The organism is Streptomyces sp. NPDC048415 (genome assembly GCF_040651675.1).
In the GTDB taxonomy this organism is placed as follows: domain Bacteria; phylum Actinomycetota; class Actinomycetes; order Streptomycetales; family Streptomycetaceae; genus Streptomyces.
In genome coordinates this window covers 1-53,555 of the sequence record NZ_JBEZKJ010000052.1, presented here as the reverse complement: position 1 = coordinate 53,555, position 53,555 = coordinate 1, and the positions used below count along the sequence as shown (strand labels likewise).

Here is a 53,555-nt window from a genome sequence, read left to right as displayed (position 1 = left end):
GACCTCCTCGCTGGTCAGCCCCCGGCCGACCAACGACCAACGCCCCAGTGAGGGTGCGAGCCCCGCCACCCGAACGTCACACCACCAACGTTCCGAGGGTGGGAAAAACACGTACTTCGGCGTCACACAGCAGTACGCCGACAACAGCAGATCCCGCACAATAGGAGATGTGGATTTCCGGTCTTCCTGACCGCCTCTTCGGCGGGATCAGTCAGGGGAGAGAGGGCTGCTGACCATGGACCGCCCAGACCGGCGATGGACCTTCCTGACCCACCACGCGCGGGTGCTGGTGGCCATCGCGCGTGACCCGAGCACACGGCTGCGGGATATGGCCGCTTCCTGCGAGATCACCGAGCGCGCAGTCCAGGCCGTCGTGGCCGACCTCGTGAAGGCCGGCTACCTGCGCCGGGATCGGGTCGGACGGCGCAACCAGTACACCCCCAGCCTCGACCAGCCGTTCCGCCACCCGGCCGAAGCCGGACTCTGCGTCCGCACCCTCGTGGAACTCGCTGTCGGCCCCGCGGACCGGCACCAGGCCGACACGCAGGTCCCTCAGTAACCCCGCGACGCCGTTCACTCTCGGGTCCGAAAACAGGCACTCACCCGGAACCCGCCACGAGGCCGGGCACCGATCACGCCGGCTTCGATGGCGACCGCCGCCTGACCACGGTTTAGGGCGGATCCGCCCTAAACGTCGAGCCTGTGACCTGCAAAAATGTTCTTGGCCGTGGCCATCTGTCCCGTCGGCCGCCACCGGCAGCCACGCGGCAGCGGCCAGGGGAACCCATGCGAGGTATATGGCTGATTCCCCGTCAATGCGCAAGACACACCGAATCCGGCTGAGGTATCGGTCCCCTGTCGGCGTACACGTGAAGTCCCCAGCTTCGTACGGATGAAAAGGATCTTGCAAGACTTCCGTGACGGGGTGACGGAGCGTCATACCGGTCATGCCAACAGGATGCGTTGGCGGAGGAGCGGGAGGCCGCTGCCGCCGTAGCCCTGGCGTTTGAGGAGCTTGGCCCTGGTGACCTGACCCTCTCACTCGCCCGAGCTCCACGGGCTGGAGAGCCCGGCCGTGACCGCCTTGAAGTCGCCGCGCAGACCATCGGCGAACTACTTGATGTGCGGCACTTGGTCGCCGGTGATGCTGTCGATCCAGTCCGGCAGCCTGACCTCCCGAGGCGCGGCGTGTCCGGCTTTCCGTTCGGCTACCGCTTGACGCGGCCACGGACGGCGAGGATGGCGAGGCCGAGCAGGACCGGCTCCGAGATCCGGGAAACCATCTCGGTGTACGTGCCCGTGGTGGTCAAGTCCTGGCCGCCGCTGCGGAATACCACCGAGTTGATGACCACCCGCAGCGACTTTTCGAAACGGTCGGTCGTCAGCCGTTTCGAGTACGGTGCGTCGGGATTGGCCGGATCAGGCGTCTCGGTTATCAGCGTGATGCTCCGGCCGGCGACCGTGCCAGTGCTCTCGGGCTGCGGATCGCCCTTCGGCAGACCCCACAGCATCATCGCGAGCACGGTGGCGGTGATGGCCGCCAACAGCCAGCCCAACGCGCGGGAGGCTCGCAGCCCGTAGCCGGACACGGCCCAGTACGCGGCGAGCAAGGCACGCTCAGCACGCGGAGCGCTGTGGTCATGGCGGCGCATCTCCATCTCGCCGTAGTAGAAGTCGGCCGCCCCCGGTTCGTCTTTGCCATCCTCGAAGGCCTTGCGCAGCTGCCGGTACACCGGCGCCAGCGCGGCCGGCTCCAACACGGCCTCCCCCGGCGGCGCCGGCGCCCAGCCGTTCGAGTCCCCGCCGTGAGCGGCGCGCCAGTGCTGCTCTTCGGCCAGCGTCCGGCGCGGTGTCCAGCGCGCTGGCCACATCCCGCGCCGCCGCAGCCCGGAAGGGGTGGTGGCCAGCAGACACCGCCCCTCCAGCCGCAGCTGGTCAAGGTGAATGGTCCCGGCGAACAGACAGTCGGTCAGGTCGACATCGGTGAGCACCAGGTGCGCCGCGTCCACGCCTCGCATCGATACGACCCGCGCCGGGAAATCCGGCAGACCGGCCTCGGGCATCTCCTGACCGTCCACGACGAAGGGCCGGGTACGGGCCGCGACGCTCACCGGGTACTCCAGGACTGCGTCACTCAGATCCAGGGCTGTGTGCCGCAGCCGCAGAGCGGCAGCCGAAGCCCACCGTGTCCGCCGGCACCGCAGGTCTCCTGTCGCCGCCTCAATGGTTGCGGCACTGTGGAACACCGCCTCCGACACATCCAGCGTCCCACCGCACACCAGCGGCCCGAGCTGCGCCCTGCCCTCGAACACTGTGCTGTCGAAAATGGCGTTGGCGCTGAACATCGTCCCGGCGAACGAAGCGCTGCCTCCGAACTTCACGGCGGAGAGCCACGCGTCGCCGCGGAACTTGGCGCCGTCGAACCAGGCGTCGCCGCCGACCTGCATCGCGACGAAGTGGGTCTCGCCAGAGACTTCCGCCCCGTAGAACAGGGCGTCTCCGCTGATCTCCACCCGTGAGAAGCCAGCCTCCCCGGTGATCTTCACGTTGACGAACCAGGCATGACCGCTGACCTCGGCGTCGTCGAACCAGACGTCGCCGCCGATCTCCGCTCCGTAGAACCAGACATGGCCGGTGACCTCCGCTTCGCGCAGCGATACGTCACCGCTGATCTTCGAGCCGTCGAAGTGGGCGTCACCGCTGAACTCGGCCCTGTCAAACAGCGCATCTCCAAAGCGGGGCATGTCTGTTGACGGATCAGTGAGGGCGTCGAGCAGCTCCCCCATGAGTTCCTCGGTGAAGGGGGTACCACGATGGTCGACATCGGCGCCGGGCTGCAGCGCAGCCAGGTAGTCGGAGCGGTCGGCGTCGCCGAGGTGGGCCAGACACTCTGCATAGGGTTCCACCCGGCGGCCGCGGCAGTCCACGGCTTGAGCCGACGGATCGGAGCCCTGCCCGCAGCAGGGCCAACCAGGCGAGAGAGTGGGTGGGTTGGCGGTCACGCCCGATAGTACGTCGGCTGCCCGGTAGCCACCTGCCGGGCCGGATGCGGGCGGCTGGCGATCTCGGCGCTCTAGGGTCCGTCTTCAAAGGTCACTGGGTGGTGGATCATGGTGTGGTGATGCGCCGTCATGAAGTCACCGATCAGGAGCGGGAGTTACTCGCTCCGCTGATACCGCGGGCTGCGACGGGCCGACCGCGAGTGTCGGACCGGCAGGTCATCAACGGGATGGTTTACAAGATCGGGACTGGGATCTCCTGGCGTGACCTGCCGGAACGCTACGGCCCATAGCAGACCGTCTACACCCGCTTCCGCCGTTATGCCCTGGACGGTGTGTTCACCCGGGCCCTGCAGCAGATCCAAGCCCGTGCGGACGCGGCCGGCGACATCGACTGGCTCGTCCAGACCGACTCCACAGGGTTCAGGTCCGGCGAGTAGGCAGGCAGCAGGAACACCGTCAGCCACTCGCGCTCGGTGATCAACTGCCGCATTCTGCGGGAAACGTGGGTGTTCAGTTGGTCCCACACCAGCACGATCGGGGCCTTGACCAGCTGGTGGGCGCCGTCGATCACGGCGATGAAGTCGCGTTCGCCCAGGCTGCGTCGCTTGCCCTTGCCGGCGGGGTGGGTGCGCAGGCGGTGGCAGAGCCGGGTGCGGGAGCCGGGCCGCATGGCGATCAGTCCGGCGACTGACAGGCGTCCCGAGCGCCGCCCGCTGACCGTCACGACCGGCGTGTGGCCGCGTCGGCCCCACGTGCGTCCTTTGGGCGGCCGTCGGGTGAAGCCTGCCTCGTCCTCGAAGCAGATGTAGCCTCCGCAGGCCGCCCTGGCTCTTTTACCTCGGCCCAGGTCGCCTCCTTCCACACCTTCACGGCCTGCTCGTCGCGTTCGGCCACCCGCCGCGCGGGCACCTGCGGGCTGAAGCCGAGCCGGTGCATCAACCTGGTGGCCCCGGAGACGCTGTAGGAGACATGGAACTTCCTGCCGATCAGCGTGGCCACCCGCGCTGCGGTCCACACCTGGTCCTCCACCCAGCCGTGCGCGGCCGGCCCCTGCCCGAGATGCGCGGCGAGTTTCTCCAGGCAGCGTGGAGATAGGCGGCACCGTGATCCGCTCGGGCCACGGGAGGTCAGGGCCTGCACACCGCTATCGCGCCACACCTGGTGCCACTGATAGGCGGATTTCCGGCTCACTCGGAGCCGCCGCGCGACCTCCGGCGGCTTGATTCTCTGCTCGAACAGCTCGGCCGCCTGCATCCGTACCGTCTCCCGGCGCTGACGCCCCGCAGCGGTCAGTCCGCCCCCATCCGCATACCTCACACACCACTGGATACGGCCAACAACCCGCCCTCACCAGGAACTTCGCGAAAGATCACCCTGACGAGCCGAAGTCAGTAGAGGCAGACGTTCTCCTCGCGAGCGTGCTTGCCGACGACGCGCCCGTCGAGGAGAGCCCGCTGGGCGCGATGGTGATGCAACGCGAGCTCGCCGAACTGCTGGCGTGGCCGCTCAGCGGCGTCGCACCACGCCCGGTCCGCAAGCTGCCGGCTCCGCGCCGCCCGCGCCGGGGCCCTGCAGCATCCGGCCCGGACCTGAGCACCCCCGAACGGCACGCATTCTTCCGACAGATGAGACGTACGGCCGAGCAGGCACGCGGGCCCGGGAGGTTCCTTCTGCGCCGCCAGTGCCTCTACCTGTCCGGGTACGACCGTGCAGCAGACACCGCGGACTGGCTCGCGCACCAGCAGCGGACGGAGCGACCGGACGACTGGCTCACCGGCAGGCTCAACTCCCGTTCCGTCGCAGCCGTCGCCGCCCGCCAGGGCGACGTCGACCGCATGGCGCACTTCATCGACACCGCCCTGCTGAACGATGACGCCGGTGAGGCCGCCAACCTCGCGTACTGGGCGTATTGGGTGGGCGAGACGTCGACGCCGCAGCTGTCTGACGACTTCATTGCAGACGGCTCCCTCGGTCCGTGGCCCGGGGACAGGCTCCTCGCTCACCTCGTCGACGGGATCGCGCCGGAAAACGGGTACGTAGACCTCAACATCCACAGTGTGTGGGCGCTCCTCCTAGTCCGCCCCAACCTGTTGCGGTCCGGAGTTGCCGCCGCGCTCTACGCGAGCGGCTTCCGATCATGTTGGATAGCCAGGAGCTCTCGTCGCGCGGGCGACGGGAGCTGGAGAGCATCCGGTACGTGATCCGTCTCGCCGAGGCGTGAGAGGAGCCCGACGGTGTCCGAGGACCTGACCGCGGTGGCGCGCTTCCTGTACGAGGCGGGGACGCTCAAGCAAACCAAGCGCAGCGGCTGGTGGATGGCGGGCGTCAAGGCCCCGGAGTCTGTCGCCGACCACTCGTGGCGCACGGCCCTCATCGCAACGATCATCGCGAAACTCGAAGGCGCCGACCCGGCTCGGGCCGCGTTCCTCGCCGTCTGGCACGACAGCCAGGAGACCCGCACGGGCGACGTGAACCACCTCGGCAAGAAGTACAGCGCCGAGGAGGCAGACCCGCGCGCGATCACGGCCGACCAGGTTGCCGGCATGCCCGAACTTCTGGCCGACGCCGTACGCGACTTGGTTGCCGAGTACGAAGCCAAGGACTCCCCGGAGGCGATCTGCGCCCGCGACGCCGACAAGCTGGAGTGCATGATCCAGGGCATCGAATACCGGGACCAGGGATACACCAACACCCAGAGGTGGATCGACAACTCCCGCGGCCGGATCGTCACGAAATCTGGCCAGGCCCTCGCTGACGCGGTGCTTGAGACGGGTTCCCTCGACTGGCTCCGCGCGGCGCTTGGCGAGAACTGAGGTCGAAGCGGTTCATGCTGTCGCCGTGCACGGTCCTGTGGTCGGTGGGTGCCGTGTAGCCGCACACTTTTGATTGCCGAACGAGGTGCCGAGCCCGGTCGGGGGAGGCTGTCCGCCCGACTGCACCAGGGCAGATGGCGCGTCACCAGAGACGGCCGGGAAGTCGACCGCGCCGCCGCAGAACTGTGCGCTGCCGAAGGAGCCGTTGCCGCCGGAGGGAGGCACGCGGGGTACTGACTTCCTGCTCAGCCCCTTCGCGGCCGCTTGAATCCTGCTTCAATTCCAGGCATGTCCGTCATCGCCTCGCAGGAGTTCTACCGGTCCCCAATCTTCTGGGCTGCGGCGGCTGTTGTGGCTGCTGTGGTCATCGGCGTGGGCACTATGTGGGCCACCCTCCGGGCCGCGAACCCCAAACGCAGCATTCAGTACGCCATGGAGGAGACGCGCCTCTTCCAGCCCCACGAGCACCTGGACGGCGCGATGGAGTTGCGGCGAAACGGAGTCCTGCTCACCGATCCCCGGATTGTGCGCGTCCGCATCCGGAACAACGGTCGGCGCGACGTGAGTGCGAACGACTTCGACGGTGCACAGCCCATCCAGGCGTGCTTCGGCGTGCCGGTCCTTGAACTGCTGAGCTCTGGCTCGCAGCCCTCGACGTCGCATACGCCCGCCGCCATTGTTTCGGGAAACGAGCTACGCATCGGACCGGGACGGTTCGGCAAGGCCACGGAGACCTCGTACGTCGTCCTCATCGATGGACCACCGGCTTTCGAACTGAGGCACTCGCTCCTGAACGTTCCCATGCGAGAAGGAATCACTCTGGGGTTCGCCTCCCGGCTGCTGACACAAGTCGTATACCCGGTCGCTGGAGCCGGCGCCGCTCTCCTCATCATCATCCTTGGGGCCCCGTTCACCTGATGTCATCGGCCTCCTTGATCCCGCACCATGTGACGCGTGATTCACCGCAGTCGTCCCCACCCGCGTCCTGATGAGCGGCGTCGGCAATGACCCGCTGCCGGGGAGTGTCCAGGGGAGTGTCCAGCGTACGGTCAAGGCCCTTGCTGATACGGCTGTTGGGGTCGCGCGCCGTGCGGCCTGAGGCACTGCGACGGACGCCAGCGTGGAGTTTCCGCCCTGCAACTGCCTTCACTGCACCCGAGGCGGAGCGCCGCCGCGGCGAACGAATCCGAGTTGTGGACGATCATCTGGGCGTCAACCACGAGACGCTCCGCACGTTGGTGCGGGATGCCGAGCAGGCCGCCCGGCCCGGGGCGGTGGAGGCCACCGCGATGGAGAAGGAGAACCGGCAGCTGCGGGCGCGGGTGAAGGAACTCGAGCTCGAGCGGGAGATCCTGTGGAGGGCCGCGAAGTATTTTGCGGCGGAGACCAGTTGGTGAGCAGCCGCTTCCAGTTCGTCGAGGATCACCGTGGCGCCTTCGGCGTCAAGCGGCTGTGCCGGATTCTCGCGGTCTCGCGTTCCGGCTTCTACCGGTGGCTGGCTGGCGATCGACGTGGACAGCTGTTCTCCAGGCTGCATCGTTCCCCCAGCTCCAAGCCGCGCCAACCGGATTGACCCGACAGTCAACCCATCCTGGGGAAACGGCATTTGGCGATGTCAGCCCCCGATCGAAGGATGCAGAACTACCCGTCCGCATCAGAACTCCCGTAAGGCATGGTCCCCCCCATCCCTAGGCTGCGGACGCACGGACACCGAGCCCGCGGGAAGAAAATCACGGCGAGCGGCCACGGCGTGGGCACGCACGGACCTTGCGGCGCGCGCCTCCGGCTACGCGTCGGTCGGCGCGCGCACAACGCCTGGCGCCGAACGCATGACGCCGGGACCCGTCCTGCGCCAGGCGGCCAATAGGCGCGACCCAGCGATGACAAGCGCTGAAGGCCTGACAGGCGGCTCCCTGGCCGCGGGCTGTCAGCCGTCTGCTGGGTCTTCGGTATGCAACGCGGAGCCCTGCTGTCTCGCGAAGTCGGCCAGTCAGTCGAGGTCTCCCTCCCGATCGCTGACTACAGAAGCCGCGATGCCGATCGCCGCCACGGCAGGCAGTACGAGAACTGCGAAGAACGCGAGTAGCACCGCGATGAGACAGAACCAGGCCCAAGGCTTCGGCGTAGTCGTATGGCGTCCGATTTTATGGCTAAGCGAGGTCGACTTCGGCAGATCGAAATCCTTCGCATCGCGCCATGCCGCGGAAGGGGGCGGCGGCATCCCGCCATGGTGCGAAACCGCCGCCCGCCCTCCGACCCAGCCCTTGCTTGACCTATCGAGATTCGATAGATTCCCATCGTAGCTCGATGGAAGGATGGGTCATGGGAAAGCTGACAGTACGCGCGCTGCGGGCCGTGCTCGTGGTGGTGCTCACCGGCACCGTGTTCGTACAGGCATTGATGGTGTGGGCGTTGGCCAGCGGGAGTGACCCGGAGGACGGGTCGCTCCCGCTGACCCCGCTGCGCGTGATCACGATCCTGGGCATCGGGACGGCCCAGGTCGCCCTGGTCTGTGTTTGGCGACTGGTAACGATGGTGCGACGCGGAACCGTGTTCTCCCACGCCGCCTTCCGGTACGTGGACGTCATCATCGGCGCGATCGTTGCGGCTGCTCTCGTGTGGTTCGCGGTCACGGTCCTGAATGCGCCCGGCCAGCGGGACGACCCGGGCGTCACCTTCATCATGGGCGGGATTGGTGTGGCCATCCTGGGAGTCGCGCTCATCGTGCTCGTGCTGCGGATGCTGCTCGGCCAGGCCGTCGCCCGCGATGTCGAAGCGGCGCAGATGCAGGCCGAGTTGGACGAGGTGATCTGATGCCGATCGCCGTCGACATCGACGTGATGCTGGCCAGGCGGAAGATGTCCGTGGGCGAACTCGCAGACCGCGTAGGGATCACGCCCGCCAACCTGGCGGTACTCAAGAACGGCCGCGCCAAGGCGGTGCGCTTTGCGACGCTCGCCGCGCTCTGCGAGGTGCTCAAGTGCCAGCCAGGCGACCTGCTTCGCTGGGAGGCCGAGGACACCGCGGGCGAATGAACCGTGCCTGTCGACGCGTCATCGCCGATCCCGCTTGCCTTTGACCAACTCCGCGAGCATCCCGGGGGAGATCCCGGGCCTGCTGGAGTGTCTGGACGAGGTGCCCGACCCTCGCGATCCGCGCGGCGTACGGCACGTTCTGGTCGTCATGCTGCCCCCTGCGGTGCGCCGGCTCGACGGGGCGTCGAGGATGTCGGTGCCTGCCGCGGCGCGTCTGTGATCCCTGGTCTTCCAGGTCATCGGGGTGATTGCGGCCCGGGCGGCCAGTGCTGGCGCGGCTCCTGCCGGGCCGAGCCGCCCGCCGTGTCGTGCACGAGGGAAGGCATGTCATCGAGACAGCTATGAGTCGCTCAACTGACTGAGCGTGCATCGGAGTTCGGCGTAGATGTCGGTGGTGGCGGCTAGCTTCGAAGGCGCTGCGATGCGAACTCCTGCCGGCCGGTGCCTGCAGGGCGAACAGACAAAGGGGGGAGGACCGTGGTTCCTCGACCGACCGGCGGACACTCGGAACACTCCTTGCCCGTCCTGCGCGCGTCGTCGCTCGCTCCCGTCCGTGCCGGACCGGTCGACCGGCCGCCCGGGCCGGGGCTGCGGGCCCGACGGCGTTGCGCAGCCGCCCGCCCCGCCTCGCCTCGTCGGTACGGGGCAGTCCGCCGGCCCTGGGAACAACGGCGCCCAAGCTTCTGAGACGTAAGGACCCACGATTGACTCTCATCTACGCCTTCCGTGACGAAGACGGCGTGTGGCACGGCGACGTGGACGCCGCCGTCCTCGATCCCGTTCCCGGCGAAGGCACCTTGACCATCCCGGCGCAGGCGCAGGCGCAGGCGCAGGCGCAGGCGCAGGCGCAGGGGGAGGGAGAGGGGAGTGTGTTCGCCAGCCAGGCGCTCCACGTCCTGTATGCGGCCTGCGACCTGGAACCGAGCCAGACTTCTTACCGGCTCGACGGCGGTGACAGCGTGCTGGCGTCCTGGCGCGTACACGAACTGCTGGCTCCCGCCTACCGGCCGGGCGACGTCGGCACCGCCCGGACCCCGTCCCCGGCCCGGCCCGCCACGCGCCCTACGTCGTGGGCGATGAGAGGAGCTCGGCGACACCCACCGGCGCTACAGCCTTTCGGCGGATCCACCGAAGACGGACGACTGGAGCTGACCGTCCTCATCTGCTCGACCGACGGCGTCATCCACGGCGAACTCACGGCGAGGTGGACCCGCGCGACCTCGGCGACATCGGCCGCATCGTCACCGCCGCAGCAATCCTGTGCCCCACTCCCGAACTACCCGGCCCACCACCCCCGACCACTCCTGCCGCGACGCAGGTGAAGGCGACCCGTGCGGGAGCACCGTGGACGCCCAAGGCCGAGCAGTACCTGATCGACGCCCACCGCGAGGGAACGAGCCTGCAGCACATGGCTCTCGAGCTCGGGCGAAGCGAGAACTCCATCCGCTGGAAGCTCCACGGACTCGAACTCGCCCCACACCCCGCCGACCTGGTGCCCTCCCGGCACACCGCGACAGCACCGAGCCGCCCAAGGCGTACACGGTGGAGGACAAACGCAAGGCCCATCCGAACGCCTACATGCCCTGGACCGAACAGGACGAGCAGGACCTGGCTGCCCGCTGCGCCCAGGGGGCGTCGCTGGCGCAGCTGGCACGGGAGTTCGGCCGCAACGAGGGAGCGATCGCGAGCCGCCTGATGAAGATTGGAAGGCTATGACGAAGCACGGCCCGTCCCACTTGTCGTGGAATCCTCCGCAAGGTTGACACGAAGGACTGTCCCGCGCACCCGACGGAGCTCGAGGAGCAGATCCTGCAGTAGCCGAAGCGCTGCGCCTGTCCGGCAGCAAGCACGGCTCCGCCGGCCGGAAGTCCTCCGTAGCGGCACTGCCGCAGGTTGAGCAGCTGGTCACGCTCGACTCCATGCACCTCCCTTTGGGGACGCGGCTGGACAGCAGCAGGCATAGCGTTTTCGCCCCGGCCAGCGCGGGCGGGCCGCCGCGAGTTCGGCGAGCCTAGGTGGCAGGCAGTCAAGGCAGACGTGGAGGTGGCGATGAGGGTCGTGTTCGTGCATGGGGCGTGCGTGCGGGACGGGTCGTGGTGGTGGCACCGCACCGCCGAGCTGCTGCAGGAGCGAGGGGTGCTGAGCGTGGCCCCGGCGCTGCCGAGCTGCGGCGAGGCGGGCCTGCCCGGCGGCGTCGGCGGTTCGGGGCTGTCCGAGGATGTTGCCGCGGTGCGGCAGGTGCTGCAGGACGGCGACGAGCCGACCGTTGTGGTCGCCCACAGCTACGGCGGCATCATCACCGCGGAAGCCGCCGCGGGAATCGGGTCGGTGCGCCACCTGGTGATGGTCTCCAGCTACCTGCCCGAGGTCGGGCAGAGCCTGTCGGAGTTCGGGGACGGCAGCCCCGCCCCGTTCCTCGACGTCGACCCCGACGCCGGCACGTTCGGGGTTCGCCCCGAGCTGCTCGTGGACACATTCCTGCAGGACTGCGACCCCGAGGTCCAGGCGCAGGCGGCGGACCACCTCGCCCGGCAGAGCGTGCAGGTGACCGGGCAGCCGGTCGGGGCGGCCGCATGGCAGCAGGTGCCCTCGACGTACCTCATCTGCGCCCAGGACCGGGGCACCCCGCCGCGGCTGCAGCGCGAGTTCGCCCGCCGGGCCGGCAGTGTCGTCGAACTCGACGCCGGCCACCACCCGTTCCTGTCCCAGCCCGCCGCGGTCCGGGACCTGCTGCTGAGCCTGTGACGGCAGCCGCAGACGAGCCGGGCCGGCGATCCGAGGGCCAGGAGGCCGTCGTGAGTGCCGAGGAAGAACTGCTGTCGAGTCCGGCTCGGCCGTAGAGCTGCCTCTTGATCTTTTTGATGCGGTTGACGGCGCCTTCGGTGCCGCCGGAGCTCCAGCGCAGGCTGGGACGGAGAGCTTGAGATCGGCGGGCAACGGTTCCACACCGGCGACGGTCCGCTGATTGGCTGTGTAGGTGTCAGCGGGAGGCGTTTGTTGCTGACTTCGGATGGCGGTTGGCGGCTTGAAAGCCCGTGAATGTCGGTGAGATTTGAAGTCGCTCAGCTGTGCGGAGCTGTTGGGTGTCGGTTTGTGCATGTCTGATCCGTGGTGCTTTGGGCCCATCGTGAGCCAGCCCTTCTCGAATGGCAGTGGTGAGAGGTGACACGGGCGCTGGGCGTCTGCTTCGCGCGCCAGGACGCACGCCGGTTGCGTCCGAACGAGAGCGGGCGGACGCCGAGTGCACCCCCCTGCGAGTCGACAAAGACTGGGGTTCTCTGTGCCATGTGGCGTAATGAAGTGGTTCGATTCCGGCCGGGGGGTGGGCGTCATCGCCCAGGAGTGCGCCGGCCCCGATGCCGTCGCTTATCGCTCGGCAGTCCACGGCGACGCGGACAGCACGCTGGTCGTGGGCGAGCGGGTGCTCTACGACCTCACCCTCGATGCCGCAGGCGTCCGCGCCGACAACATCCGCCCGCCCCTCGCAATTGCTGTCCGCCGGCCGAGGGACCTGGCAGTGATCTGGCCGCGCGCCCGCCAGCTAGGCGGCTCGTGCAGTGGGATGGTGCATGAGGCTCCCCGGCCGGCGGGCCTGACGCCGTCACAGTGCCAGGCCCGCCCGCGCGCCTGCGCCGTTGCGGTCCGCCCGCCTTCGGGCGGACCGCCGAACGGGTGAGTGTGCGGATGCCCGGCCCGCGTTGGGTCGTTGAGCGGGCATGGAAGCCTTCGGCAACAACCCGACTTCCGGTCGCGACGCCCGGTTTGCAGGCGAGCCCGGACCGGCCCCGGGGATCCATGAAGTGGACCCCTGTATGTGGTGCGTGCGGCTACGGGAGGCTGATGCACGGGCCCACCAGTGGCCACCAGGGGAGGAAAAACCTTCGCCCGTGCCCTGGATGGTCCCTGCGGGGCTGCCGCCGCGTCCTTCGCAGTTCAGCGGGTGAGGGCGGTGCGGACGGTGATGGTCTCACTGGCCGTGATCACCATCGTCGCCGCAGCGGCGTCGGTCGTCTGGGCGGGGTGACTCGACGGCACCAGACCGCCTCCCGCACTTACCAACGAACGCCTCCCCGACTCAGGTTCTGGCTCAGGTTGTGTGATCCATTCACTGTGAGTGACGACGAGAGAGCGGGCCGCGGCCTCAGCGAACCCGCGGGCCTGAAGTGCGGAGACGAATTCGTCTGCGACGGCACCGCCCTGCACAACGGCGGGTCCGGCGGCGAACTGGGCGAGCGGGAGCGCGAGGTAGGAGCCGAGGTCGTCGTAGGCGTAGAGGCGGGCCAGGCGGTCCTCGGGGATCTGCTCGTTGAGGGTCGAGTACCAGGCGACGCCGGCCTGCTCGACGCCCAAGCCCGCCACGAAGTTGGCGATCACCTGCTTGGCGAAGCGTCGCGGGCTCAGCCCGGTGAACGGGGTTGTCCAGGACGGCTCGGACGCCGTGATCACACCAGCCACGGCGAGATCATCACATCGTGACCGGGGGGACTGCGAGCGGAAACTCGCGAGGACAGGCGGCGGTACCCGGCCCAACTCTCGCAACGCTCAGCGGTCCCCGAGGACGGAGAACGCGAAGGCAAGGCGACGGTCCAGCCAATCTGCCTTGATCCTAAGTAGTTTGATGCTCTGGGAGATCATCACCAGCTCGCCGTCAGACACCCACTCCAACGTACGGCTCTTGCGAACAGGGCTGCTGTGAGTGTCGTCAGGCCCCATACCGGTCACGGCGTTCAGCACCTCTGGGACGACATTGTCGGCTGCCCGCTGAGCGATCCGCTTGGCATTGAACCCGCTCCACTGATTACGCCCGACAATTTCCGGGTGTCCGGGCTGCCCGGCTGCAGTTCGAGGGGGCTCAACACTCGGGTACGCGTCAGAGTCGAGCTCAGCCAGGCACCGGATCTTCGGAGACGGGCAGCGGTTGTGCGGTCCTCGGGGCCAGCGCGCGGACGGAGGGGGTGGCGACCATGGCGAGAGTGTGAGGAGGATGAGCGCGGCGGCCGCGTAGAGGGTGGCACGGAGGCCGAGGAGGATTACGGCGGGTCCGGCGGCGAACTGGGCGAGCGGGAGCGCGAGGTAGGAGCCGAGGTCGTCGTAGGCGTAGACGCGGGCCAGGCGGTCCTCGGGGATCTGCTCGTTGAGGGTCGAGTGCCAGGCGACGCCGGCCTGCTCGACGCCCACGCCCGCCACGAAGTTGGCGATCACCAGCACCCAGGTATACGGGGCGAGCGCGAGCAGCAGCGGGGGCATCGCCATCAGGCCCATCAGCGCGCAGCCAACCAGGATCGCGCGCCGGGGCCGCCAGCTCAGCGACAGTACGCCGCCGACGACCGCGCCGAGCGAGGACGCGGCGACGGCCAGGCCCCAGCCGCTGCGGCCGATCCCGGTGGTGTCGGCGACGGCCGGGCCAAGGACGGTGAACGAGGCGGTGATGCCGGCGTTGAGGAAGCAGAAGGCCACCACGATCACCCACACCCAGGTGCGGGAGGTGAACTCCCGCCACCCGACGCGCAGTTCATGCACCACGCCGGGGCTGGGCGCGGGCGGTGCGACCTGGACGCGGACCAGCGCGAAGGACGCGGCGGCGAGCGCGAAGCTGAGCGCGTCCACGGCCAGGCCCCAGCCGGGGCCGACCGCGGCGACCAGTACGCCGCCCAGCGAGGCGCCGACGATCATCGCGCTGCTGCCCGCGATCCGGGAGAGCGCGAGGGCTGCGCGGCGGGACTCGGCCGGCACGGTCTGGGGCAGCAGGGCCTGGCCGGCGGGCTGGTAGTAGGAACCTGACGCCCCGTTGACCGCGGCGAGCACCATGAGCAGAGGGATGGCGGCGCTGTGGGTGAGGACCAGGGCGGCGACCACCGCCTGGCTCGCGGCGCTGACCACGCTGCTGCCGACCAGCAGCGGGCCGCGCGGCAGCCGGTCCGCCAACACACCGCCGTACAGCAGGAAGAGGATGCTGGTGAGGGAGTGGGCGCCGACCACCAACCCGAGCGAGCCGGCCGAGCCAGTGGCATCCAGCACGGCGAATGCCAGGGCGATCGGCGCCACCCCGTTGCCGAGCAGGTTTGCCGTCGTCCCGATGAAGAGGTGACGGAACGGGCGGTGGCGCAGAGGCGCCAGGGCGGCAGACATGCGCCTGTTCGTCGGGACTGGGCGGCGCGCCCGTCACCGGGTTTTACGACCGGGCCATGTGTGCGGCTGCCCACTCATTGGCCCGCTGGCCGACGCCTTCGCCAGCACGATGCCCTGCGACGCCATTCTCTCACTTCCGTCTCGCGCCGTCCGAGCGGGCCCTCCGGGCCCCTGGCGGATCGTGTTCGCCGTCGAGACCCCGATCTGCCTGGGCACCTGCCTGCTGTGGCTACTCGCGCCGGCGCAATACCTCGGCGGAATCCTGGGCAAGCGGCCGCACGACGTCGCCGACTACTTGCTCCTGCAGCAGTCGACTGCGGTGGTGTTCTCGATGTTCGTCTATTTCTACGGGCGCGTCGTCGTCAGCCGCCGCGTCGACTTGCGGACCTTCCGCGACCGTCAGGAGGCCATGGCGCTCGGCGACGTGATCGTGGCTCGGTGCGACCTGGGCGGCGCACGCGTACCTGGCGCCTCGGCCGGACCTGCTGTTCGCGCAAACGGCGATGGCCGCGCTGTGGCTCGGCATCCGCGTCCTATTCCTCGTCCGCGTGCCTGCCCCTGTCGACGATCCGGTGTGAGGGCGCCGCTGCGCCAGTGGCGTCTACGGTGGTGATACCGCCCGCGGGCGGTACCCCGGCTGTCGGAGGATCTCCGGTCCGCGGCGATGCCGACGAAGTGTTCGGCTGACCGTGTTCCGTATTCCACATTCCACCCGGCCCCCGGCGAGGAGGGGACCAGGGCCCGCTGCCGGGCGTTCGGTGGAGGCGCCGCTTCGCCCGGCCGCGCGGGCCAGGCGCGGTAGGCGCCGGATACGATGTTTTCCGTCCCACGGGTCTGCGTCGGACGCAAGGGCTTCAGCCGCTCGATGTCGTGGCAGCGGGTTTGGCCGGTAGGGGCGGCAGGAACTGGTTGCGCGCGATGGCGATGGCGCTGCGGATGAATATCGCCGCGATGAAGGCCGTGATCAGGCCGACGTCGATGGCGGCGTAGGCGGTGGCGCCGGGTGGGTTCTTGTACCTGATCCACTGTGCGGCGTCGGTGGCCACCGCGGCGTAGGGGAAGGTGAAGGCCCAGAAAGCTGCCGAGAAGTGCTGCTTGACGTACAGCGGGATCAGGCGCAGCTGAACCAGGGCCATCAGGACCGTGTACCCGGCCAGCCCGGTGGCGACCAGATCGACGGTGCCGCCGTTGATCGCGAAGTAGGCGATCCCGGCCACGGCCGGCGGCGCCACCTCGATCGCGAGGGTGGGTATGTGGGCCGCGGCGAGTGTCGGGCGGACGAACAGGCGGTTGAGGATCAGCGAGCCGAGCAGGAACCAGCAGGCGATGCCCAGGCCGAAGACAGCCTCGGCGATGGCGTGCATGCCGACCACAGCTGCCGCGTAGGCCGCGACCAGGCCGCCGGCCACGGTCGGCAGGAAATAACCAGGGTGCATCTTGTCTTGGTCGATCTCGCTGACGATCCACTGACCGGTCACCCAGCCGCCGAACAGCACGGTTAGGGCCAGGAACACCGCCACAATGGCGCGGCCGGCGTCGAAGGCGTATTCGGACAGGCCCGCGCCCAGCAGCATGGGCGTGATCACGATCAGGGAGACGAACGGGGAGACCACGTCGTCGCGCAGGTCCGCCAGCAGTCGGGTCGCCCCCTGGCTGAAGTACAGGCCGACGAGCATCACCCAAATAGCCGCTGAAAGGATGTCCAGGGCATTCGGGACCGCCGCGGAGGTGCCCAACGTCGCAGCGGCGGCCGACCAGGCGTCCGACAGCCCCGCGATGCCGAAGGGGACACCGAACAGGTTCGGCAGGATCCGCCGGCGCTGGGTCCGGGTCGCGATGTCCGCGGCCACACCCGTGATGGCGGACGAACCGATCTTGTTCATGCCATCACTCTCCTCGGCCGCGCGCTGCAACGCCGGTGTTCGAGATCGTGAGAACCCGGTCGGGATATGGTCCACCGGGCGAGCCGGCTTCACCCAAGAAAAGCTCGTTAGTCCAATTGTTCCAGACATTGCTTCGCGATACCCAGTCAGGCGCATCGCCGACGCGGATGGCTGCCCGAGCACCGGCCGCGGATCCCGGGCCGGACGGGCGTGCCGGTCAGCTCCCGGAGGACCACCGTGAGCCGCCGTGTGTCCGCTCTCAGGATCGCGGCGGAAGTCGGCTTCGCCACGGGACGTCGTTGCGGCAGCACCTGCATGCGGCGATCGGGGTGTCTCCCCAGGCGTACCGGAACACCTTCCGGGTCCGGAGCGGGGTGCCGGGCGTGGCTTGAGCGCCGCCCCGGCGTCCGGTGTCAGCCGACGTGCGGCCACTCCCAGCGCACCAGGACACCGAGCGCGACGCCGTGATGGCCGACGCCGTGTTCGCCCGCAGGTGCGAGTACTGTCTGGCCTCGCGGTCTTCACTGCAGAGCGCTGAGAACTTCGTTGAAACCCTCGGTCGACGACGGGTGGGTGTAGATCCCCGTCCCGCAGCTCGGTGGCGGTCACGCCATGACGCATGGCCAGTGACACCAAGTTGATCAGCTCCTGGGAGTCCACGTTCAACAGGGCGGCGCCCAGCACCTCGTCGGACTCGGCGTCGACCACGAACTTCATCCGCCCCCGCGTGTTGCCGACGATGCGGCGGGGCATCGCGGCGATCTGGGCGATCGGTGCCAGCGCTCACCATCAGCCAACTGCCCTCATACACACCGGAGCTGAACCCGGTCGAGCTGCTGTGGGCCCACGCCAAGGGATGATGTCGAGGGCGCCGAAGTCCGCGGATACCGAGGCCAGTGGCGTGGGGTACTACCGCTCCCAGCCCGACAGGCCGTCCGCCGCATGCTGACCACCTGGTCGTGTGCTCAGCGTCAGCTGTCGTCGGGCGCGAGCAGGCTCGTGACCTCGGCGATCGCCGCCGCCGAGGGATGGAAGTACTTCCGTACGTTCTCCGGCTTCTTGTGCCGGGACTTCGCCATCAGCATCAGCAGGCTCGCCCCCGCCTCGCCGAGGTGCGTGAGCCCGGAATGCCGCCACTCGCCGCAGGCCGGGCCCCGGCAAGGTCCTCGCGCCGCGCGACGTGTGCCCGGACACCGAGCAGGCGGGGCAGCAGCTGCAGATCCCAACCCGTGCCGCTTTTGCCGCCGAGGGCGGTGTGCTCGTCTGGTTCCCGCCTTCCCTTTATCGCCGCCACCACTGATGAGGCTCTCTGTATTTCTACGTTGGAACAGCTGCCGAAGAACGCCACCCACTGGTCGCGGAAGTCGATGGCGGACCACAGCGGTCTGTCGAAGTCGACCGTGGGCCGGATCTGGCGGCAGTTCCAGCTCAAGCCGCATCTGACGGACACGTTCAAGCTGTCGACGGACCCGTTGTTCGTGGAGAAGGTCTACGACGTCGTCGGCCCGGTTCGAACTGCACTTCACCCCGACCGGCTCTTCCTGGATCAACCAGGTCGAGCGGTGGTTCGGCTACCTGGCCCACCAATGATCCGCCGCGGCGCACACAAGAACGTCCAGGCACTCGAAGCCGACATCCGAGCGTGGGTCAAGAACTGGAAGGAAGACCCCAAGCCGTGCATCTGGACCAAGACAGCCGAAGAGATCCTCGACTCCCTCGCACGCTTCTGCCGACGGATCTCGGCGCAGGACACTAGCGTCGCGGGGGAACCGGCTTGCCTCCTGGGGCGCTCCTCTCGGTCCGGCAGTCTGCGCACAGGCCCGTCAGCTCCAGCGTGTGCTCGACGTCCGCGAAGCCCGAAGAGTCCGCGATGCCGGCGGCCCAGCTTTCCACCACGGCGGAGTCGACCACGACGCTCAGCCCGCAGCCGCGGCACAGCAGGTAGTGGCGGTGTTCGGCGGAGGGCCGGTGGCGGTAGAGGCGTTCGCCGCTGCTGTCGCGTATGACGTCCGCGCGGCCCGCCTCCGCCAGGGCGGTGAGGGTGCGATAGACGGTGTTGAGACCGACGGGCGAGCCGCCGGAGAGCAGCGAGTCGTGCAACGCCTGGGCGCCGACGAAACCGTCCGCGTCGATCAACGCCCGTACCACTGTGGCGCGTTGGGCCGTGTGGCGCCCGATCAGTTTCACCTCGTCGCCCGGCGCCGTCATCACACCTCCACGGCCAAGGGCCGGGCACGTATCCGGCGCCCGGGACGTACGGCGATCAGCGTGACGGCGTAGACCGCCGTCGCCGTGGCCATGATGGCGAAGCTCGGCGGCAACTGCGGTGCCGCGTAGCTGATCGCGAGGCCGGCCCACATCTCCGCCACCGCGAGGCCGACCGACAGTGCCAGCGCGACGTACGGGCGGTCGGTCAGCCGCTGCGCCGCGCCGGCCGGGGCGGCGAAAAGCCCCAGGAGCAGCAGTGAGCCCACCGCCTGGGTGGCCTCGGCCGCGCAGGCAGCGACCAGAACCAGGAAGGCGATGCCCAGGACGCGGACGGGCACGCCGCGCGCCGCGGCCACCGCCTCGTCCAGGGAGGCGAACAGCAGGGGACGGGCGATGGCCAGCACCGCCAGGCAGATACCGGCGGCCACCAGCGCCGCCACCATCGCGGTGCTCGCGGACAGCCCGAAGATGGAACCGAAGAGGACGTTCACCCCTGCCTTGCCGTCACCGGCCCCCTTGGAGGTGGTGTACATGGTGAGGAAGAACGCGCCCAGGCCCAGGATCCAGGAGAAGACGCTGCCGATCGCCACATCGTCGGCACGCCCCCGGCGGCCCAGTCCGGCGATCACCAGCGCCAGCACGATGGTGGCGGCGAAGAGCCCCAGCCGCAGGTCGTAGCCGAGCGCGAGTGCCGCCAGCGCACCGGTGAAGGCGACATGGCTGAGCGCGTCGCTCGCGAATACCTGGGCGCGCAGCACCAGGAAGTAGCCCACCAGGCCCGCCGCCGCGGCGATCAGCGTGCCCGCGAGCAGCGCATGGACGAAGTAGGGGTGGTCGAAGGCGTTCATATCGCGCCCCCGACCGGCTGGAGCGCGGGCAGTCGCCGGGTGGCCGCCAGTGCGAGGGCGCGGACGATGCGGGTCAGTGCGTAGAGGCCGAAGGCGAAGGTGGTCACGTAGAAGCCGAGCGGATAGGGGGAGTAGTAGGCGGCGATGAGTGCCACCCAGGTCACCGCGAGCGCGATGGTCACCGACAGGCCCAGGCTCGCGGCCGGGCGGGCGGTGAGCTGCTGGGCGGTCGCGGCGGGCATCACGAGCAGTGCGAACACCAGCAGGGTGCCGGTGATCTGCGCGGTCTCGGCCGTCGCCGCGCCCAGCAGGACCAGGAAGCCGACGGACAGCGCACGCACCGGCACTCCGCGGGCGGCGGCCACGCCGGGGTCGACGGAGGCGAACAGCAGCGGCCGGCCGATCACCGCCAGCGTGCCGAGGGCGAGCGCGGCGACCACCGCGAGCAGTGTCACCTGGGTGGTGTTGATGCCCAGGAAACTGCCGAAGAGCAGGGAGTTGACGCCGCCCAAGAAGCCTTTGTAGAGGGCGACGAAGAGGAACCCGCAGGAGAGCAGGAATGCCTGCACGGTGCCGGTCAGTGCGGACTCCTGGGCGAGGCCGCCGTGTCCGGCGCGGGGGATGGCCGCGATGACCACGGCCGCGCCCACGCAGAACGCGAAGTATCCGTATACCGCGCTGATGCCCAGCAGGGTGGCGCAGGCCGCGCCGGGGAAGCTCACCTGGGCCAGAGTGTGTCCGGCGAAGCTTTGTCGGCGCAGCACCATGAACCAGCCGATGACCGCGGCCAGTACGGCCGCGATGGTGCCGGCCCGGAAGGCGTTGACCATGAACGGATACGCCCACATCTGCTGCAGGTCGTACACCGGGTTCCACGACCAACCGGTCTCTGCCAATGTCCAGTTCACGCCAGGCCCCCCAGCCCCGGCTCCGGCTGGTGGCGGTCGGTGTGCACGGCGGGTGCCTCGGGCTGGCCGACGACCACCAGCCGCCCGTCGCTGGTGCGCAGCACCTCCACGGGCACCCCGTACAACCGCGTGAGCGTCTCGGTGGTGATGACCTCCTGCGGCCGTCCGGCGGCGGTCCCGCCCCCGGCGATGTACACCACCCGGTCCAGATAGGACAGGATCGGGTTCACGTCGTGCGCGACCATCACCACGCTCACCCCCTCCTCCCGGCAGATGCGCGCGATGAGCGCCGCCACCGTGCCCTGGTGGGACAAGTCCAGGCTGTCCAGCGGCTCGTCGAGGAGCAGCAACTGCGGCCGCGGCGCGAGCGCCTGGGCGATCAGGAGACGCTGCTGCTCGCCGCCCGAGAGCTCGCCGATGGGCCTGTGAGCATAGGCCGAGGCCCCGACCAGCTCGATCACCTCGGCGATGCGTTCATTGGCCGCCCGCCGCCGCGCGCTGAAACGCGCGGGCACGGGTAGCGCCGTACCCCAGCGGTCCCCGTCCAGGCCGAGCCGCACGATGTCGGTGCCGCGTATGCGCAGGGCGGCATCGAAACTGCGGCGCTGCGGCAGGTATCCCACGCGCTTGCCCGCCCGCCCCGGCGCCTCACTCAGGACCCGCACCTGTCCGGCTGCCGCGGGCAGGACGCCGAGCAGCACCTTGACCAGGCTGGACTTGCCGACGCCGTTCGGCCCCAGCACGGCCACGAACTCCCCGGCACCCACGTCGAGATCGACCCCGGACCACAGGGTGCGCCCGCCGACGCGCACCGCGGCATCGCGCAGAGACACCACCGCCTCGTCCACGCCGGGCCGGGACCCGTTCGCCTCCGCTCCGGCGGCCCTCGCCTCGGGCGGGACCCGATCTGGTATCACCTCGGGTATTCGGGCCATCGGATCCGCCGTCCTCACTTGCCTGTCGCCTGCGCCAGCGCCTTCTCGATGCCCTGCAGCTGGCGCACCTGCCACGCCTGGAACGAGGCGCCGGCCGGGGTCAGGGTCTCGGTGACCGTCGCCACCGCAATCCCCTTCGCCTTGGCCGCCTTGACCTGAGCCTGCACGTCCGGCGTGGCGTTTTGGCTGTTGTAGACGTAGACCTTGATCTGCTTGTCCTGGATCTGCTTGTCGATCGCGGACTTGTCCTGAGCGGTGGGGTCGGTGCCCTCACTGATCGCGTCGAGGAAGGACTCCGGCGTGAGCATCTTCAGGCCGAGCCCCTCGGCGAGCGGCGTGACGATCGACTCGGAGGCGCCGATGGGGGTGCCCGCGTACTTCGCCTTGATGTCGGCGATGATCTTGTTGTACGGGGCGAGGGTCGTGTCCTCGAACGTCTTCTTCTGCGTGTCGAAGTACGCGGCGTCGGCCGGGTCGATCTTCTTGTAGTCGGCGGTGATCTGCTCGATGACCTGGTGCACGTTGGCGGGGGAGTACCAGCGGTGCGGGTTGCCGCCGGGCTTGATGCCGACCAGGTCGCCGACCTTCAGGTCGGTGCGGCCGCTGGCGGGGTTGGCGGACAGCAGCTTGTCGGCCCAGGCGTCGTAGCCGATGCCGTTGACGACCGTGAACTGGGCGGAGGCAACGGTGCGGGCGTCCGCGGCTGTCGGCTCGTAGTCGTGCGGGTCCGCGTTCGGGTTGTCAATGATGCTCTTCACCTCGACGTGGCTGCCGCCGAGCTGCGTCGCGATGCTGCCCCAGAAGTTCTCCGCCGCCACCACGTGGATGGTCTTGCTCTTCTGGCTGTCGGCGGCCGTCTTGGAGTCGTCCGAGGAGCTGGTCGAGCAGGCGCTGACGGCAGCCAGTGCGGCGACGGCGGCGGCCGCGCCGGCGGCGGTGCGGGAGCGACGGGCTATGGCGGTTCTCATCTTGCGGATCTCCTCAGCGGACAGGTGGGCCCAGAGCGGTGGGCCGTGGCACAACACCCAGGCTAGATAGAAATGATTTTCACCACCATGATCAGTCAGTCGGAAACGAAAATCGTTGCCGACTTTTGACCCTTCGAGGTCACACTCCTGCTTCGGACCGGCAGACGGCTGGCAATGGGCGCGGCATCAAAGCCCAGACGGCCGCTCGACGCGGCGCCATTTCCTCACGGCCCGAGCAGAGTGTCCCGAGCCCGTTGTCAGTGGGGCGCGGGTGTTGCCCGGCGTTGAAAATGCTCATGAAGACGGCGTTCACGATGCCGACGGGCTCTGATGGCGCCCCCCGCCGGAGGGTGTTCCGGCGAGGCGGTCGCCGGACTCGACCAGCTTCGGAAGGACGGGAGACTGACCATGGTCACCGATGACCGGAAATTGATCGAGGGAGCGTACGACGCCTTCGGGGCCGGTGACATCCCCGCGGTGCTTCAGGCTTTCGCCGAGGAGATCACCTGGCACGTTCCGGGACGCAGCCCGCTCTCCGGCGACTACCGAGGGCACCAGGAACTCATCGGATTCTTCGGGCGGGTCATGGAGCTGTCCGAGGGCTCGTTTCGCATCCAGATCGACGACGTGCTCACAGACGAGTCGCGGATCGTGGTCCTGTGCACGGTCAGCGCGGAGCGCAACGGTCGGGCCTGGTCCTCGCCGGAAGTGCATGCCTGGGAGATCGCCGACGGGAAGGCCGTCGCGTTCCGCGAGTTCCAGGGGGATCAGCAGGTAGAGGACGAGTTCTGGTCGTGACCAGTGGCAGACCACGTCCAGGCATGATCCGGCGCTGCATCATCTGACGAACGCTCTGTTGACCACTTCTATCCCGACGTCCCGCCGTGCGTCGGGATGACACCGAGCTGCTGAAGGAAGCCGAGGACATCCTTGTCCGACCATTTTTCTGCAAGCTTGCCGTTCTCGATGCGGTGAATCACCGTTGCGGTCACCGTGATCGGCCTGCCAGTGGCGGGGATGCCCGGGAGGTCCGCCTCATGCACGCCACGGGCCGTCAGCCGGGTCACGACTTTGTCGCCCTCCGCGATCTGGTCTTCGATCCCGTGGGTTCCGGGCGTGGCCTCCCAGAACAGACGGAATGCCTGCTTGAGTCCCTCGCGACCAGGTGTGAACCCTGGAAACGGTGGCGGCGAGTGATCTTGGTAGTCCTCGGCCACGAGATCGTCCATCGCATCCAGGTTGCCCTCGTCGATCTCCTGGTAGAACCGGCGAACCAGCCTCTTGTTCTCCTCGGTGGACACGGGCACTCCTCTACGTGTTCGTTCGCGCCGCCGGACCGAATCGTCACCCGTCAGCGGATCCGGTCGCTCGCCGGTAACTCAGCGTGGATGCTCGGCCGGACCTCCACGATGGCGTCGGCGTCCTCCTCGTCACCCTCCTCGTCGCGCCAGAGGAAGACCCGCACGTGCTTCGCCCGGTGAAGGCCGGCCGCCCTCCACTCGGTCATCAGGTCGGCGACGACGAGGGAGAGGGCGTACTGGGGGCCCTCGCTCGAATCGTCGGCGGTGATCGTGCCCCGCCACCGTTCGGGGTCGCTGCGGTAGGGGCGCCATCCCTGTGAGCCGTGCGGCTCGTCCACCCGGTACACCCAGTCCGTCTCGGTGCCCATGGCATCGATCCTGTCACCAAGGAGTCCCATGCGCCGTATCGGATCGACGCCTGCCGAGCGCGGGTCGACCGGTTACAACAATTGCCCGGACGTCATCGAGCTGGACGACGGGGACTTCCTCGTCATCGGCGCGCGGGCCCGCCGCGTGATGCGGGATCTCGACGAGCGCCTGGCGACCGTGGGGGCCGGCGTCAATCAGTCAACCGAGACCGCGGTCCGTGCACTGGAGCCCCGCCACCGCAGGGAGCCCGCCTCATGACGTTGACTCAGCTCAACCTCGCGCGGCTGCGCGATGGGGCGGACGGGTTTGAACCGTGGCGCCGGCGAGTGGATACCGGTGCCTCCCGGCGTGCTCGGCGTGCGCGGGCAGCCCGGGACCCCTACGGTCGCGATGCCCGGCTGCGGACAGGACAGCGGGGCTTAGGCGGTCCCGCGCCCGTTCGCAAGCCGCGCGGGACCGCTTTCGGCTCCGCGGCCCTGGCGGGAGGCGGAGACCGGACTCGGGCACACCTGCCTCTTCGCGGCTCCGGCAGACCAGCCGGCGCAGTCCCTCGCCCCGCCCAACGGGCGCTGTTGCGGGACGGCACGGCGTACGTCCAGGCCGGAGCCGGCATTGTCGCCGACTCCGACCCGGTCGCGGAGGACAACGAGTGCCGCAACAAGGCGGCCTTCGTCCTCGGCGCGGTGCATACAGCCAACCGACTTACCTTAGAGCCGTTCAGCCGGTGAAGGCCGCCGTGCCGTTCGGGACGCCGAGGCCGGTCGGGCCGTCGTACCCGGTGGTGCCGGTGCACAGGTACGAGCCGGAGCAGCTGCCGTTCGAGCCGCTGGTCACGTCGTAGAGCGCCGAGGTGTGCGCGTAGGGGAATGACGCCGGGTACGAGCCGGAGGACGGGGTGCCCGCCAGCGCGTAGGTCGCCGCGATCAGCGGGGCCGAGGCGCTGGTGCCGCCGAAGACCATCCAGCCGGTGGCCTGCCGGTAGCTGTCGTAGACCGCGACGCCGGTGTTCGGGTCGGCGACCGCGGAGACGTCCGCGACGGTGCGCTTGGCGCAGCCGCTGTCGGTCTGCCAGGTGGGCTTGGCGTCGTACGAGGAGCAGCCGGAGCCCGCTCCGTTCCACACCGTGTCGGTCCAGCCGCGCGAGGTGGACGAGGTCTTCAGGGACGTACCGCCCACGGCCGTCACGTACTTGGACGCGGCCGGGTACTCGGTGCCGTAGCCGTTGTCGCCGGAGCTGACGGTGATGGCGACGCCGGGGTGGTTGAAGTACGACGAGTCGTAGGTGGAGTCGCTGGAGGACTCGCTGCCGCCGTAGCTGTTGGAGACGTACTTGGCGCCCAGGCTGACGGCGGTGTTCACGGCCGTGCCGAGGTTCGTCATGGTCGCCGAACTGGCCTCCACCAGCAGAATCTTGCAGTTCGGGCAGGCCGCGCTGACCATGTCGAGGTCGAGGGATATCTCCTCGGCCCAGCCGGAGTCACCGCGCGGATAACTGGTGCCGCCGGTCTGGTTGACCTTCTTGAAGCAGCCGTTGGCGGTGGTGCAGGCGGACAGGCCGTACTGCGACCGGTAGACGGCCAGGTCGGCCTCGGCGTTCGGGTCGTCGTACGCGTCGACGATGGCCACGGTCTGGCCCGAACCGCCGCTGGAGGAAGGCAGGTTGTACGCGGCCTGCAGTGAGGTGGGGCCGTAGCCCGACGGGGCGGCGGCCGCCGTCAGGTCGCTCTCGGCGTGCGCGGACTTGGGGGTGCCCGCGGTGACGTGCAGCGCCTTGCACGCCATCACGTTCTTCTGCGTCGGGGTCGCACAGGAGTGGGCGACGGTGACGCCGTTCGGCGAGGGTGAGGCCGAGGGCGCCGCCTGGCCGGCCGGCGCGGCCAAGGCCAGAGCAGCCGTGGCCAAGGAAGCCACGGCGGTGAGAGAAATGGTTCTGCGCAACGTACTTCCTCCGAGAGGTGGGTGAACCAGGGGAGACATGCGGGTGCGCTGGACGGCCGGGACGCGTGATGCGCGTACCGACCGGCGCAAAACCTACGAGTGGCCGGAACATGCCAACAAGAAGATCATTGAAACTGTGACTAGCCTTTGTCGTTCCTGGTCAACTCTTGAGTTATTCCTGAGATGTTCATGGCAGAACGGTGGGGCGATCATGGGTTGACGCCCCGGGTGAAGTGGAATTCACGGCGCAGGCGATAGCGGCGCCCTCGGCGCGGCCGTGGCGCTGCTCTCCACCGGCAGAGCTGGTCGAAAGGGCACCGCGACGGTGGCCGGTGGCACTAGATGATCGATTCCAAGGGATCGGCTGCGCGCATGGGACGAGGGCGTCCAACGTCGGTGTGTGAAGACAGAGTTGGACACCCTCACGATCGCGCTCTATGTGAAGACCGACGACCTGCTGAAGGCGTCTCCGTATCTCGCGCCATGGCGGCCGGCCGTGGGGATCGCCCCGCAGCTCACCGACGCCGAGCTGGTCACGCTGGCGATGATGCAGGCCATGCTCGGCTTCACCTCCGAGGCCAGGTGGCTCCGCCACGCCCGCGCCCACTTGCGACATCTCTTCCCGTACCTGCCCAAGCAGCCCGGCTACAACAAGCGGCTGCGCAAGGCCGCCGAGCCCTGCTCGCCGACGTCCTCTCGGAAGCGGTCGGCCAGCCGCTCACTGCCGGTGATCTCGGCCTGACGGGTACCGGTGTGGTGCTGGATAGCATCCAGCTCCCGCTGCTGACCGAAGCAGCCGCCCAGGCCCTGGCCGGATGGACGCAGATGGACTTCATGAACCGCCGCGACACCCTCAAGCTCGCCGTCGGCGCCCCGCTGATCCTCGCCGCCGAACGGATGCTCGGCGGCACCGCCCGCGCACTGAACCATGACCACAAGGGCTTCGACGTCGACACCGTCACCGCCCTCGAAGAGGTGACCGCCTTCTTCACCAAGGCCGACGCCTCCAAGGGCGGCGGCCTGTACCGCTCGGCAATCGTCGCCCAGCTCGACGAGGTCGCCCGCCGTATCCAGGACGGCGTCCCACCGAAGCTAAGACCCGGGTGTTCGCGGCAACCGCCGACCTCGCGGCGCTCGCGGGCTGGGCCAGCCATGACGCCGGGCGCTACGGCATCGCCCAATGCCTGTGGAGTTACGGCACGTACGCCGCTGGCGAGGCCGGGCAGCGCGACCGCGGGGTGGAGATCGTCACCCGCATGTCCCACCAGATGATCTACCTCGGGCACCCCCAGGACGCCCTCGGTCTCCTCGGCGTCGCCGCCAAGAAGGCCAGACTGCCCGCGACAAGGGCGCTGGTCTCCTCGCAGACCGGCCGGGTGCACGCGGCCCTCGGCGACGAGCGAGCGGCCCAGAGTCACCTCGGCACCGCCGACGAGCTCCTGGCCGACGACCTCGGCGACGTACCGCCGTGGGTGGACTACTTCGACGCCGCCGAGCACGCCGGCGCCCGCGCGGTCTCCGCCCGCGACCTCGCCCAACTGGGCCGCTCCCAGGCCTCGAGCACGCACTTCGAGAACGCGATCGCCTTCCGCAAGCCGGGCTTCGACCGGGTGAAAGTCATGGACCGTGTCGGCCTGGCGGCCGCCCTGTATGACGAGGGCGACGTCGAGCAGGCCACCGACGCGGCCCACCAGGCGCTTGACGAAGCGGCCCGCATCGACTCCACCCTCGTCGCCTCCCGCCTCAACACCCTGCTGGACGCCACCCGGCCGTACCGCACCGCCGGCGTCGAGGACGTACGCACCCGAGCCCGCGACCTCGCCGCCGCCCGGCCGACCACGATCGCCGCCTGAGAGCATCGAGACATGGGCAAGCACTCCCGACCCGGACCGTCGAACCAGCCGTCGCGCGCCGTCCCACGCGCGGACGCCGACAACCCGCTCGCCGCGTACGACAAGCGGCGCCGGCCGCCGATGGACATCTACCGGCGCCACCGGCCGGTGCACGGCGGCGCCGGCCACCTCCGGCCCGACGAGCCGCGCGTCCTAGAGGAGTGGAGCGGGTTCGCGTACGAGCCGGTCGGCACCGCTCCCAGCCTCGCGGCCTCCCAGGAATGGGTGAACGAACTCCAGATCGGCGACGACACCGCAGCCTGATGACCCGTGACGAAAGGCATCCCGGTCCACGGCCGGTGCGAGGGCCTATCGAACGCCAGCCACCGCAGCATCGACCGGACACGTGGCGAACATGTCCGGCATGCAAAGCGCCTGGTCAGCCAGCTTCTCGCGAGAAGCGGTCGGAAAACTGGAGATCACCAGCCGCTGCCAGCTCACCTGTCCCTCGCACTGCTACGCCGAAGCCGGACCCACCAAGGGCCACGGCAGCATGACGACCGACGACTGGAAGCGCGTCATCAGCGAGGCCGCCCGTCCGGGTGGTCCTGAGGGCGACACGGTATGGACCTGGGACGAGCCGCCTCTCGACTTATCGAGTGGCGGGGTGCCATGCCGCGCGCGTGTTGCCCGCGGCCTGCGCGCCCAGCTAGTGCCGCATCAGGCAACGTTCGCCCTGTTGTGATGTGACGCGCCGTCCGGGTGCTGTGCCGGTCGGCGTTTAACGGTCACCCTGGCCGGGTGGCTGAGCGAGTGCGCGTACGCGAGATCGATGACGATGAGGGCCGACGGCTGCTGCGGATCATCCGCCGGGGCACCGGCTCGGTAGTGACCTGGCGGCGGGCCCAGATGGTGCTGCTGTCCGCGCAGGGCATGCCGGTAGCGAGGATCGCCGAGGTGTCGTTCACCAGCGATGACCGGGTCCGGGATGTGATCCACAACTTCAACGCCGACGGCTTCGACTCGCTGTATCCGAAGTACCAGGGCGGTCGGCCCCGGACGTTCACGCTGCCCGAGCGCCGCGAGATCAAGAAGATCGCCAAGTCCAAGCCGACCGAGCACGACCTGCCATTCTCCACCTGGAGTCTGACCAAGCTGGCGGACTTCCTGGTCGCCGAGGGGGTGGTCGACGACATCAGCCACGAGGGCCTGCGCATCCTGCTCCGCGAGGAAGGCGTCTCCTTTCAACGCCTGAAGACCTGGAAGACCTCCCGCGATCCGGACTACGCCGCGAAGAAGGCACGCGTCGAGCACCTCTACGCGATCGCCGACGGTGAGGTGATACCCGAGGGCGGTGAGCCTGAAGTCGTCTTCTGCATGGACGAGTTCGGCCCGCTCAACCTGATGCCTCACCCGGGGCGGCAGTGGGCAGAGCGCGGTGGCAAGCACAAGAACCCCGACCGTGAACCGCGCCGACGGCGGCGGGCGACCTACAACCGCTATGGCGGGGTGCGGCACCTGTTCGCCGCCCTGGACCTGGCCGAGGACAAGCTCTACGGCCACATCAAGCCGATCAAGAGGTGAACGCAGTTCCTGGAGTTCTGTCGCTACCTGCGCAGCCTCTACCCGGTGACGGTGCGGATCGCGATCGTCGCCGACAACTTCTCGCCGCACCTGACCACGAAGAGGTGCCAGCGGGTCGGCACCTGGGCGGCGGCGAACAACGTCGAGATCGCCTACACCCCGACGAACTCCTCGTGGCTCAACCGGATCGAGGCCCAGTTCACCGCCTTGCGTTACTTCACCCTCGACGGCACCGACCACGCCGACCACAAGGAACAGGGCAGCATGATCCGCCGCTACATCATCTGGCGAAACCGCCACGCCGACGACCAGCGCCTGCGCGCCGTCGTCGACCGGGCAAACGCTGCCTGATCCAACGCTATACGCCGGTGGCGCCGTCGATGCGTTCGCGGAGCAGGTCGGCATGGCCGTTGTGGCGGGCGTACTCCTCGATCATGTGGACGTAGATCCAGCGGAGGCTGACGTCCTGCCCCATGAAGCGGCCGGTGTCGGTCAGCGTGTGCGCTGCGCAGTGCTCGCGGGCGCGGGCGATCTCCTCGCGCCAGGTGGCGAGTGCGCCGCCCAGCATGGCGCTCTCGGCCAGGTCGAAACCGCCGTCGGGGCCGTCCGGGTCGGCCTGCGGGTCGTAGATGGGCGGGGCTTGTTCTCCGGCAAATACCCGGCGGAACCAGTTCCGCTCCACCTCCGCCATGTGCTGGACGAGGCCGGTCAGGGTGAAAGGGGACGGCGGCACGGAGGCGGCGGCGGCCTGCTCGTTGTCCAGGCCCTCGCACTTGATGGCGAGCGTGGTGCGGTGGAAATCGAGCCAGCTCTCAAGCGTGGTGCGCTCGTCGGCGTTCAGGGGCGGCAGGGGGCGTTCGACAGTGCTCATCAGTCGATTATCGGCAGCGGCCGAAATCGTCGACAGGCAGGGCCTCGCAGAGGGCAAACGTTGCCTGATGCGGCACTAGTCGGCGGTGAGTGCGGCGTACAGCTCGGGGTCGGCGTGCACTTCGGCGGTTCCCCTGACGGCCCGCTCGCCGGTCTCCGCCAGGGGCCGCATCGTGTGCTATCCGAACTTGACGAAGGTCGGGTAGGGGGACGAGAAAGCTTCCGACTGCCGGGAGCCGACGAACCCGGCGAAGGAGGTGCAGCTGCTGTTCGTGTAGAGCGTGGCGTCGGTGTCGGTGTCGTTGCTCGCCTGGCGGGCGCCGCCAGGGACGGAGAGGCACACGCCGTTGGGTGTGCTGCCGAGGAAGGTCTCCCCACCGGTGTCTGCCCTGGTGTAGAAGAACGTGCCCTGCGCGGCCTGGGAGCTGCTGGCCATGCCGGTAACCAGCAGGGCTGCCGCGCCGACGGTCGTTGCGATCCTGCTCGCGTATCGGAGTGCGTACATGAGTGGGGGTCTCCTCTTCTGCCTGGCGCCGGCCAGGCTGGAGCCGACGCCGTGACAGAACAACGAGTCAAGTGATCACATGGACATGGCCCGGCAGCGCGGCTGGGGCAGGCTGGTGATGGTCACGCGGCTCCTCGATCGGCACAAGCTGCGCTACATTCGAACGCATGAGCGGATGGCGTGATGTGGAAGAGGCTCCCCTCCCCGTCCCGGCACAGGTGCCGGACTGGCGGGATTGTTCGTCTGCGTGGTCAAGATCGATGACGCGTTGCCGGCGCAGATGTTCCTGGGCCAGGCGGCAGTCGTCGGGCGAGGCGGTCACCTGGACCGCGGCGCACGTTTCAAGGCCGGCCGCGGCCGGGGCCCAGGACGCCAGCGCGAGATTCGTGGCGTCCTGCGCGGCGCCCGGGTGGAGTACGGAAAGGCGTCTGAGAACGGCTTCGGTGCGCGTGCGCAGATGAAGGCGGGCGAGTGCCTGAGGATGGGGATGGGCGGGGACTTCGGTTTGCGTGGGCCGCCAGGTGCCATCGATGCGGACGGTGAATGACACGCTGAGGATGTGGCTGGGGATCTGCGCGTCCAGCACAAGAACGGTTTGCGCTGTGCCGGTGCCGTCCTTGAGCGGCACCGGCGGGGCGGTGGTGCGGCGCCAGGGCAGGATTCTCACGCTGCGGGCAGGCCGTGGCTGTCGGCGCCGGGCTCGGCAGTGTCTTCGGCCGGGGCAGTGGAGTCGGACTGGGCGAGCGCAGTTGTCTGCTCGGTGATGAGCTGGTTGAGCAGGGTCCGACGCCGGGCAAGTCCGACTGTGCCGCTGTCCGTGGTTCCCACGAGCAGTGCGGAGGTGCTCTGTTGGCCGATGTGTCCGCGCAGGCTGCCGCGGCCAGGTGCAGGATTTGGTCGTCGGCGAGGTGCGGGGAGTCCAGTCAGGCCCCCAGCGCGGCGTGGGCTTGGCCGGTCGTTTCCGTGTCCGCGAGGGCGATCCGCCATCCCTCGCCGAATAGGTGAGTGCTCGGGGAAGCCTCGGGCCCCTGTATGGGGGCGGGGGGAGGAAGTCATCGCTGGTGACGTCACTCAGTGCCGGGACAGCGGTCCGGCATGCACGCTCGCTCGCAGCAGAATGGCGGGCGAGCTGGCCAGACGGTCTCGGTTGTAGCGGCCGAGGGCCGCGTTCAGGTGTCTGAGCAGAGGGTCCACCAGCCGTGCGGTGTCTCGTGCAGGGAACACGAAGATGGCACCGTCACCGGTGTCTTGGTACACGTCTTCCGTCTCTCGCGGATGTGTGAGGCCGCTCTGCGCGAGACTTCCTGCGGCCGACCGCCGCGCTGGCCGCCGCCACTGCCGCACTGTCGGTCGGGGTCGGTTTCCTGCCCGTCTCCGGCGCTGCGGCGGGCCTGGGTCCGGTCGCCACCGGCGCGGCCGTCTCCGGACTGGCCGCCTGCGCCGCACTCGTTCAAACCCGGGCGGGCCGCGCCCTGGACGCCGGATGGATCACCGCCGGGCTTGCCCTGACCGCCGCGGGGCTGGCCGCGGCGATGCTGCCCGGCATCGCCGGGGTTCTGCTGGCCGCCGTCGGCATCGGTGCCGGAACGGGGGTGATCACCCCGGTCGCCTTCACCGCCCTGGCCGCGGCCACCCCACAGGAGCGGATGGGCCAGACCATGGGCGCCGCGGAACTCGGCCGCGAACTGGGCGATGCAGGCGGTCCGTTGCTGGTCGCCGCCGTGGCCGCGGCATCGACTCTGACAGCCGGATACGCGGCGCTCGCGCTGCTTCTTGCCGCCGCGCCGGTCTTGACACTGTCCCGCCTGCGGACCGGCCGGCGCATCGACATCCCTGCGGCTCGCGACTAAGCCTCGCGACCTCACGGAGGCATCGCGCAGTTGCCGCGCGGTCATGCTCAGGCCTCGCCACGCTCAGCAAGTTGCTGCGGGACCGGGTCTTGGCCAACATGAAGCCGAACTCCGCGGCCGCGCCGTCCTGCGCGGGTAGCGTCAATGCAACCCGAACGGCACGCGCCCCGAGGGGCGGGTGCCGTTCCGTGTGGTCGCCCCCTCCATGACCGAGTAGGGACCTACCCGGTCATGGAGGGGGCGAAGGGCGCCAGGGCCGGAGCGAGCTGGACTCCAGGGGCCAGGCCGAGGGCGACGAGGGCGTCGGGCAGGCCGAGTCCGACGCGGGCCGCCTCCACCGTGCCCGGGGCGGCCAGTGGGCGGCAGCTCGCGGCGATGATCTCGAACAGATGGTGCACCCGGCCGGGTCCCCGAGGCAGCAACTGGCCGTGGAAGTCCTCGTGGTGCGCAAGAACGAGGGCAGCGAGGCCGGCGACGTGGGCCGAGGCCGTGCCGGTGCCGTCGAGGGCCGCGTATCCGCCCTCCGGCGCGCACGACAGGACCGCCACACCGGGGGCGGCCGCATCGACGCCGGGGCCGGGGCCGTAGCAGCTGAACGGGGCGGCGAAGAGACCTTCCGATGTCAGCTGCGGCCCCGAATGGCTGGCGTGGGAGGTATCTTGCAGGTAGGAGCCGAAGGCTCCCAGAGCGCCCACGGCGAGCACGGTGGGCAGCGACGCGGGGAAGGCGACCGGCCCGCCGGTGTCGCCCGCCGGGGCGACGCAGGCGATGCCCGCCGCGGCCGCGTCGGCGAGTTTGCGGGAGACCAGCGCCGACGGGTACGGGGTCGCCACCGCGACGTGGGCGATGTCGACCTCGCGTTCGATGCAGTGGTCCAGGGCGGCGATCAGGTCGCTGAAATGCCCGTCGGGCAGCACCTGGCAGACCTCGAGTTCGGCGTCGACGGCGATGCCGATGACGCCCTTGCCGGTGTCCGCCCCGGCGATGATCCCGGCCGTGTGGGTACCGCTGCCGACCGGGTCGTGCGCCCAGCCCTCGTCCGTGCCGCGCACGACATCGACCCCGGAGCGCACCCGCTGCTTCAGATCGGGGTGCTCGGCGCTGACGCCTGAACCGATGACCGCGATCTTGATGCCGAAGGCACGGAACGTGGGGGGCAGCCGGTCCAGCCGCATGGCCTGCTGGCCCCAGCCGTACTGCTGGCGTTCCTCCAGCTCCGGGTACACCTGGGCCAGCGGGGTGAGGGTGACGAGGTTTTCCTGGGTCGCCGACAGGTCGGGACGGTGGATCCAGCGGTCGGTGTATCCGCCTCTGGGGCGGACGTACAGGGACTGGATGGACTGTTCGGTCTCCGTGGCCAGGGTGACGGTGACGGTGCCGTCGGCCCCGGTGATGCCCTGGCTCGGCCAGGTCGCCCCGATCAGGAACACACCCGCGCCGGCCAGCGGTTCGCCGCCCGGGCCGCAGACGCGCAGCGAGATCTCCACTGGCTTCTCCAGCGGCATGACCAGTCCCGGGTCGCGCAGTGGCAGCGTCCCTGCGGTCGGCGTGGCGGCGGGTCCGGTGCCGGACAGCGGCAGGTCGGGTTCGATGTGCACGTGCAGTGTTCGCATCACGGGCAGCTGGGTCTCGGCCGCCTCGACGACCGCGATCTCCGGGCAGGAGGGGAGGACCCCGGCCGACTGCAGCTTCTTTGATGGCTGGAGTTGGCGGATCACTTTGACGTCGGGCATGCTCTCCAGCCGGTCGCGTACCGCGTCCATGCTCAGTTCGGACACCCCCGGCGGGAGCAGTTGCTGCGGCAGCGGTGTCACCATGTACCGCTGCCGGCGCGGCTGCACCGCGATCGGCGACGGTGCGGCCTTCTTGCGCGGCGCCGCCTGTTCGTCCTCGGGGCCCGGCCCGCCGGCCCCCGCGCCCTCGGCTTCGCTCTCGCGGTTGTTTCGGGGCTTGCTTCCGGGCCTGTCCTTGACCATCACGTCCACCTTCACCACGTCTACGTCGGTCCTTTTGCTTCTGAGCCGGATAACGGGCGGCTTGCGCCTCCACGGTGATGCGGTGCGCCCGGGAACCAGTCCCGGAGCACACCGCATCGCGCGCCGCCAGAGGTCAGCCGATACCGAAGGGCTGACCCACCTGGCCGTAGCCGAAGCCAGGCTGCTGGTACTGCGGGAACTGCTGACCGAACGACTGCTGGCCGAACCCGCCACCCCACTGCTGCTGGCCCTGCTGGCCCTGCTGACCCTGCTGGCTCTGCTGCACCAGCGTCAGGATCGCGGTCGGCAGCGCCTGCTGCACGGACTGCTCCACCGCGTGGCGGACACCCTCGGTCAGCGTGCGGTGCAGCGCGACGGCCAGGTACGGGTGCGCCTGGTGGGCCAGGCCCTGCTGCTGAAGCTGCTGCTGGACCTGCTGGATCTGCTGCAGCGTCTGCTGCATGCGCTGCGCGATCTGCTGGCTCGCCTGCTGGCACGCCTGCTGGATGGACTGCTGGACCACCTGCGCGAGCTGCTGCTGCGGGGCACCGGCCTGCTGGCCGAACTGCTGCTGGGGCTGGGTACCGGTCATCACCGACATGAAGGCTCCATTCGACGCCACGGGAAAGCCAACATAAGGGATTATGTTGGCGTTTTCGGACTAATTCCGACGTGTTGACGCTAAGGTGGAGTCGTCCCGACCGCAATCCGGCGAGCCGCTCAGTCGGGGGGGAATCCCCCCGATCGGATCCGGCGACCGGTAAGCCGTCCCTGCGGCGCGGCAGGCCTCGCCGCCCTGCTGCTGGCCACCACGACCACACCTGCGCGCCCCGCTCGCTCGATCAGCTCCACACTCTGCTGCGGGCCTCGAGCCGGCCCGATGCCCGGCGTCGACGCGGTCGCAGCGTCGGCGCAGATCTTCCCGACGCGCGCCCACTGCTCTGAGCCAGCCTCCCCCAGCATGTTCCGGCAGGAGGCCGGCCCCATCTACTGCACGTGGCAGGATCAACCCGCCCCTGAAGTAACCCGCGATGGCACACGACATGAGGGGTCAGGCCCAGGCGAGTGGGGCGGGACCTGATCCCCCCAGGTGGGAGGGGCTGCTTGTCGCCCCGCGACACCACGTACTCAACGGACGTTGGGAGAGGAGAGGTGCAGGCACAGGTTGGCGACGTCCTGCGGTTCACTGGCCGTATGGTCGGAACTCCGGAACCCGTGCCACCGAGATCGAGATCCTCGGCGCCAACGGCACATCCGCTTATCGTGTCCGCTACCAAGACGGGCATGAAAGTGAAATCTTCCCCGGCACCGGCCGGGTCATCGACAAGCCCCACCCCACAACAAACCCAAAAGCCCGATCGACACGCACGGCACATCACCGAGCATCACGGAGACAATGCGTAGATTAGGCACATGGCCGTACTGCGTTGTTATACGCGGCAGGACACGCCCCGACTGGCCTTAGATCCCGCGGTCTTCGGGGCAATTGGGATATGGGGTAATTGGCAGCCCGACGGTTTCTGGTTCCGTTAGTTCAGGTTCGAGTCCTGGTATCCCAGCCAGCGCGATGCCGCCCCGGCCGGTGGCTCGCCTCCACCGCCGAATCCGGATCGCTCCGGCCTGACCGTACCCGACGGCCAACTCGACTGCCCTGGACGCGCCTTCACCGCCAGGAGACGTCAGAGCTTGGTCATGAAACCCGCTGGCTCGGCATCCCGCCGTTTCATGCTCAGGACGGGATGAGACCGGAGTCCCAGAGAGGGGCCCCTCGCCGGGGCCCCTCGGTCACAAGTCGGTCCGCGGCATCTCGTCCGGGCAAGAGTCGATCGAGGTGAGGCAGAACACCCCTCAGGGGGACCTCGTCATGCGCCCCGTGAGCCCCCAGGCAGTGCAGCCCGGGCAGATCAAACTGGTGCTGGAGCCGGATCAGGCTCAGGCTCTTGCCGCCGCAGGCGTGAGCGGCGCCGAGGATGCCATCCTGACCATTTCCAACGGTGAGGGCGAGGCTGTTCATGTCCTCAAGCTCGTCAATGCGTCGGTTGACGCGGAAGGTGGGGAAGTCACGCTCGCCTTCGAGGACGTCAACATCGAGTAGCCGCAGCTGACGTCAGGGACCACGGGCTTCTCGGGAGAAAGCCAGGCGACCGGGCTCTCTCGTGTGACGGAGCGGTGATCTTCAGGGGGCATCGTTGCTTTGGTCCGTTGTCCCGTCTTGAGGGTGGGACTCAGGGCAGATGGAGCGGCCGCGTCCGGGTGTGATGGGCGTGGCTTGGCGGGGTGTTCGGTTTGGTCGTTCGGGTGGTTGGCCTGGGGTTTGGTAGTTGTGTGGAAATGATCTTGGGTTTCCCGTAGATGTAGTGGTGCGTTTATAGGCGGCTGCGTTCTCTGGGCCCGCTTCCGGTTTGTGCTGGTCAGTGGTGTGTGTGGGAGAGGAAGACGCGGAGTGGATCGTTCGCGCTGGGGTCAGGCGGGCGAGGTTTAACCGGTGGGCGATGAGGTTGAGGACGTCGTTATGTTGCTGCCGAGGCGGGGCGGTGAGTGTGCGGGCGAGGCGACGGTTTCGGGGTAGGTGACCAGGCTGCGGCCACCTGCTTGCGCAGCCGACGGTCCCGACGCCACTGCCTGGAAACGACGTGCCGCCGAGCAGTACACGGCCGCGGGCCGGTGCTTCCGGACACAGCCGTTCACCGCAGCCCGCGCACACTCGTTCTCCGGCTTGCCCGGCGCCCTCGGACACCCGGCCAGCCTAGGCCCCAAAGCTACTCAAACCCGGGTCAGAAACTGGCACTAATGCACAGGATGCCGTGGCTGAGTCGACGCAAGGGGTGGCAGCGGGACTTGAGTGAGTGTCAGGTCCATCATGCCTGTTCGGAGGCGGTTTCGGTAGGACGCACGGCACGTCCTTTCGACCTTGTGGCAGCTGGTACCGCGCGCCAGACTCGTCGTCATCCACTCTCCGGTCAACCTGTCGGCAACCTTTCTCGGTTGTCGGCGCGTTCGCTGTGCTGTCTCGCCGTGTGACGTGCACCGGTCGGGGGTGGGGGGACGAAGGGGATCGATGGATCAGGACATGGTTGTGCTGGCGAGGGTCAGGCTGCTCAGTGCCAACCGGCGGGTGGTGCGCGGTGCCGAGGGGCTGTGGATCTACCGCCTTCTGACACAGGTCGAGCCGGAGGCGTACGGGTCGAAGCTGGCGTACGTCCTGGTGGAGGCGAGCGCGTCGCCCCTGGTGCGGGAGTTGCCTGAGCGACGTTTGGCCCTGCTGGACGAGGCCGTGGAGGTGGCGAAGGCCCTCGGTACGTCGAACCCCTACCGGGCGAAGATGCTGGCGAGGGCCCTGGCCGCCAGGCAGCGGGAATTGGAGGGCCGCCCGGCGGAGCCGCTCGCGTCCGATGGGCGGGAGCATCGGGCGGCCCTTCAGGAAGAGCCGCAAGAACGCGCATGACCCGGTGGGTGTCGGGCGTTGACTCCCTGGACGGTGGAGAAGGGGAGGGCCCAGCCCCGCTGTCTGGATGGAGCGGCGCCTGATTCCTCGGATATACAGCTCGGAGCGTGGGGCTCCGACCACGGTCGGGACCCCCACGCTCTCGATGCCTGGCACTAGGGTAAAGGCCGTAGTCACCTATCGGCAGGTACGGTTCGATCAACGTCCATTGCTCGTCGAGTTCTGTGGCGCGGCCTCCGCCGTCCTGGAAGTAGATCTCTTTGAGTCCTTCGGCGACGATCTGGTGCCGAGCGCGTCGACCGTGGTCATGCTGATCGCTCTCCTTCTCCCTAATCCATCGGTGCTGGGCACCGCGTGTGTACAGGATCGCTGGGCACCCGTCCTCGACGGCCGATCGACACGGCCTCGAACGTCCAGGTCGTGGGGAGGATCGACCGGCGCTCTCGCGTCCGATCTCCAGGCCGCATCAGCCTCGACGGCGATCGTTCTCGATTCGGGCAACGCCGCCTTGCGGCACATCGCCCGCTAGTGGAGACGACGTTGCCAGGGCGTCGTCGTGTCGTTGACGAGCCTGAGCCGCGTGTCCGCGGGCCTCAAGTCCGCAACAGGGCGGCGACTGGTGCTGCTGATGCCCAGTCGAAGTCCCTGCGTTCCCAGGCCGGTCGGCCCGTACGAGAAGCGGTGATTCGCCGGCTGACTGCTTCCCGGCCCTTCGGTCTCCCTGCTGCTGTGGGCGGTGTGGTACCTGGGAGAGAACTCCTCCCAGGTTTTCGTCGCATCCGCGCAGATCTTGAAATCTTCATACGCAGCTACGCATGTCTTGTCTTCCTCGGTCGCCAGCAGTTCCCCCAGGGCTGCGATCAGGTGGGCGTAGTTGTCGTCGATCATGGCGGTCAGCTCTTCGTGGCTGAGGTCGTGTGCCGCGATGGCGTTCCACTCGCTCGAGTCTGATTCCTTGCCGAGTGAATACCGGTCGTTGACCAGCACCGTGTCGAGTTCCAGCCAGTGCATGTAATTGTGGAGTTTCAAGGTGCCGAATTTCTCGGCCGGAAGTCCGTACAGACACCATCGGACGTAGTGCACAGGGAGGATGCCCATGGTCACGCTTTTCACCCTGCTGTAGAGGAGTTCACTCCGTCTGACCTTGCCTTGGAGCAGGTTTCCGGCAAGGAACTCCCGGAATGCGTCCGTGTATCCTTCGTAGGCGTCGTGGATTTCCCTCTTGATGTATTTCATGAACGCGTGCACCACCGGGTCTGCCCTGCTGTCGTCCAGGAGTCTCACCAGATCCAGCCGGTGACGATGGTCATCGACGTAGAAAGTCACCAGCATGGCATGGTTCAGCGTGGCGAGGGTGCGGAAATCCCGCACCTTGGGGAAGGACATGACGGTCAGGTGCGTCTGGTCCTTCACGTGCTTCGGGTTGAGGTGCCGCGTAACAGGGAATTCTCGGCAGTACCTGCCGAAAAAAGCTTCAAAGAATTCATGGTCCTTCGGCGCAATGTAGCGCAGTGAGTCAGTGCTGGCCGTCGGCAGCACTTTCCCGACCATCCTGCTGGCATGCCAGAACGCCGTCATCCATTGCCTGTGGGACTGCAGGTCATGGCCCGGCGCCGCGTCGGCATCTTTCACACCCGGTACCGCCTCTGCCATATCTGTGCTCCCTTCGGTCCGGACACGGCCCTTGGACGCGCCGCCCTCGGTTGAGCCTAGGGATCTTCCCGGCCGGAAGCCCAGGACTGCCACTCCTTCGAGTGCTGAAGCAAATTCACGCGAAAAGGCCGTGCCATCTGGTGTAGCTCACCGAGATCGGCAGACAGCGGAGGTGGGCTGTCCCGCAGGCCAGGGCGATGTCAAAGTCTTTTGATCTTGGATTGGTACTGGTCAGTTGATGCCGAGGAGGTCCAGCGGGCGGTGGAACGGCTCGTAGGACATCTCGCGGAGGGCGGCGGCGATGTTCGTGTGGCCGGCTGCTCGCAGTAGGTTGATGGCGAAGCTGCGCAGGGTGGCCATGTTCTCCGGTCCGTGCTCGGTCCGGATTTTGGAGGCGTCTTCGGCGAAGGTGGTGTCGCGGACGAAGTGCAGCCGGTTCTCGATGGTCCACTGCGAGCGGGCGATCGTCGCGAGACGTTCGGGGGATGCCTGTCGGCTGGTCAGGTCGGTGATGACGTGGACGGTCTCGCGGGTGCGCCTGCCGGTCTTGCTGTTGGTGCGATGCCGGGTGATCTTCGCGACCTGGGCAGCGTGCGGGAAGTCCGTGCCGAGGCCGGTGACGGTCAGGGCTTGCACTACCCGGGTCTCCAGCCGTCCGTGGCCTTCGGTGCGGTCGTAGAACTTCGCGCTCGCCTTCGTCCAGGGCAGGGCGCGAAGCTGGTGATGCAGGCCCTTCTGGTTGCCCTTGACGGTGAAGGCGTAGTGCGCCTTCTTGTCTTCGACGAGGAAACGTCCGTGGTCGCGCTGGGTGTGCAGGGCGTCGGCGGTGACGACCACGCCGGTTAGGTCGTAGGAGGCCAGCAGGGCGGCGAAGCAGGTGATTTCGCTTGTCTTGGCCGGCACTCGCAGCTGGGTGACGGTCATCCCGGTGCCGGTGATCGCCGCGAGCAGATGCGCGGCCGGAGTGTCGCCATGGCGCGAACCACGGGCGCTCTTGCCGTCCACCGCGAGGGTGTCCGCCCCGGCCGGGTCACATCCCAGCAGGTCGGCCAGGCCGCCGGGGCAGACCTGGTTGATGATCCGGCGGATCGTCGCCGTACTCGGCGCGAGACGGACGCCGAATACCGAGACGGTGCGGGCGCTGAGTCGGGCGAGGGCGGCCTGTGGGGCACTTCGCGCCCAGTGCCCGATCGCCGCGAAGGACCGGGCACCGGCTACCACGGCCGAGCAGGCCACCAGCAGCACGCTCACGAACGGGTGCCGTTTCCCCCTGCGGCATCGCGGATCCACCAGCGTCCCAAGCCGAGTCGGCAAGCCGACGAGTCCGCGGTGCTGACGCGAAGGCGACTTGATCAGACAGACACTGGCAGACTGACGGCACATCGAAGCTCCGGTTGGGCAGGGCGACTTGGGAAGGTCACCCCTTCAACTGGCAATGCCGCGTAGTTAGGTTTTGGGCGACATGGTCAAGTTGGCGGGCGGCCTTGGGGGTTCAGCCGGTATGAGAACGGGACCTCTGGTAGAGCAGGGAAACCGACCAAGATCTTCCTGCCACGAGAGGTCCCGTTGCCTCGCCAGTCTGCCACCTGCACACTCACCCGCACCATCACTGTCGCCGAGGGCGTCTTCGCCCCGGGACACCTGGGCGAGCTGACCCCTTACGTTCCGTTCGAACTCGTTGACGATGTCCTGGCTCGTACCTGCTCCACCCAACGGCGGCTGCGACAGTTGCCCTCCCGCGTGGGGGTGTACTTCGTCCTGGCCTTGGCGCTGTTCCCCTCGCTCGGATATGCGCGGGTCTGGGACAGACTGGTTGCGGGATTGCATGGGCTGAAGCTGCACCGTCCCTCCGAGAAGGCACTACGAGACCTGCGCCGTCGGCTGGGTCCCGCGCCGCTGAAGGCGCTGTTCGACGTGCTGGCCGGGCCGCTGGCCCAGCCCTCGACGCCCGGTGTGTGCTACCGCCGCTGGCGGACTGTCGCCTTCGACGGCTGCGGCTCGCTCAAAGCTCCCGACCAGCCACGTATCCGCGCCGTGCTGGGCAAGATCCAGCATCACTGGGGCCTGGCCGGCTATCCGGCGCTGCGGCTGATGGCCCTGTGCGAGACGGGAACCCGCGGACTGCTCGGCGCGGTCTTCGGACCGACGGGCACCGGCGAGACGGCCTACGCCTCGCGGCTACTGCCGCTGCTGAACGCGAGGATGCTGCTACTGGCTGACCGCGGCTTCGACGCGGACAGTTTCCTTGCCGCGGTGGCCGACACCGGTGCTCAGCTCCTGGTCCGCTGCAATCCCAGGCGCCGACCGGCGGTGCTGGCTACCCTGCCCGACGGCTCCTTCCTCACTCTCCTGGGCGGCCTGAAACTCCGCATCGTCGAGGCCCACATCACCGTGACCACCAGCGACGGAAAACGCGTCGGCGACCACTACCGGCTGGCCACCACCCTGCTGGACCACCGCACCGATCCAGCCGAGGTCCTGGTGCGTCTCTACCACGAGCGCTGGGAAGTCGAGTCAGCCTTCTATTCCCTGCGCCATACCCTGCTCGCCGGCCGGGTACTGCGATCCTGCGACCCGTTCGGCCTCGAACAGGAAATGTGGGCTCTCCTCACCCTCTACCAAGTACTGCGCAGCGCCATGGTGGACGCCGTCGAGTCCGTACCAGGCTCCGATCCAGACCGGGCAAGTTTCACTGCCGCCCTCCAGGCCGCCCGCGACCAGGTGATCAGCGCTGGTGGCGTCCTGCCCGCCAGCGAGGCCTTCGGGGCGGAAAGCACCATCACCAATGCCGTAGTGACCGCTCTTTTGCCTGCGCGCCGCTCACGTATCAGTGCCCGCAGGGTCAAGTGCCCCATGTCGCGCTACCCCCTCAAGCCAGACGAAGCACGGCCCCTGACCAGCCAGAACATCACCCATCTGGACATCAACATCCATCACCGCCCAGCCACGGCCGGCTCCCCTCAAGCCCCACAGAGCGCTTCGCGAGAGCAGACAACCGCACCAGACGGGAACGGCTGCAAGGACCGCACCCTCCAACTCCTGCGCACCGATCCCCATCGGCCCTGGCAAGCCAGGGAAATCGCCCAGGCGCTCGAGTACACGCACTTCCGCAGCCTGTGCGCCCAGCTGAGCCGCTGGGCTAAAGACGGACTCCTACGCAAAGTAAGCCGCGGCACCTACGCGCTCACGTCAGCATGGATCCCCACAGACCAGCAACCACCCTCATAAACACCGCCGTTGACAAGACCACCCGCAGCCAAACTACGCGGCATTGCTTCAACTGGAGCTTCGTTGCGTGTGTGGCGGGTCACCGATACACCGTCGTACTGGTGGTGTCCCGCCGCGTGGTGTAGTCCATGAGCATCTCTGCGGGGGTCCGGTACAGCACGCACTGGCGTAGCGGCCCTTCGGGCACGCTCGGATCCTCGAAGTCGTCGGCCAGGTCCCGGGTCATGCCGATCCGGCGCATCACCGCCTGGGAACGAAGGTTGTTGACGGTCGTCGACGCAACCACCTCCGGCAGCCCGAGGGCCTCGAAGCCGAAGGCAAGGCATGCCAGGGCGGCCTCGGTGGCGTAACCGTGACCCCACGCCGAACGCATCAACCGCCATCCGATATCCACCCCCGCGAAGGGCATGTCCTCGTCCACCTCGTCCAAGCCGACGCGGCCGATGAACTCACCGGTCTCCCTTGCTTCCAGCGCCCACCACCCAAATCCCCGGTCGTCGAACTCGGCCTGCATGACTGCCACCGTGGCATCGCTTTGCTCCCGCGTCAGCAGTTCCCCCAGGTGTTCTCGGACTTCGGAATCGGCGTTCATCGCCGCCCACGGCTCAAGGTCGGACTCCCGCCACCGGCGGAGCAGGAGACGATCGGTGCGCAGTTCAGGCATGCCCCACAGCTAACGCGATCAGAATCCGGGTGGCGATCGCTTATATCGAGCCGTGCGGTCCTAGCCAATGCCAGACCTGCTGCGTAGATTCTCACGGCCTACACCACCCGGCGGGACGCCATCGTCGTACTGCCGTGACCTGCACAGATCCATGAGCACCAGGACTTTGAAACCGCCCTGCCCGCAGGCCGATGAGCAGATGATGCTTCAGACTCGCGCAGGGAGCTGGTTTGTCAGCAACCCGCCGTTTGGCGAGCCTCGAGCCTGCACAGCGCAGGGACAACGGCCATAGCCGACACTGTCCCTCACTCCGGCTGGCCATGGCGGACCCGGACCGGTGCTCCCTGGCGGCGTCATCACCCCCGGCCACCTTCCCCGCCTGCTCGCCCTGCTGGACGCGATGGACAAGCGGCGCCGGCAGATGGACGAGCAGGTCTGGTGGCAGCGGTACGGGCCTGCCTTCGCGGCGATCCGCCACGACGTCCTCACCCGCTTCACCCCCGAACAGGTCCGCGAGGCCAACCCCGAAACTGACCACGACGCCGACCTCGACCTGGTGGAAGAACCATGGCAGCAGCCCTGACCAACCCTGCATCCGCGCCAGTGCCTGAGGGAATCGGCGGGAGCCGGTTCGTCCTCGCCGGCCGTCCGCTGGCCCCCGGCCACCGCCTGGAGGACACCGCGCGCTACGACGACGACGCCTGGCTGCTGGCCCCCGCGCTGCTGCAGCGTCACCAAGCCCCCACCCGGCTCAACTTCACCCGAGCACCGGCAACCTTCGTCCCCACCCTGAAGGACCTCTTCGCCGCGATGCTCTCCGGCAAGCTGCCGCTGAACGAGCCGCGGCCGAAGATGATGTCGATCCGCCGGCACTTCACCGAGCAGCTCCGCTTCACCCACTGGGTCGCCGCCCGCCCCGGCCAGCCCCGCCTGGCCGACCTGACCCTCGACGACTTCGCCGCCTACGCGCTGCACCTGCACGCCGTACTGCCCAGCGAAGCCAGCCGCGAGGTCGCCCAGAGCTCGGTCCGTATGCTCTACCGCTACCGCACCGTGCTGCCCGGCGACCGCCTCACCGTTGATCCGCTGGACTGCGAGGACTGGGGCAACAGCACCCGCCGCACCCGCGCCGAGAACACCACCCACCGCATCCCCGAACACGTCATGGGCCCGCTCCTGGCCTGGTGCCTGCGCATCATCGACGGCCTGGCCCCCGACATCCTCACCGCACTCGACGCCTACCGCATCCGCCGGGAAACCGGCCACCCCGGATGGCGCCACATCCCTCATCCCCACCTCTCCACCGCTTGGCCCCACCTGGCGGCCGACGAGCCCATCGGGCACGAGGACCGGGACGCGCACGCCCGCTTCAGCACGTTCGACCTGGCCCGCCTGCTCCAAGGAGCCTGCTACATCCTGATCGCCTACCTGTCCGGGATGCGCGACAGCGAGATCAAGCACCTGCGCCGCGGCAGCACCCACACCCTGCTCGACGGCTCCGGCCACCCCTACCGGTGGACGATCACCAGCCTCGCCTTCAAGGGCGAGAGCGACCCCGCCGGCACCATCGCCACCTGGATCATCGGCGCCCCGGCCGCCCGTGCCGTCGCCGTCCTCGAACGCCTCCAGCCGCCCGCCACCAACCTGCTCCTGCGCAGCCTCTACCCGGCAGAGCGCATCCGGGCCGGAGCGATGACGCTGCGATCCAGCAACGAGCTGATCAACCCCGTGATCACCTGGGTCAACGCCTACTGCCATCACTACGGCCTCCCAGGCGTGATCCCCGAGGTCACGGCAAGCCCTGGAACCTGACCGCCCGGCAGTTCCGCCGCACCCTGGCCTGGTACATCGCCCGCCGCCCCGGCGGCGTCATCGCCGGAGCCGTCCAGTACCGCCACCTCGGCATCCAGATGTTCGAGGGCTACGCCGGCACCAGCGACTCCGGCTTCCGCGCCGAAGTCGAAGCCGAACAGTCCATGCAGCGCGGCGAACACCTCCTCGCCCTCACCACCGACCACCAGCACGACCTGAGCGGCCCCGCCGCCCACGAGGCAGCCGTCCGGCTCGCCGACTTCCACCACCGCACCGGGTTCACCGGCTCCGTCGTCACCGACCTGGCCCGCCTGCGCCGCGTCCTGGCCCGCCACGACCCCGAGGTCTACCCCGGCACCTACGTCACCTGCGTCTTCAACCCGGACAAGGCACTGTGCCGACCCCGCTCCGCCCCCGGAGGCCGAGCGGGTCCAGTCCCGCACGACTGCCAACCGCTGGAATGCCGCAACGTTGCGCTGACCGCCGACAACACCACCACCCTTGCCACCGAGGCCGACCGCATCGACCACCGACTCCGCGGCCGCCCCGTCCTCCCACCGCTGCTGCACACCGGCCTGGCCCGGCGCCGCGACGCGATCCACGCCTTTCTCACCGCCAACGGGACCGCCCAGTGACGGCCCACCGCCACCCACTGCCGAGCCGCACCGACGTCCACGCCGCCATCGACAGCCTGACCTCCGAGACCGGCCGACGCCCGAGCGTGCTGGCCCTCGCCACCCGCCTCGGCCTCGCCAACACCACCTTCCGCCGCAACTACCCAGACATCTGTGCCGAGCTCGCCGCCATCGCGCGCACGCCAAGCGGCACGACCGCAGCCGACGCCTACAGCAAAGTCCAGGCCAACAACGCCCGGCTGCGACGGGACAACCGCGACCTCGCCGAACAGCTCGAACTCGCCATCGCCGCCATCCAACGCCTGAGCATCGACAACGGCCTCCTGCGCGCCGCCCTTCACGATGCCCGCGCTGTCACCCCGCTGCCCCGCCGCCCCCGATGACCGACTCCGTCGCCACCAATCAGGTGCGCCAGCGAGCTGTCACCCAGCGAGTGCCGGATCAGCTCAGGAAAGACCTCCCCGGACCCCCAAGGGCGGAACTCGCCATCGTTCGGGTCCAGCGCGTCGAGGAGCAGCGGCCACAAGCCGGAACGTGCGTGTTCGGTGTACATCCGCGTCCACAGCTCAGGCGCGGCTGGCCCGTCACTAAGCCACAAGGGCTGTCGATCTCCGTCGCCTTCATCGGATGTGACCATCCGACCGGGCGGGAGCAGGCCATCAAGGCTCGATCGGGATTCAGGGTGCATGGGCCGGATGCTAGTGCTGCGACCAGGGGGTATCACTGAGAGGGTCCGAGCGCTCGATCCCGGTACTCCTGGAATTCCTCCCAGCCTGACGTATGCCCTGGGGTTATCAGGTCCCCATTCGCACAGTCGAGCACCTTGCACCGCAGAGCCTCGGCAAGACGGAAGACGTCCGTCACCGCGTCGCCGCCGGAGCCCCGGATATGGAGCATGATCGAGTCCACCGGATCTTCCAACCCGATGTTGAGTTCGACGGACCAAGTCGGGCCGGAGAGCTCGCCCCAGGCTGGGTCCGAGAGGTCAGCTTCGGGGCAAGCCTGAGTGACAGCTGCGCGTACGTCGTCGCGCCGGCCGAGCGGGTCCGGGGTGTAGTCGGCGGGGATCTCGTGCACAGAGGTGACGTCGGCGGGTAGACGCATGAGAAGGACGTCCCAGCTCATAATGACCTTCCGGGTAGGACGGGTGCGGGTCGGGGTGGGTCAGATCAGGCTGAGCTGTTCTCCCGATGGCTGTGGCAGGAGCACGTTCTGCAGGCGGCGGATGTTCGCGCGCCAGGGCCCGCCATCCGACTCGGCCCATAGGTCAATCAGTTCGGACGGTTCGGTCATGATGCGGTCGAGGGCCTGAAGGGCGAGATCGCGCAGGCCAGTGAGATCCGGGAGGGGCTCTTCCGGCCGATAAATTGGATCGGCCGGCTCACCCCCGGGGCACTGCGCCGCGACGAGCGCGGCCGCGGCTACGGCTACCTCGGATTCGGGTGCTTCGAGGTAAGCCGCGGTGTCGATCACACGTGTGAGAGCACTGCGGACGATGCCCTCACGTTCGCCTGCAGCTACCTGATCAAGGTCACCACCAAAGTCCGCTGCGGTGTCGTTGTCGAAGGGGCAAACGTCCCAAGTGCCCATGGTCTCTCCTGATCACGATGTTGACCGGGGCATCCTGACAGAGGCCACTGACAGAAGCCGTGCAGCCCAGAGCGGAGTTTCAGCCGCATGTGACTGGTCGAGACAGATGTCACCTGGCCTCGATATCCGTCACCCGCGTCAGCTCGGCGGGCTGCCATCATGCTCAGATGGCCCACGACATAGGGTTCTTCCTCGCCGCCGACGACGAGACCGCTGCTGCGACGCGCCTGCGGGGACCTGGTGAGGCCTTTGAGTCAGTGACCTGCCGTTTCATTGAGCCAGACAGTGCCATCGCCGAATGGGACATGTACTTCGAGGAGCCTTCGGCCGAGGCCCCGCCGGTTGAGCAGCTCCTTGGGTGGGCGTGGCCGGAGTGGGTCACTGCCCCCTTGAACGACGGCGTTGAGGTGTTCGCTCTGCCGCAGCGGTTGACCCGGGCGCTGGCCAACGCGAGCTCCGCCGAGCTGGGAGAGCTTGCAGGCCGCTGGTCCACGCGGGTCCGGTCTGAGGACGGGGACGACATGACCGACGATGATCTACTGGCGGTCCTGCAAGGAGTTGCCCGGCTTGCGGCGTCTGCGGTGGACACGGGTGGCGGCCTCTACAGCTGGAGCTCCTGACCATTCTCCTGCGAGCGACGCTCGTTTTTGAGACCGCTGCATGCCAAGAGCTCGGTCCCGGTGGAGTCGAAGTACAGGGTGAAGAACCAAGATCGGTCTGCTGCGACGATGTTGCCGGTACGCAATTGCTCGTCGCGGTGCCGAGCGCGGAGGATCTCAACGGTCTCGTCGAGGCCGAGGGTCGTCAGGCCGATCTTCAACGACCGCTTCAACCTTGTCGCAGCGATGCCGACGACCATCCACTGTGGCGGCTGTCCCTCGTAGAGCACTACCTCGCCGCCGGCGGCGATGGCGTCGCGTGCTGCCTTGCAGGCACTGGTTTGCTCTTTGAGCATCACGGTGATGTCGGGCGGACTTGGCGACTGTAGAGACCGAATGCAGGCGTTGCTACAGGATTCGGCGTGACCTGCGCAGGGCTCAGAGACAGAGGCGGTCGTGACAGGTAGAACTGCGGACCGGCAACATGGTGGTCAATCGGTCAACACCAAACCCTGGCTGCAACATCCCCTCCATTCCTTCCGACGCCCAAGTCAGCCACTCGCGCACGACGTCGGCCTCGGTGGTCGACGGGCACAGCGCCCACGGCGTCGACATCCGGCGGGCGGCGAACACGGATTCCAGTGCGGCCCTGCGCCGCCGGTACGGCCATCCGGTCGTGTCCGTCCCGGACAGCCGCAGCAGATCGAACGCGACGAAGTGGGCCGGCCACTCCTCCGCCGCCCGGGCTGCTCCGGCAGCGCGCCGGGCAAGCCGGTTCTGCAACCGCTCGAACGCGAGGCGGCCCGCGGCGTCCCACACGACCAGCTCGCCGTCCAGCGCGGTCGCGTCCGGCAGCTGCGCAGCCCCGGCCACAACCTCCGGAAAGGCCGGCGCCATGTCGGTGCCGCGCCTGGAGCGCAGCACCACCTGGCCCGCGTCGACGGAGACCCCTGCCCGGAACCCGTCCCATTTCGGCTCACCCGCCCATCCCGGCAGCAGCGCAGGGTCGGACACAGGGGCGGCGAGCATCGGTTCCGGCAGTGTCCGCGTCACAGCCCATGCCTTCCACCCAGCCCGCCCGTCGGCAAACCGAGTGCGCGTACGCACCCGACTACCGGCCCGACCATGGCAGGTCAGCGCACTGCAGCACCTCGCCGGGGGCTGTGTGCTGAGCTCCTGGCGCACGTCCAGGCAGCGCAGCCGGACACCGGGCTGCCCGGATCCCGTGTCGTACGGTCTGATGTCGCGGCCGCCCACCGTCCGCAACGGATCTCACCGAAGCCGGCGGTGCCGCCGGTACGGCCGAGAGATCTGAACCAATACCGGGAATCAGGCGGCGACGAGCTCCTGCTCGCGGTCCGGCGTTTTGACCTTGGGCTTCTTGTTCGGCAGCGAGAGCCGGAAGACCTTGTGCCACGCGGAGAACACCTGCTTGGGCAGCGGGCCGGTGACGTACTCCAGCTCGTACTTCTCGAACAGCGCGCGCACCTTCACCGCGACCTCGGCATACCGGTTGCTCGGCAGGTCCGGGAACAGGTGGTGCTCGATCTGGTGCGACAGGTTGCCGGTCATGAAGTGCATGGCCCTGCTGCCGCTGATGTTCGCCGAGCCCATCATCTGGCGCAGGTACCACTGGCCGCGCGTCTCGCCCTTGATCGACCGGCGCTCGAAGACCTGCACGCCCTCGGGGAAGTGCCCGCACATGATCACCGAGTGGGACCAGATGTTGCGGACCAGATTCGCGGTGAACGTGGCGGCGAGCGTGGTGAGGAACGACGGGCCCGACAGCAGCGGATGGATCACGTAGTCCTTGAGCACCTGCTTGCGGATCTTGCGGCCCACGGCCCTGGCCCGCGCGCGGAACTCCGGGTTCTTGCGGCGGCGCTTGTGCAGGTTCTTGCCGAGCTCCAGGTCGTAGGCTGCGATGCCGTACTCGAAGAAGCAGGCGTTGATGAAGTTCCACAGCGGCTGGCCGAGGTGGAACGGGTGCCACTTCTGGTCCTCGTCGACGCGCATGATGCCGTAGCCGAGGTCGTTGTCCTTGCCGATCACGTTGGTGTACGTGTGGTGCAGCTCGTTGTGCGAGTGCTTCCACTGCTCGGACGGCGAGACGTGATCCCACTCCCAGGTGGTGGAGTGGATCTTCGGGTCTCGCATCCAGTCCCACTGGCCGTGCAGGATGTTGTGGCCGATCTCCATGTTGTCCATGATCTTCGCCACGGACAGCCCGGCGGTGCCGAGCAGCCACGCGGGCGGGAAGATCGAGAACAGCAGCACGCCCCTGCTGACCAGTTCGAGCTTGCGCTGCGCGGAGATGACCTTGCGGATGTAGGCGGCGTCTTTCTCGCCGCGGCCGGCGATCACCTCGTCGCGGATCGCGTCCAGCTCGCGGCCTAGCTCCTCGATCTGCTCCGCGGTCAGGTGGGCGGTGGGGTCGGTGGCGGTCAAGGTGCTCCTACCGTTCGATGTCGCAGGGGCCCGCCGCGGCGGACACGCAGGTCTGGATGAGGACGCCCGGCTCGGCCTCGGTGATCTCGCCGGTGCGCAGGTCGCGGACGGTGCCCGCCTTGAGCGGCGTGACGCAGCCGAAGCAGATGCCCATGCGGCACCCGGAGGGCATGAGCACGCCGGCCTCCTCGCCGATGTCCAGCAACGGCGTGGCGCCGTCCGCGTCGACGGTCTTGCCGGTGGCGCTGAACGTGACCTCGCCGCCGTCGCCGGCGACGACGATGCTGGGGCGGAAGCGTTCGGTGTGCAGGCGCTCTTGGACGCCGTGCTCGGTCCAGTGCTCTTCGGCGGCGTCGAGCAGGCCCGCGGGCCCGCAAGCCCAGGTCTCGCGCTCGGCCCAGTCGGGCACGAGTTCGTCGAGACGGGCGATGTCGAGCATGCCGTCTGTGTCGGTGTGCACCTCGGTGAGCCGCAGCTTCTTGTCCGCGACCAGGTCGTGCAGTTCGTCGCGGAAGATCACGTCTTGCGGCTGTGGCGCGCAGTGGACCATGACGACGTCGTCGAACTCGATGTCGCGCAGCATGCCCATCACGGGCGTGATGCCGCTGCCGGCCGTCAGGTAGAGCACCTTGGCGGGCTTGGCCTGCGGCAGCACGAAGTCACCGGTCGCCTGGTCGAGCTGGATCAGCGTGCCCGGTTTCGCCCTGCGGACCAGGTGGTTGCTGACCTTGCCGTCCGGGATCGCCTTCACGGTGATCGTGACGCGGCCGTCCTGGCGGTTTGTCGGCGAGGTGAGGGAGTAGGCACGCCACAGGCGCACCCCGTCGACGTCGACCCCGATCCGCACGTACTGACCGGCCGTGTGGCCGCGCCAGCCCCGTCCCGGCCTGATCACGATAGTCGCGGCGTCACCCGTCTCGGGGTGCACGGCCTCGATGCGCCCACGCAGGTCAGCGCCCGCACGCAGCGGGCTGACCAGGTCGAGGTAGTCCGACGGCAGCAGCGGCGTCGTGACCATCTCCAGTAGTTTCCACGCCCTGCTGCGGAGGGCTGCACTCGTCATGACTCCAGCTTGCTGCGCCTCAAGGCGTAAAGTCCTGACCGCAGAACGTAAATCTGGTCGGCTGAATTGTTCGCAAGGAACAAAAACGTGAGCCATGCAATCCGGAGGGTCAGCGAACCGGCCCTCGATGAGACGACGGTCACCGCACTTCGGGCCGCGCTGAAGACCACCGCCGACGAGGTCGTCCAGGCGATCATCGACGAGGTCCCTCCCTACGCCAACGCCCTTTCGGGCCACATGGGCGGCACCATCCGCCGAGCCGTCCGCACCGCCCTGGGGCACTACCTGGACCTCGCGAGCGGGAACGCCACAGGCGGCGACGCCGGTGACGCAGCCTACGAGCTGGGCCGCGGCGAGGTGCGCGACGGCCGTTCGATGGACGCCCTGCTCAGCGCCTACCGCGTCGGCGCCCGCGTGGCCTGGCGATGCCTGGCAGCGGGTGCCGTACCCGCAGGTCTGCCCGCCGCCGAGGTCGCCAAGTTCGCCGAGCTGACCTTCGCCTACATCGACGAGCTCTCCGCCGCGAGCGCCGCGGGCCACGCCGACGAACTGGCCGCCCGGGGCAGGGCCCACGAGCGCCACCTGGAACACCTGGCCCGCGACCTCCTCGCCGGCGCGAGCCCGGACGTGCTGCTGGCCTCTGTTCAACGGGCCGGGTGGCAGCCTCCGGTTTCGCTGACCGCGGTCCTGCTGCCTGCCGCCGAGGCCCGGCCTGCCTACCGCGCGCTCGACCCGAGCACCCTCGTCCTCGACGATCTGCCGGACGCCACCGGTGTGCTGCTCGTCCCCGATGCCGACCGATCACATCTCTTGCGGCAGCTGACCGACCGCACCGCCGTGGTCGGCCCGGCCCGGCCATGGACTCGTGCGTCCGCCTCGTACGCACGAGCCGTACGCGCGCGCTCCCTCTCCTCTGATATTCGCGACACCGAGGACCACCTGCCCGAGCTGGTGCTGAGCGCCGACGTGGACGCGTTCGCAGACCTGCGTGCCCGAGCCCTCGCACCGTTGCGGACCTTGCCGGTCGCGACCGCACGGCGGCTGGAGGAAACGTTGCGGGCGTGGCTGCTGCACCAGGGCAGGCGGGACGAGGTGGCGGCGGCGTTGTTCGTCCATCCTCAGACAGTCCGGTACCGGATGTCGCAGCTGCGGGAGCTGTTTCCGGATCTCGCATCGCCACACCGGGTCCTTGAACTGACGCTGGCGGTCGGTCTTCGGGTCAGCTGAGGCGTACTTCGACCGTCCACGCCCGCGTCCGCGAGCGGTCCAGGAATCGTGCCTCGTTCTCGGTGCCATCAGCTGGCTCATGCGGCCCGGGGAAGAGCGGTATGAGCCAGCTGAGACCGGGGGGTTCTCAACTCCTCATTTCCAAGCACGATTTAGTGAGCGTAACCTTGATCAGGTGAGTGTTATGATCACGGTGTGAATCTGACGGAGTGGGCGAAGACGCAGGGTGTGCATCCG

General features: G+C 68.5%; 59 protein-coding genes, 1 tRNA gene and 10 pseudogenes. 37 read left to right on the top strand and 33 right to left on the bottom strand.

What is annotated here, in order from left to right; genetic code table 11:
- The first annotated feature begins 235 nt into the window (after window positions 1–235).
- Window positions 236–559, top strand: coding sequence for a helix-turn-helix domain-containing protein (locus tag AB0D27_RS28740; RefSeq protein ID WP_362514630.1), 324 nt, complete (start codon window positions 236–238; stop codon window positions 557–559).
- Window positions 560–1,208: 649 nt separating this feature from the next.
- Here the strand turns inward: AB0D27_RS28740 and AB0D27_RS28735 are convergent.
- Entirely contained in the window at window positions 1,209–2,906 is a 1,698-nt protein-coding gene (locus tag AB0D27_RS28735; protein ID WP_362514627.1) for a pentapeptide repeat-containing protein, read from the bottom strand.
- 140 nt (window positions 2,907–3,046) lie between these two features.
- On the opposite strand from AB0D27_RS28735, the gene AB0D27_RS28730 reads away from it, so the two are divergent.
- Window positions 3,047–3,292, top strand: coding sequence for a transposase (locus tag AB0D27_RS28730; protein ID WP_362514625.1), 246 nt, complete (start codon window positions 3,047–3,049; stop codon window positions 3,290–3,292).
- A 26-nt stretch (window positions 3,293–3,318) separates the two neighbouring features.
- Here AB0D27_RS28730 and AB0D27_RS28725 read toward each other — a convergent pair whose 3' ends face one another.
- Together AB0D27_RS28725 and AB0D27_RS28720 are read right to left on the bottom strand one after the other, a co-directional pair.
- Window positions 3,319–3,807 (bottom strand): transposase, encoded by a 489-nt coding sequence (locus tag AB0D27_RS28725; RefSeq protein ID WP_362514649.1) that lies wholly within the window; start codon window positions 3,805–3,807, stop codon window positions 3,319–3,321.
- The gene (locus AB0D27_RS28720) at window positions 3,723–4,295 is read right to left on the bottom strand and encodes a winged helix-turn-helix domain-containing protein (protein ID WP_362514646.1); all 573 of its coding nucleotides are present in this window, start codon (window positions 4,293–4,295) and stop codon (window positions 3,723–3,725) included. The genes AB0D27_RS28725 and AB0D27_RS28720 overlap by 85 nt, the downstream gene beginning before the upstream one ends.
- Window positions 4,296–4,420: 125 nt before the next feature.
- Here AB0D27_RS28720 and AB0D27_RS28715 point away from each other — a divergent pair, with 125 nt between their 5' ends.
- The 4 genes and pseudogenes from AB0D27_RS28715 to AB0D27_RS28700 form a co-directional block, all read left to right on the top strand.
- The gene (locus tag AB0D27_RS28715) at window positions 4,421–5,203 is read left to right on the top strand and encodes a transcriptional regulator (protein ID WP_362514622.1); all 783 of its coding nucleotides are present in this window, start codon (window positions 4,421–4,423) and stop codon (window positions 5,201–5,203) included.
- Between the two features lie 33 nt (window positions 5,204–5,236).
- A complete protein-coding gene (locus AB0D27_RS28710) occupies window positions 5,237–5,815 on the top strand; it encodes an HD domain-containing protein (protein ID WP_362514620.1) in 579 nt (192 codons plus the stop codon).
- A 288-nt stretch (window positions 5,816–6,103) separates the two neighbouring features.
- Entirely contained in the window at window positions 6,104–6,733 is a 630-nt protein-coding gene (locus tag AB0D27_RS28705; protein WP_362514617.1) for a hypothetical protein, read from the top strand.
- Between the two features lie 275 nt (window positions 6,734–7,008).
- Window positions 7,009–7,310: pseudogene (locus tag AB0D27_RS28700) on the top strand (transposase); the annotation flags it as partial.
- A 495-nt stretch (window positions 7,311–7,805) separates the two neighbouring features.
- Here AB0D27_RS28700 and AB0D27_RS28695 read toward each other — a convergent pair.
- Entirely contained in the window at window positions 7,806–8,036 is a 231-nt protein-coding gene (locus AB0D27_RS28695) for a hypothetical protein (RefSeq protein ID WP_362514614.1), read from the bottom strand.
- A gap of 101 nt (window positions 8,037–8,137) precedes the next feature.
- Between AB0D27_RS28695 and AB0D27_RS28690 the strand changes: the two genes are divergently transcribed.
- From AB0D27_RS28690 to AB0D27_RS28660, 7 genes are all read left to right on the top strand, one after another.
- Window positions 8,138–8,629 carry a DUF2975 domain-containing protein gene (locus AB0D27_RS28690; protein ID WP_362514611.1) on the top strand — a complete coding sequence of 164 codons (492 nt, stop codon included), beginning with the start codon at window positions 8,138–8,140 and terminating at the stop codon, window positions 8,627–8,629.
- Window positions 8,629–8,850: a helix-turn-helix transcriptional regulator gene (locus AB0D27_RS28685; protein ID WP_054237256.1), complete on the top strand. Its 222-nt coding sequence runs from the start codon at window positions 8,629–8,631 to the stop codon at window positions 8,848–8,850. Before AB0D27_RS28690 ends, AB0D27_RS28685 begins: the two co-directional genes overlap by 1 nt.
- A gap of 40 nt (window positions 8,851–8,890) precedes the next feature.
- Window positions 8,891–9,070 carry a hypothetical protein gene (locus tag AB0D27_RS28680; protein ID WP_362514608.1) on the top strand — a complete coding sequence of 60 codons (180 nt, stop codon included), beginning with the start codon at window positions 8,891–8,893 and terminating at the stop codon, window positions 9,068–9,070.
- 484 nt (window positions 9,071–9,554) lie between these two features.
- Entirely contained in the window at window positions 9,555–10,172 is a 618-nt protein-coding gene (locus AB0D27_RS28675) for a hypothetical protein (RefSeq protein ID WP_362514605.1), read from the top strand.
- Between the two features lie 220 nt (window positions 10,173–10,392).
- Window positions 10,393–10,566: a hypothetical protein gene (locus AB0D27_RS28670; RefSeq protein WP_362514602.1), complete on the top strand. Its 174-nt coding sequence runs from the start codon at window positions 10,393–10,395 to the stop codon at window positions 10,564–10,566.
- A gap of 333 nt (window positions 10,567–10,899) precedes the next feature.
- Window positions 10,900–11,595, top strand: coding sequence for an alpha/beta hydrolase (locus AB0D27_RS28665; protein WP_362514599.1), 696 nt, complete (start codon window positions 10,900–10,902; stop codon window positions 11,593–11,595).
- Window positions 11,596–12,145: 550 nt separating this feature from the next.
- Window positions 12,146–12,526 carry a hypothetical protein gene (locus AB0D27_RS28660; RefSeq protein ID WP_362514596.1) on the top strand — a complete coding sequence of 127 codons (381 nt, stop codon included), beginning with the start codon at window positions 12,146–12,148 and terminating at the stop codon, window positions 12,524–12,526.
- Window positions 12,527–13,227: 701 nt separating this feature from the next.
- On the opposite strand, the pseudogene AB0D27_RS28655 reads toward AB0D27_RS28660, so the two are convergent.
- Together AB0D27_RS28655 and AB0D27_RS28650 are read right to left on the bottom strand one after the other, a co-directional pair.
- A pseudogene (locus AB0D27_RS28655) lies at window positions 13,228–13,305 on the bottom strand (IS5/IS1182 family transposase); the annotation flags it as partial.
- An 87-nt stretch (window positions 13,306–13,392) separates the two neighbouring features.
- Window positions 13,393–14,979 carry an MFS transporter gene (locus AB0D27_RS28650; RefSeq protein ID WP_362514594.1) on the bottom strand — a complete coding sequence of 529 codons (1,587 nt, stop codon included), beginning with the start codon at window positions 14,977–14,979 and terminating at the stop codon, window positions 13,393–13,395.
- A 181-nt stretch (window positions 14,980–15,160) separates the two neighbouring features.
- Here AB0D27_RS28650 and AB0D27_RS28645 point away from each other — a divergent pair, with 181 nt between their 5' ends.
- The gene (locus AB0D27_RS28645) at window positions 15,161–15,592 is read left to right on the top strand and encodes a hypothetical protein (protein ID WP_362514592.1); all 432 of its coding nucleotides are present in this window, start codon (window positions 15,161–15,163) and stop codon (window positions 15,590–15,592) included.
- A 241-nt stretch (window positions 15,593–15,833) separates the two neighbouring features.
- Here AB0D27_RS28645 and AB0D27_RS28640 read toward each other — a convergent pair whose 3' ends face one another.
- Window positions 15,834–16,862, bottom strand: coding sequence for a TDT family transporter (locus AB0D27_RS28640; RefSeq protein WP_362514589.1), 1,029 nt, complete (start codon window positions 16,860–16,862; stop codon window positions 15,834–15,836).
- Window positions 16,863–17,126: 264 nt separating this feature from the next.
- On the opposite strand from AB0D27_RS28640, the pseudogene AB0D27_RS28635 reads away from it, so the two are divergent.
- Window positions 17,127–17,254 (top strand): annotated as a pseudogene (locus AB0D27_RS28635) (AraC family transcriptional regulator); the annotation flags it as partial.
- 253 nt (window positions 17,255–17,507) lie between these two features.
- Here AB0D27_RS28635 and AB0D27_RS28630 read toward each other — a convergent pair.
- A pseudogene (locus AB0D27_RS28630) lies at window positions 17,508–17,579 on the bottom strand (hypothetical protein); the annotation flags it as partial.
- Window positions 17,580–17,833: 254 nt separating this feature from the next.
- Window positions 17,834–18,001, bottom strand: a pseudogene (locus AB0D27_RS28625) (site-specific integrase); the annotation flags it as partial.
- A 180-nt stretch (window positions 18,002–18,181) separates the two neighbouring features.
- On the opposite strand from AB0D27_RS28625, the pseudogene AB0D27_RS28620 reads away from it, so the two are divergent.
- A pseudogene (locus tag AB0D27_RS28620) lies at window positions 18,182–18,601 on the top strand (hypothetical protein); the annotation flags it as partial.
- A 13-nt stretch (window positions 18,602–18,614) separates the two neighbouring features.
- On the opposite strand, the gene AB0D27_RS28615 reads toward AB0D27_RS28620, so the two are convergent.
- Genes AB0D27_RS28615 through AB0D27_RS28595 form a run of 5 tightly spaced genes read right to left on the bottom strand, consistent with a single transcriptional unit; the run spans window position 18,615 to window position 22,729 of the window.
- Window positions 18,615–19,070, bottom strand: coding sequence for a Fur family transcriptional regulator (locus tag AB0D27_RS28615; protein ID WP_362514586.1), 456 nt, complete (start codon window positions 19,068–19,070; stop codon window positions 18,615–18,617).
- Window positions 19,070–19,918, bottom strand: coding sequence for a metal ABC transporter permease (locus AB0D27_RS28610; RefSeq protein ID WP_362514584.1), 849 nt, complete (start codon window positions 19,916–19,918; stop codon window positions 19,070–19,072). The genes AB0D27_RS28615 and AB0D27_RS28610 overlap by 1 nt, the downstream gene beginning before the upstream one ends.
- On the bottom strand, window positions 19,915–20,826 hold the full coding sequence (locus tag AB0D27_RS28605; RefSeq protein ID WP_362514581.1) for a metal ABC transporter permease: 912 nt from the start codon (window positions 20,824–20,826) through the stop codon (window positions 19,915–19,917). The genes AB0D27_RS28610 and AB0D27_RS28605 overlap by 4 nt, the downstream gene beginning before the upstream one ends.
- Window positions 20,823–21,761 carry a metal ABC transporter ATP-binding protein gene (locus tag AB0D27_RS28600; protein ID WP_362514579.1) on the bottom strand — a complete coding sequence of 313 codons (939 nt, stop codon included), beginning with the start codon at window positions 21,759–21,761 and terminating at the stop codon, window positions 20,823–20,825. Before AB0D27_RS28600 ends, AB0D27_RS28605 begins: the two co-directional genes overlap by 4 nt.
- Before the next feature lie 14 nt (window positions 21,762–21,775).
- Complete coding sequence (locus AB0D27_RS28595) at window positions 21,776–22,729, bottom strand: zinc ABC transporter substrate-binding protein (RefSeq protein ID WP_362514576.1); 954 nt, start codon at window positions 22,727–22,729, stop codon at window positions 21,776–21,778.
- Between the two features lie 408 nt (window positions 22,730–23,137).
- On the opposite strand from AB0D27_RS28595, the gene AB0D27_RS28590 reads away from it, so the two are divergent.
- Window positions 23,138–23,527, top strand: coding sequence for a nuclear transport factor 2 family protein (locus AB0D27_RS28590; RefSeq protein WP_362514573.1), 390 nt, complete (start codon window positions 23,138–23,140; stop codon window positions 23,525–23,527).
- 68 nt (window positions 23,528–23,595) lie between these two features.
- On the opposite strand, the gene AB0D27_RS28585 is transcribed toward AB0D27_RS28590, so the two are convergent.
- Complete coding sequence (locus tag AB0D27_RS28585) at window positions 23,596–24,030, bottom strand: ester cyclase (RefSeq protein WP_362514571.1); 435 nt, start codon at window positions 24,028–24,030, stop codon at window positions 23,596–23,598.
- A gap of 50 nt (window positions 24,031–24,080) precedes the next feature.
- A complete protein-coding gene (locus AB0D27_RS28580; protein WP_362514568.1) occupies window positions 24,081–24,398 on the bottom strand; it encodes a hypothetical protein in 318 nt (105 codons plus the stop codon).
- A 28-nt stretch (window positions 24,399–24,426) separates the two neighbouring features.
- Between AB0D27_RS28580 and AB0D27_RS28575 the strand changes: the two genes are divergently transcribed.
- Together AB0D27_RS28575 and AB0D27_RS28570 are read left to right on the top strand one after the other, a co-directional pair.
- On the top strand, window positions 24,427–24,657 hold the full coding sequence (locus AB0D27_RS28575) for a hypothetical protein (protein WP_362514567.1): 231 nt from the start codon (window positions 24,427–24,429) through the stop codon (window positions 24,655–24,657).
- A gap of 302 nt (window positions 24,658–24,959) precedes the next feature.
- A pseudogene (locus AB0D27_RS28570) lies at window positions 24,960–25,127 on the top strand (chorismate-binding protein); the annotation flags it as partial.
- Here the strand turns inward: AB0D27_RS28570 and AB0D27_RS28565 are convergent.
- Complete coding sequence (locus AB0D27_RS28565) at window positions 25,117–26,310, bottom strand: peptidase S8 (protein ID WP_362514564.1); 1,194 nt, start codon at window positions 26,308–26,310, stop codon at window positions 25,117–25,119. The pseudogene AB0D27_RS28570 and the gene AB0D27_RS28565 sit on opposite strands and share 11 nt — an antisense overlap.
- A gap of 427 nt (window positions 26,311–26,737) precedes the next feature.
- Between AB0D27_RS28565 and AB0D27_RS28560 the strand changes: the two are divergent.
- The 6 genes and pseudogenes from AB0D27_RS28560 to AB0D27_RS28535 form a co-directional block, all read left to right on the top strand.
- Window positions 26,738–27,013, top strand: a pseudogene (locus AB0D27_RS28560) (IS982 family transposase); the annotation flags it as partial.
- Between the two features lie 80 nt (window positions 27,014–27,093).
- The gene (locus tag AB0D27_RS28555; protein ID WP_362514562.1) at window positions 27,094–27,609 is read left to right on the top strand and encodes a hypothetical protein; all 516 of its coding nucleotides are present in this window, start codon (window positions 27,094–27,096) and stop codon (window positions 27,607–27,609) included.
- Window positions 27,594–28,190 carry a hypothetical protein gene (locus AB0D27_RS28550; RefSeq protein ID WP_362514559.1) on the top strand — a complete coding sequence of 199 codons (597 nt, stop codon included), beginning with the start codon at window positions 27,594–27,596 and terminating at the stop codon, window positions 28,188–28,190. Before AB0D27_RS28555 ends, AB0D27_RS28550 begins: the two co-directional genes overlap by 16 nt.
- Before the next feature lie 12 nt (window positions 28,191–28,202).
- Window positions 28,203–28,493, top strand: coding sequence for a DUF6087 family protein (locus tag AB0D27_RS28545; protein ID WP_362514556.1), 291 nt, complete (start codon window positions 28,203–28,205; stop codon window positions 28,491–28,493).
- A 100-nt stretch (window positions 28,494–28,593) separates the two neighbouring features.
- Window positions 28,594–28,764, top strand: a pseudogene (locus AB0D27_RS28540) (radical SAM protein); the annotation flags it as partial.
- Between the two features lie 206 nt (window positions 28,765–28,970).
- A pseudogene (locus tag AB0D27_RS28535) lies at window positions 28,971–30,104 on the top strand (IS630 family transposase).
- A gap of 7 nt (window positions 30,105–30,111) precedes the next feature.
- Here the strand turns inward: AB0D27_RS28535 and AB0D27_RS28530 are convergent.
- The 5 genes from AB0D27_RS28530 to AB0D27_RS28510 all read right to left on the bottom strand — a co-directional run bounded on the left by AB0D27_RS28530 (window position 30,112) and on the right by AB0D27_RS28510 (window position 32,352).
- On the bottom strand, window positions 30,112–30,624 hold the full coding sequence (locus AB0D27_RS28530) for a DinB family protein (protein WP_362514553.1): 513 nt from the start codon (window positions 30,622–30,624) through the stop codon (window positions 30,112–30,114).
- Window positions 30,625–30,801: 177 nt separating this feature from the next.
- Window positions 30,802–31,128, bottom strand: coding sequence for a hypothetical protein (locus tag AB0D27_RS28525; protein WP_362514551.1), 327 nt, complete (start codon window positions 31,126–31,128; stop codon window positions 30,802–30,804).
- A gap of 67 nt (window positions 31,129–31,195) precedes the next feature.
- Entirely contained in the window at window positions 31,196–31,756 is a 561-nt protein-coding gene (locus AB0D27_RS28520; protein WP_362514548.1) for a hypothetical protein, read from the bottom strand.
- Window positions 31,757–31,791: 35 nt separating this feature from the next.
- On the bottom strand, window positions 31,792–31,956 hold the full coding sequence (locus tag AB0D27_RS28515; RefSeq protein WP_362514546.1) for a hypothetical protein: 165 nt from the start codon (window positions 31,954–31,956) through the stop codon (window positions 31,792–31,794).
- Between the two features lie 243 nt (window positions 31,957–32,199).
- Window positions 32,200–32,352, bottom strand: a complete 153-nt coding sequence (locus AB0D27_RS28510) for a hypothetical protein (RefSeq protein ID WP_362514544.1) — start codon at window positions 32,350–32,352, stop codon at window positions 32,200–32,202.
- Window positions 32,353–32,660: 308 nt separating this feature from the next.
- Here AB0D27_RS28510 and AB0D27_RS28505 point away from each other — a divergent pair, with 308 nt between their 5' ends.
- The gene (locus tag AB0D27_RS28505) at window positions 32,661–32,978 is read left to right on the top strand and encodes a hypothetical protein (RefSeq protein ID WP_362514541.1); all 318 of its coding nucleotides are present in this window, start codon (window positions 32,661–32,663) and stop codon (window positions 32,976–32,978) included.
- A 221-nt stretch (window positions 32,979–33,199) separates the two neighbouring features.
- Here the strand turns inward: AB0D27_RS28505 and AB0D27_RS28500 are convergent, their stop codons facing one another.
- Both AB0D27_RS28500 and AB0D27_RS28495 read right to left on the bottom strand, forming a co-directional pair.
- Window positions 33,200–34,972, bottom strand: coding sequence for a S8 family serine peptidase (locus tag AB0D27_RS28500; protein WP_362514538.1), 1,773 nt, complete (start codon window positions 34,970–34,972; stop codon window positions 33,200–33,202).
- Between the two features lie 115 nt (window positions 34,973–35,087).
- Window positions 35,088–35,555, bottom strand: coding sequence for a hypothetical protein (locus tag AB0D27_RS28495; protein WP_362514535.1), 468 nt, complete (start codon window positions 35,553–35,555; stop codon window positions 35,088–35,090).
- Window positions 35,556–35,985: 430 nt separating this feature from the next.
- Here AB0D27_RS28495 and AB0D27_RS28490 point away from each other — a divergent pair, with 430 nt between their 5' ends.
- The 4 genes from AB0D27_RS28490 (at window position 35,986) to AB0D27_RS28475 (ending at window position 38,399) form a co-directional block, all read left to right on the top strand.
- A complete protein-coding gene (locus AB0D27_RS28490) occupies window positions 35,986–36,363 on the top strand; it encodes a DUF1918 domain-containing protein (protein ID WP_362514532.1) in 378 nt (125 codons plus the stop codon).
- Window positions 36,364–36,441: 78 nt separating this feature from the next.
- Window positions 36,442–36,516, top strand: a tRNA-Gln gene (locus tag AB0D27_RS28485).
- A 311-nt stretch (window positions 36,517–36,827) separates the two neighbouring features.
- Window positions 36,828–37,049, top strand: coding sequence for a hypothetical protein (locus AB0D27_RS28480; protein WP_362514529.1), 222 nt, complete (start codon window positions 36,828–36,830; stop codon window positions 37,047–37,049).
- 963 nt (window positions 37,050–38,012) lie between these two features.
- Window positions 38,013–38,399: a hypothetical protein gene (locus AB0D27_RS28475; protein WP_362514526.1), complete on the top strand. Its 387-nt coding sequence runs from the start codon at window positions 38,013–38,015 to the stop codon at window positions 38,397–38,399.
- Window positions 38,400–38,924: 525 nt separating this feature from the next.
- On the opposite strand, the gene AB0D27_RS28470 is transcribed toward AB0D27_RS28475, so the two are convergent.
- Complete coding sequence (locus AB0D27_RS28470; protein WP_362514523.1) at window positions 38,925–40,052, bottom strand: hypothetical protein; 1,128 nt, start codon at window positions 40,050–40,052, stop codon at window positions 38,925–38,927.
- A gap of 231 nt (window positions 40,053–40,283) precedes the next feature.
- Complete coding sequence (locus AB0D27_RS28465) at window positions 40,284–41,303, bottom strand: ISAs1 family transposase (protein ID WP_362514520.1); 1,020 nt, start codon at window positions 41,301–41,303, stop codon at window positions 40,284–40,286.
- Between the two features lie 315 nt (window positions 41,304–41,618).
- Here AB0D27_RS28465 and AB0D27_RS28460 point away from each other — a divergent pair, with 315 nt between their 5' ends.
- Complete coding sequence (locus AB0D27_RS28460) at window positions 41,619–43,280, top strand: IS4 family transposase (RefSeq protein WP_362514518.1); 1,662 nt, start codon at window positions 41,619–41,621, stop codon at window positions 43,278–43,280.
- Window positions 43,281–43,359: 79 nt separating this feature from the next.
- Here AB0D27_RS28460 and AB0D27_RS28455 read toward each other — a convergent pair whose 3' ends face one another.
- Window positions 43,360–43,944: a GNAT family N-acetyltransferase gene (locus AB0D27_RS28455; RefSeq protein ID WP_362514515.1), complete on the bottom strand. Its 585-nt coding sequence runs from the start codon at window positions 43,942–43,944 to the stop codon at window positions 43,360–43,362.
- A gap of 337 nt (window positions 43,945–44,281) precedes the next feature.
- On the opposite strand from AB0D27_RS28455, the gene AB0D27_RS28450 reads away from it, so the two are divergent.
- The 4 genes from AB0D27_RS28450 to AB0D27_RS28435 all read left to right on the top strand — a co-directional run bounded on the left by AB0D27_RS28450 (window position 44,282) and on the right by AB0D27_RS28435 (window position 46,774).
- Complete coding sequence (locus tag AB0D27_RS28450; protein ID WP_362514513.1) at window positions 44,282–44,527, top strand: hypothetical protein; 246 nt, start codon at window positions 44,282–44,284, stop codon at window positions 44,525–44,527.
- Window positions 44,512–45,756 carry a hypothetical protein gene (locus tag AB0D27_RS28445; protein ID WP_362514510.1) on the top strand — a complete coding sequence of 415 codons (1,245 nt, stop codon included), beginning with the start codon at window positions 44,512–44,514 and terminating at the stop codon, window positions 45,754–45,756. Before AB0D27_RS28450 ends, AB0D27_RS28445 begins: the two co-directional genes overlap by 16 nt.
- A gap of 98 nt (window positions 45,757–45,854) precedes the next feature.
- Window positions 45,855–46,391: a hypothetical protein gene (locus AB0D27_RS28440; RefSeq protein ID WP_362514507.1), complete on the top strand. Its 537-nt coding sequence runs from the start codon at window positions 45,855–45,857 to the stop codon at window positions 46,389–46,391.
- Complete coding sequence (locus AB0D27_RS28435; protein ID WP_362514504.1) at window positions 46,388–46,774, top strand: hypothetical protein; 387 nt, start codon at window positions 46,388–46,390, stop codon at window positions 46,772–46,774. The genes AB0D27_RS28440 and AB0D27_RS28435 overlap by 4 nt, the downstream gene beginning before the upstream one ends.
- Before the next feature lie 337 nt (window positions 46,775–47,111).
- On the opposite strand, the gene AB0D27_RS28430 is transcribed toward AB0D27_RS28435, so the two are convergent.
- Together AB0D27_RS28430 and AB0D27_RS28425 are read right to left on the bottom strand one after the other, a co-directional pair.
- The gene (locus AB0D27_RS28430) at window positions 47,112–47,495 is read right to left on the bottom strand and encodes a hypothetical protein (protein ID WP_362514501.1); all 384 of its coding nucleotides are present in this window, start codon (window positions 47,493–47,495) and stop codon (window positions 47,112–47,114) included.
- Window positions 47,496–47,555: 60 nt separating this feature from the next.
- Window positions 47,556–47,981 (bottom strand): DUF4259 domain-containing protein, encoded by a 426-nt coding sequence (locus AB0D27_RS28425; protein ID WP_362514498.1) that lies wholly within the window; start codon window positions 47,979–47,981, stop codon window positions 47,556–47,558.
- 167 nt (window positions 47,982–48,148) lie between these two features.
- Between AB0D27_RS28425 and AB0D27_RS28420 the strand changes: the two genes are divergently transcribed.
- Window positions 48,149–48,601, top strand: a complete 453-nt coding sequence (locus AB0D27_RS28420) for a hypothetical protein (protein ID WP_362514495.1) — start codon at window positions 48,149–48,151, stop codon at window positions 48,599–48,601.
- On the opposite strand, the gene AB0D27_RS28415 is transcribed toward AB0D27_RS28420, so the two are convergent.
- From AB0D27_RS28415 to AB0D27_RS28400, 4 genes are all read right to left on the bottom strand, one after another.
- Window positions 48,583–48,936, bottom strand: coding sequence for a hypothetical protein (locus AB0D27_RS28415; protein ID WP_362514493.1), 354 nt, complete (start codon window positions 48,934–48,936; stop codon window positions 48,583–48,585). The two genes, AB0D27_RS28420 and AB0D27_RS28415, sit on opposite strands and share 19 nt — an antisense overlap.
- A gap of 82 nt (window positions 48,937–49,018) precedes the next feature.
- A complete protein-coding gene (locus tag AB0D27_RS28410) occupies window positions 49,019–49,633 on the bottom strand; it encodes a hypothetical protein (RefSeq protein ID WP_362514490.1) in 615 nt (204 codons plus the stop codon).
- Between the two features lie 276 nt (window positions 49,634–49,909).
- Entirely contained in the window at window positions 49,910–51,028 is a 1,119-nt protein-coding gene (locus AB0D27_RS28405) for an acyl-CoA desaturase (RefSeq protein WP_362514487.1), read from the bottom strand.
- A gap of 7 nt (window positions 51,029–51,035) precedes the next feature.
- On the bottom strand, window positions 51,036–52,091 hold the full coding sequence (locus AB0D27_RS28400) for a ferredoxin reductase (protein WP_362514485.1): 1,056 nt from the start codon (window positions 52,089–52,091) through the stop codon (window positions 51,036–51,038).
- 87 nt (window positions 52,092–52,178) lie between these two features.
- Here AB0D27_RS28400 and AB0D27_RS28395 point away from each other — a divergent pair, with 87 nt between their 5' ends.
- Window positions 52,179–53,318 (top strand): helix-turn-helix domain-containing protein, encoded by a 1,140-nt coding sequence (locus AB0D27_RS28395; protein ID WP_362514483.1) that lies wholly within the window; start codon window positions 52,179–52,181, stop codon window positions 53,316–53,318.
- Window positions 53,319–53,555 lie beyond the last annotated feature (237 nt).

Bases quoted from the DNA above. Each gene is read 5' to 3' on its own strand.
- AB0D27_RS28740 (WP_362514630.1), top strand. From the start codon at position 236: ATGGACCGCCCAGACCGGCGATGGACCTTCCTGACCCACCACGCGCGG.
- AB0D27_RS28730 (WP_362514625.1), top strand. From the start codon at position 3,047: ATGCGGGCGGCTGGCGATCTCGGCGCTCTAGGGTCCGTCTTCAAAGGT.
- AB0D27_RS28705 (WP_362514617.1), top strand. From the start codon at position 6,104: ATGTCCGTCATCGCCTCGCAGGAGTTCTACCGGTCCCCAATCTTCTGG.
- AB0D27_RS28695 (WP_362514614.1), bottom strand. From the start codon at position 8,036: ATGCCGCCGCCCCCTTCCGCGGCATGGCGCGATGCGAAGGATTTCGAT.
- AB0D27_RS28690 (WP_362514611.1), top strand. From the start codon at position 8,138: ATGGGAAAGCTGACAGTACGCGCGCTGCGGGCCGTGCTCGTGGTGGTG.
- AB0D27_RS28685 (WP_054237256.1), top strand. From the start codon at position 8,629: ATGCCGATCGCCGTCGACATCGACGTGATGCTGGCCAGGCGGAAGATG.
- AB0D27_RS28665 (WP_362514599.1), top strand. From the start codon at position 10,900: ATGAGGGTCGTGTTCGTGCATGGGGCGTGCGTGCGGGACGGGTCGTGG.
- AB0D27_RS28660 (WP_362514596.1), top strand. From the start codon at position 12,146: ATGAAGTGGTTCGATTCCGGCCGGGGGGTGGGCGTCATCGCCCAGGAG.
- AB0D27_RS28650 (WP_362514594.1), bottom strand. From the start codon at position 14,979: ATGTCTGCCGCCCTGGCGCCTCTGCGCCACCGCCCGTTCCGTCACCTC.
- AB0D27_RS28640 (WP_362514589.1), bottom strand. From the start codon at position 16,862: ATGAACAAGATCGGTTCGTCCGCCATCACGGGTGTGGCCGCGGACATC.
- AB0D27_RS28615 (WP_362514586.1), bottom strand. From the start codon at position 19,070: ATGACGGCGCCGGGCGACGAGGTGAAACTGATCGGGCGCCACACGGCC.
- AB0D27_RS28610 (WP_362514584.1), bottom strand. From the start codon at position 19,918: ATGAACGCCTTCGACCACCCCTACTTCGTCCATGCGCTGCTCGCGGGC.
- AB0D27_RS28600 (WP_362514579.1), bottom strand. From the start codon at position 21,761: ATGGCCCGAATACCCGAGGTGATACCAGATCGGGTCCCGCCCGAGGCG.
- AB0D27_RS28595 (WP_362514576.1), bottom strand. From the start codon at position 22,729: ATGAGAACCGCCATAGCCCGTCGCTCCCGCACCGCCGCCGGCGCGGCC.
- AB0D27_RS28590 (WP_362514573.1), top strand. From the start codon at position 23,138: ATGGTCACCGATGACCGGAAATTGATCGAGGGAGCGTACGACGCCTTC.
- AB0D27_RS28580 (WP_362514568.1), bottom strand. From the start codon at position 24,398: ATGGGCACCGAGACGGACTGGGTGTACCGGGTGGACGAGCCGCACGGC.
- AB0D27_RS28575 (WP_362514567.1), top strand. From the start codon at position 24,427: ATGCGCCGTATCGGATCGACGCCTGCCGAGCGCGGGTCGACCGGTTAC.
- AB0D27_RS28550 (WP_362514559.1), top strand. From the start codon at position 27,594: ATGTCCCACCAGATGATCTACCTCGGGCACCCCCAGGACGCCCTCGGT.
- AB0D27_RS28545 (WP_362514556.1), top strand. From the start codon at position 28,203: ATGGGCAAGCACTCCCGACCCGGACCGTCGAACCAGCCGTCGCGCGCC.
- AB0D27_RS28530 (WP_362514553.1), bottom strand. From the start codon at position 30,624: ATGAGCACTGTCGAACGCCCCCTGCCGCCCCTGAACGCCGACGAGCGC.
- AB0D27_RS28525 (WP_362514551.1), bottom strand. From the start codon at position 31,128: ATGTACGCACTCCGATACGCGAGCAGGATCGCAACGACCGTCGGCGCG.
- AB0D27_RS28505 (WP_362514541.1), top strand. From the start codon at position 32,661: ATGCTGCCCGGCATCGCCGGGGTTCTGCTGGCCGCCGTCGGCATCGGT.
- AB0D27_RS28495 (WP_362514535.1), bottom strand. From the start codon at position 35,555: ATGTCGGTGATGACCGGTACCCAGCCCCAGCAGCAGTTCGGCCAGCAG.
- AB0D27_RS28490 (WP_362514532.1), top strand. From the start codon at position 35,986: ATGGCACACGACATGAGGGGTCAGGCCCAGGCGAGTGGGGCGGGACCT.
- AB0D27_RS28475 (WP_362514526.1), top strand. From the start codon at position 38,013: ATGGATCAGGACATGGTTGTGCTGGCGAGGGTCAGGCTGCTCAGTGCC.
- AB0D27_RS28470 (WP_362514523.1), bottom strand. From the start codon at position 40,052: ATGGCAGAGGCGGTACCGGGTGTGAAAGATGCCGACGCGGCGCCGGGC.
- AB0D27_RS28455 (WP_362514515.1), bottom strand. From the start codon at position 43,944: ATGCCTGAACTGCGCACCGATCGTCTCCTGCTCCGCCGGTGGCGGGAG.
- AB0D27_RS28445 (WP_362514510.1), top strand. From the start codon at position 44,512: ATGGCAGCAGCCCTGACCAACCCTGCATCCGCGCCAGTGCCTGAGGGA.
- AB0D27_RS28440 (WP_362514507.1), top strand. From the start codon at position 45,855: ATGTTCGAGGGCTACGCCGGCACCAGCGACTCCGGCTTCCGCGCCGAA.
- AB0D27_RS28430 (WP_362514501.1), bottom strand. From the start codon at position 47,495: ATGCGTCTACCCGCCGACGTCACCTCTGTGCACGAGATCCCCGCCGAC.
- AB0D27_RS28425 (WP_362514498.1), bottom strand. From the start codon at position 47,981: ATGGGCACTTGGGACGTTTGCCCCTTCGACAACGACACCGCAGCGGAC.
- AB0D27_RS28420 (WP_362514495.1), top strand. From the start codon at position 48,149: ATGGCCCACGACATAGGGTTCTTCCTCGCCGCCGACGACGAGACCGCT.
- AB0D27_RS28415 (WP_362514493.1), bottom strand. From the start codon at position 48,936: ATGCTCAAAGAGCAAACCAGTGCCTGCAAGGCAGCACGCGACGCCATC.
- AB0D27_RS28400 (WP_362514485.1), bottom strand. From the start codon at position 52,091: ATGACGAGTGCAGCCCTCCGCAGCAGGGCGTGGAAACTACTGGAGATG.